The organism is Enterobacter sp. TCD1-1 (assembly GCF_020567405.1).
Taxonomy (GTDB): Bacteria; Pseudomonadota; Gammaproteobacteria; order Enterobacterales; family Enterobacteriaceae; genus Enterobacter; species Enterobacter quasiroggenkampii.
The window spans coordinates 112995-156487 of sequence record NZ_JAJCXF010000007.1 but is presented as its reverse complement, the minus strand read 5'-3'; the positions used below and the strand labels follow the sequence as shown (position 1 = coordinate 156487).

The 43493-nt window shown below is 55.3% G+C and carries 34 protein-coding genes, 1 tRNA gene and 1 pseudogene (1 of these 36 only partly in view); 18 read left to right on the top strand and 18 right to left on the bottom strand.

What is annotated here, in order from left to right; genetic code table 11:
• The first annotated feature begins 406 nt into the window (after positions 1-406).
• Positions 407-718 carry a conjugal transfer protein TraD gene (locus tag LJA86_RS20450; protein ID WP_203283026.1) on the top strand — a complete coding sequence of 104 codons (312 nt, stop codon included), beginning with the start codon at positions 407-409 and terminating at the stop codon, positions 716-718.
• 629 nt (positions 719-1347) lie between these two features.
• Here the strand turns inward: LJA86_RS20450 and LJA86_RS20445 are convergent.
• From LJA86_RS20445 to rraB, 8 genes are all read right to left on the bottom strand, one after another.
• Entirely contained in the window at positions 1348-4257 is a 2910-nt protein-coding gene (locus tag LJA86_RS20445; RefSeq protein WP_229226658.1) for a type III restriction-modification system endonuclease, read from the bottom strand.
• A gap of 2 nt (positions 4258-4259) precedes the next feature.
• A complete protein-coding gene (locus tag LJA86_RS20440) occupies positions 4260-6203 on the bottom strand; it encodes a site-specific DNA-methyltransferase (protein WP_117129314.1) in 1944 nt (647 codons plus the stop codon).
• Positions 6204-6214: 11 nt separating this feature from the next.
• Positions 6215-6499, bottom strand: coding sequence for a hypothetical protein (locus tag LJA86_RS20435; protein ID WP_229226657.1), 285 nt, complete (start codon positions 6497-6499; stop codon positions 6215-6217).
• A gap of 177 nt (positions 6500-6676) precedes the next feature.
• Positions 6677-7927 carry a tyrosine-type recombinase/integrase gene (locus tag LJA86_RS20430; protein ID WP_218208031.1) on the bottom strand — a complete coding sequence of 417 codons (1251 nt, stop codon included), beginning with the start codon at positions 7925-7927 and terminating at the stop codon, positions 6677-6679.
• 188 nt (positions 7928-8115) lie between these two features.
• Positions 8116-8200: transfer RNA gene (locus LJA86_RS20425), tRNA-Leu, on the bottom strand.
• Positions 8201-8305: 105 nt separating this feature from the next.
• Positions 8306-9028 (bottom strand): topoisomerase II, encoded by a 723-nt coding sequence (locus LJA86_RS20420; RefSeq protein ID WP_229226656.1) that lies wholly within the window; start codon positions 9026-9028, stop codon positions 8306-8308.
• Between the two features lie 30 nt (positions 9029-9058).
• Positions 9059-9817: a tRNA isopentenyl-2-thiomethyl-A-37 hydroxylase MiaE gene (miaE, locus tag LJA86_RS20415; RefSeq protein ID WP_229226655.1), complete on the bottom strand. Its 759-nt coding sequence runs from the start codon at positions 9815-9817 to the stop codon at positions 9059-9061.
• A gap of 47 nt (positions 9818-9864) precedes the next feature.
• Positions 9865-10290, bottom strand: a complete 426-nt coding sequence (gene rraB, locus LJA86_RS20410) for a ribonuclease E inhibitor RraB (protein WP_023324077.1) — start codon at positions 10288-10290, stop codon at positions 9865-9867.
• 99 nt (positions 10291-10389) lie between these two features.
• Here rraB and argL point away from each other — a divergent pair, with 99 nt between their 5' ends.
• The 3 genes from argL (at position 10390) to xynR (ending at position 12629) form a co-directional block, all read left to right on the top strand.
• Positions 10390-10485, top strand: coding sequence for a putative translational regulatory protein ArgL (argL, locus tag LJA86_RS20405; protein WP_213014347.1), 96 nt, complete (start codon positions 10390-10392; stop codon positions 10483-10485).
• Complete coding sequence (gene argF / locus LJA86_RS20400) at positions 10455-11459, top strand: ornithine carbamoyltransferase (protein ID WP_229226654.1); 1005 nt, start codon at positions 10455-10457, stop codon at positions 11457-11459. The genes argL and argF (LJA86_RS20400) overlap by 31 nt, the downstream gene beginning before the upstream one ends.
• A 411-nt stretch (positions 11460-11870) precedes the next feature.
• Positions 11871-12629 (top strand): DNA-binding transcriptional repressor XynR, encoded by a 759-nt coding sequence (gene xynR, locus LJA86_RS20395; protein ID WP_229226653.1) that lies wholly within the window; start codon positions 11871-11873, stop codon positions 12627-12629.
• Between the two features lie 4 nt (positions 12630-12633).
• On the opposite strand, the gene LJA86_RS20390 is transcribed toward xynR, so the two are convergent.
• The 5 genes from LJA86_RS20390 to LJA86_RS20370 all read right to left on the bottom strand — a co-directional run bounded on the left by LJA86_RS20390 (position 12634) and on the right by LJA86_RS20370 (position 19453).
• Positions 12634-14244, bottom strand: coding sequence for a glycoside hydrolase family 43 protein (locus tag LJA86_RS20390; RefSeq protein ID WP_229226652.1), 1611 nt, complete (start codon positions 14242-14244; stop codon positions 12634-12636).
• Between the two features lie 11 nt (positions 14245-14255).
• Entirely contained in the window at positions 14256-15638 is a 1383-nt protein-coding gene (locus LJA86_RS20385) for an MFS transporter (RefSeq protein WP_229226651.1), read from the bottom strand.
• 226 nt (positions 15639-15864) lie between these two features.
• Positions 15865-17832, bottom strand: a complete 1968-nt coding sequence (gene yagF, locus LJA86_RS20380; RefSeq protein WP_229226650.1) for a xylonate dehydratase YagF — start codon at positions 17830-17832, stop codon at positions 15865-15867.
• Positions 17833-17846: 14 nt separating this feature from the next.
• Complete coding sequence (gene yagE, locus LJA86_RS20375; protein ID WP_229226649.1) at positions 17847-18755, bottom strand: 2-keto-3-deoxygluconate aldolase; 909 nt, start codon at positions 18753-18755, stop codon at positions 17847-17849.
• Between the two features lie 245 nt (positions 18756-19000).
• Positions 19001-19453 carry a YhcH/YjgK/YiaL family protein gene (locus tag LJA86_RS20370; RefSeq protein ID WP_229226648.1) on the bottom strand — a complete coding sequence of 151 codons (453 nt, stop codon included), beginning with the start codon at positions 19451-19453 and terminating at the stop codon, positions 19001-19003.
• A 675-nt stretch (positions 19454-20128) separates the two neighbouring features.
• On the opposite strand from LJA86_RS20370, the gene arcA reads away from it, so the two are divergent.
• The 5 genes from arcA to LJA86_RS20345 all read left to right on the top strand — a co-directional run bounded on the left by arcA (position 20129) and on the right by LJA86_RS20345 (position 25312).
• The gene (arcA, locus tag LJA86_RS20365; RefSeq protein WP_008501384.1) at positions 20129-21349 is read left to right on the top strand and encodes an arginine deiminase; all 1221 of its coding nucleotides are present in this window, start codon (positions 20129-20131) and stop codon (positions 21347-21349) included.
• A gap of 10 nt (positions 21350-21359) precedes the next feature.
• Positions 21360-22271, top strand: a complete 912-nt coding sequence (gene arcC, locus LJA86_RS20360) for a carbamate kinase (RefSeq protein ID WP_229226647.1) — start codon at positions 21360-21362, stop codon at positions 22269-22271.
• A gap of 26 nt (positions 22272-22297) precedes the next feature.
• A complete protein-coding gene (gene argF / locus LJA86_RS20355) occupies positions 22298-23302 on the top strand; it encodes an ornithine carbamoyltransferase (RefSeq protein ID WP_008501386.1) in 1005 nt (334 codons plus the stop codon).
• Between the two features lie 46 nt (positions 23303-23348).
• Entirely contained in the window at positions 23349-24752 is a 1404-nt protein-coding gene (locus LJA86_RS20350) for a YfcC family protein (RefSeq protein ID WP_111967130.1), read from the top strand.
• Positions 24753-24832: 80 nt separating this feature from the next.
• Positions 24833-25312, top strand: a complete 480-nt coding sequence (locus tag LJA86_RS20345; protein ID WP_039024059.1) for an arginine repressor — start codon at positions 24833-24835, stop codon at positions 25310-25312.
• 3 nt (positions 25313-25315) lie between these two features.
• Here the strand turns inward: LJA86_RS20345 and LJA86_RS20340 are convergent.
• A pseudogene (locus tag LJA86_RS20340) lies at positions 25316-25433 on the bottom strand (hypothetical protein).
• Between LJA86_RS20340 and LJA86_RS20335 the strand changes: the two are divergent.
• From LJA86_RS20335 to ridA, 4 genes are all read left to right on the top strand, one after another.
• On the top strand, positions 25413-25517 hold the full coding sequence (locus LJA86_RS20335; RefSeq protein ID WP_022646880.1) for a pyrBI operon leader peptide: 105 nt from the start codon (positions 25413-25415) through the stop codon (positions 25515-25517). The pseudogene LJA86_RS20340 and the gene LJA86_RS20335 sit on opposite strands and share 21 nt — an antisense overlap.
• Before the next feature lie 34 nt (positions 25518-25551).
• Positions 25552-26484, top strand: coding sequence for an aspartate carbamoyltransferase (pyrB, locus tag LJA86_RS20330; protein ID WP_048027955.1), 933 nt, complete (start codon positions 25552-25554; stop codon positions 26482-26484).
• Positions 26485-26496: 12 nt separating this feature from the next.
• Positions 26497-26958 carry an aspartate carbamoyltransferase regulatory subunit gene (pyrI, locus tag LJA86_RS20325; protein ID WP_045908062.1) on the top strand — a complete coding sequence of 154 codons (462 nt, stop codon included), beginning with the start codon at positions 26497-26499 and terminating at the stop codon, positions 26956-26958.
• Positions 26959-27031: 73 nt separating this feature from the next.
• Positions 27032-27418, top strand: a complete 387-nt coding sequence (gene ridA, locus LJA86_RS20320) for a 2-iminobutanoate/2-iminopropanoate deaminase (RefSeq protein ID WP_008501391.1) — start codon at positions 27032-27034, stop codon at positions 27416-27418.
• Positions 27419-27469: 51 nt separating this feature from the next.
• Here the strand turns inward: ridA and LJA86_RS20315 are convergent, their stop codons facing one another.
• Entirely contained in the window at positions 27470-29854 is a 2385-nt protein-coding gene (locus tag LJA86_RS20315) for a beta-N-acetylhexosaminidase (RefSeq protein WP_229226646.1), read from the bottom strand.
• Positions 29855-30076: 222 nt separating this feature from the next.
• On the bottom strand, positions 30077-32785 hold the full coding sequence (gene mgtA / locus LJA86_RS20310; protein ID WP_045335516.1) for a magnesium-translocating P-type ATPase: 2709 nt from the start codon (positions 32783-32785) through the stop codon (positions 30077-30079).
• A gap of 391 nt (positions 32786-33176) precedes the next feature.
• On the opposite strand from mgtA, the gene treR reads away from it, so the two are divergent.
• The 5 genes from treR (at position 33177) to nrdG (ending at position 40450) form a co-directional block, all read left to right on the top strand.
• Complete coding sequence (treR, locus tag LJA86_RS20305; RefSeq protein ID WP_229226645.1) at positions 33177-34124, top strand: trehalose operon repressor TreR; 948 nt, start codon at positions 33177-33179, stop codon at positions 34122-34124.
• A 128-nt stretch (positions 34125-34252) separates the two neighbouring features.
• On the top strand, positions 34253-35671 hold the full coding sequence (treB, locus tag LJA86_RS20300; protein WP_023310193.1) for a PTS trehalose transporter subunit IIBC: 1419 nt from the start codon (positions 34253-34255) through the stop codon (positions 35669-35671).
• Between the two features lie 52 nt (positions 35672-35723).
• Positions 35724-37367 carry an alpha,alpha-phosphotrehalase gene (treC, locus tag LJA86_RS20295; protein WP_229226644.1) on the top strand — a complete coding sequence of 548 codons (1644 nt, stop codon included), beginning with the start codon at positions 35724-35726 and terminating at the stop codon, positions 37365-37367.
• 374 nt (positions 37368-37741) lie between these two features.
• Positions 37742-39880, top strand: a complete 2139-nt coding sequence (gene nrdD / locus LJA86_RS20290) for an anaerobic ribonucleoside-triphosphate reductase (RefSeq protein WP_063622677.1) — start codon at positions 37742-37744, stop codon at positions 39878-39880.
• A gap of 105 nt (positions 39881-39985) precedes the next feature.
• Positions 39986-40450, top strand: coding sequence for an anaerobic ribonucleoside-triphosphate reductase-activating protein (gene nrdG, locus LJA86_RS20285; RefSeq protein ID WP_229226643.1), 465 nt, complete (start codon positions 39986-39988; stop codon positions 40448-40450).
• 32 nt (positions 40451-40482) lie between these two features.
• Here the strand turns inward: nrdG and LJA86_RS20280 are convergent, their stop codons facing one another.
• Together LJA86_RS20280 and LJA86_RS20275 are read right to left on the bottom strand one after the other, a co-directional pair.
• A complete protein-coding gene (locus tag LJA86_RS20280) occupies positions 40483-42393 on the bottom strand; it encodes a BglG family transcription antiterminator (protein WP_229226642.1) in 1911 nt (636 codons plus the stop codon).
• Between the two features lie 19 nt (positions 42394-42412).
• Positions 42413-43493 carry the 3' portion of a lactonase family protein gene (locus tag LJA86_RS20275; RefSeq protein ID WP_229226641.1) on the bottom strand. 56 nt of this gene lie beyond the right edge of the window, so the window shows 1081 of its 1137 coding nt (coding positions 57-1137); its start codon lies off the right edge, out of view — the gene reads right to left on this strand; it ends in the stop codon at positions 42413-42415.

Genomic DNA, 43493 nt, shown 5'->3' with positions numbered 1-43493 from the left:
CGCTTACCGCTCATGGGGACCTCTCTTTAAGTCATCTTAAATGACTCTGAGGTGTCTGTTAAACCCGTGGCGATTCAGTTAAGGCCAAAAACCAGAGTTTAAAAATAACAGGTGAAATTACTTTAATTGATTTGATAAAATAAGTAACGGGGAGAGTATCAGGTATTTAACGTTAGTGGTTGCACTCGTCTGTGTTGCAAAATTTTATTTTTGGCTTACTGGCGTGTTGTTTTTAAAACCAAAACACTATTTTTCGGGATAAATCCCATCATTAACAGGGCAAGCCTGTTCAGCAACTGATTGTCTGGAACTATCATCTAGCGCTGCTCAACCTTTTGCCTATGGTTTGACCTTTTCCTTTTTTAATTGTATTTCATGTTTTTAACAACTAAAAGGTGAAGTAATTATGAGTGATAATGATAAAAACAGAAAGCCAAGAACAGAAAAAACAATTAAGCAAAAAATAGCATCAGCGCAGATGCGTTTGAATCGCCTCAAGAGCAAAGAGAACTCTTTATCTAAAAGCGCTGAGACACGCCTGAAGATCATCCTTGGTGCTGAAGTTGCTAAAGCTGTGGGCTGTAAAGTAGAAGAGGTGGATAAAGAGTTAATATTAGGACTGATATTACAATCATTGAATATTAGTGTTGAAGATAAAGCAAGGCTAAAATTACGAGGAAAACGATTTCTTGAGGATATGGTTGGGAGGCAGAAGTGAAGTGTCTATGGCCGTGAGAAACTTCTATATAATTTGATGCTTTATCTTGACATGTATAACCTTATGATTTATTTAAATAGTAGGTGTTTTATCCTATGTTGATGTTCCGAGCGCCCCAATAAGCTGTGAGCCGAGCGATCCAGAGTGAATAGGATAGAAATAAAAATGCTATTATCTATCTCTGGCTCTTTTATAGGAAACAGCAACGGGGAAAGGAGTGTCAGCTAATAGCAGCCTTTCAAAATGCTCTCTGGTTGTTATATACCTTGTCCTCATATTCATAAATATAACATAAGATATAAAAGAGATAAGGCATCAGGAATTTTCTTTGATCCTCCAGACTTTTTATGGAGTATTAAATTTATTTGTGATTGGTGGCTATGGATAATATTTTTCAAATACAGGAAATATATTTGACAACCGATATTTAATATTGTATTTAATAAGTATTCCTTGAGAATATTCACTTCACTGAAGTGTCTGATTGCCCCGTATATGGGGAGTAGTTTACAGCCCAATGGGCCGATTGATGTGCCCCAAGTGTGGGGATATGTATTCTCTCCAATGGAGAGTTCCCTTTAAGGGAAAACGAAAGGGCCGTAAGGCCCTTTTCCATTTAAAAAATGTTATCATCCAACTTGTTTAATCAGTTCGGCTATTCTGTCTGCAGAAAATTGTGTTCTAAACTCGACTTTGACAGATTTACTTATTTGACTGAATAGTGCTTGTGCATGTTTTATCTTACGTTCTTCTTCAAGTCTTAAACTATCCTTCCCATCTACATTTTTTGTTTCGATAATAAAGTTTAAGTAATCACCTTTTTTTGTTTTGACAACATATGCAAAGTCAGGGGAGTACGTGTATCCGCCTGCTACCGGAATCTTAATGGAGTTCTTCGGTATCTTTGTAAAAACAGCTACAGACTGGATCTCTCCATCTGTTATGTTGAGCCTTTCAAGCTCTGAGTCATAAAAGACTTCTTCAAAAAGATAAGAATCCAACGGTGGTTTTGTGTTGTCATTCAATATACCAAGATCACTTGATAATACCTCACTCACAGGCTCACCGTCTGCATTAGTGAACTTTGTAGGATGAATTGAACCTGAAATCACATTATATCCAAGGCTGAATTTGTTAAATGAATTGTTCAACAAATACTTGCTAAAACCAGATTTAATCTTTCTGATTGTTTGAATGTTCAGGTATTCAGTGATATTGATAGTGTCTTTTATATCACAAAAAACCTTATGTAAGGTATCGTGTTTAGCAAAAATAGTTTGTGACAAGTTATCAAGAAATTCCCGATAGCTCATTGTGTTTAGTTTAGCAAAGTTATCATCGTCACTGACGATACTTTTCGACATTGCCGTATCATTATGAATATAAATTCTATCAATGCGAGTATGAACGCCTGATTTAGTGAATCTTTTTGTTTCTTCGAGCATAAATGACTTGAAAATGGATAAGAATTCATTTTCGCTATTTATTTTATACTCAATCACTGCTTTTTGATTTATCAAATCCCATAATTCTTTCAGCTCACTGAACTTACCAACACGCATTTTAGTCCGTCTTTTTCCATCAGTGGCTTTTTTAATTTTGCTTGGTTTCACTCCTGTAGGGAATGCTGCCGGATATTTAGCTTTTAAGCGGCTATAGGCATCTGAACCTTTGAAGTTTTCATTATCATCAATGATCCCATCATCAAAGATTTCATTCATGAGTGTTCTGGATGAAAGCTCAGGATACTGAGATAGTATTTTATCCTTAAGTTCTTGAGTAAACTTACTTGGAACTGTTTCTTTGAAAGAGCTATCGTTGACCTCTTTGACAAGAGAATCGACAAAATCTTTTTCCGTAAAATCAACATAATAGTTGAGAGTAAAATTGCGGTCTTTCACACGGCACATGTATTCATTCACTGGAAGACGTAAACCACGCCCTACCTCTTGAAGTTTAGATGTGGTGCTACCACTCGAACGGAGCTTACAAATCTGAAAGACATTTGGGTTATCCCACCCCTCACGCAACGTCCATTTAGAGAAAATGAAACGGCGAGGATTTTCTAAAGATAATAGAAGCTCTTTATCATGAAGGATTTCGTTGATTTCCTGCTCAATTTTATCATCTTTATCACTATTATCTTTTGAAAAATAACCACCATGAACAGAAGATATATCCTTAACAGTTTTTTCAAGGTAGTTTCTATAAAAGTCATCTTTCTCTGTTTCTAACAGTTCATTAGCTTCTGCCAAAACGTATTCTTCGAACTTAGTTTTCAGGCTTCCGGCAATATTATTACCATCACGATAGCCTTCAATGTCATCAATGAAGAAAAGAGTAAGAGGCTTTATGCGTGGCCTTTGTGTCAGATACTCTTTTTCCAACTTAAAGTGTTCTTTGACAGCTTTACGCATCATGTTATCAGCAAGTGTCTGATCGTAAGAGTAGGGGTTAATTGAACTACCAATTTTTAGTTCAATACCATTACTCAATACAGCAGTGCTCTTGTTTAAGGCATCCAGTGTTAAATCATGGATCGCACTATGCGTTTTAGATAGTGATTCACCTTTGGCTAACTTGAATTTTTTTCTATTACCATTTTCGTTTAGTTCAAAAGTGGCCTCTTTTCCGTCAGATTTAACAAATTTAAGATTAGCACTACCATCACCAACAATATCCTCAATGTATGCATCAATACCTTTAACAAGATCTTCATTGAACGCATCCACGGCTGTAAGACGATAAACTAAGTTCTTATAGCCTTCACTAAAAGTCGCGCCATAGCGGATGATATATTGAGCATTAAATTTTTCAATATTTTCCCATGTCTTTTTACCCGTAGGAAATTTATGAGGCTCATCAATGATGATGAATGGTTTTATCGCACTAAGTGCAGAAAATGGGGTATCAAACTGATTATCAAGCAAGCCAACATCATAAGTGTCAGTTAAAGACTTAGAGTTAATCATCCCTGAGTTGATCACAAGAACGTGTATATATTTCTTATTGAAATTACTTGCTTCAACAAAATCATGGATAGCTTGAGGCATATACGATTTTGTATTTTTACCCGAATTTTTCTGGCTTTCAACAACGTAAGTCTTTAGTTCACGCTCGTAATCGTCTCTAAAGTGTTCTTTTAAAGCATCGCTTTTTAAAAAGTTAACTGTTCCAGCTTTGATAGATAGGGTAGGAACAATGATGATAAACTTGTTAATACCAAATGATTTGTTCAGGTCAAAAATAGTTTTGGTGTAAGTATAAGTTTTACCTGTACCTGTCTCCATAGAAACATCAATTACGTTGCTTCTAGCATCGTAATTATCTTTTGAATGCTCAATACCATTGAACTCCTGAACATTTTTTATGTTGTTGTAATATTGTTGTTCAGATAGATTCAGTTCTGGGTTAGCTAACAGGCGAATAGCAACATGATCCGTCTGATGAGGTATGGCGGATACAAAGACATTCATCACCGCATCAACGCCAGCCTTTTGATGAGGTAAGTTCTTTTCGAATGTGAACCCTTTAGACATGATTAGTTCCTCACCACCAAATCCAAATCAATTGATTTTTTATTGGCATAACTTTTTAATGCTTCATTAAGTTCCATCTGTTTCGCACTTTCGAAGTTGCTGCCATAAAACACGACTTTATTTGGCGCAAAGTCTTTGTCTGTATCTAACTTTTGAAGTAAAGCTTTCAGGGCTTCACTGGTGAAGTTAGGTGCAATCAGATACAAACGACCATCGCACAAGTGCGCTTTGTAGCCATTAAGATCTACATCTTCAATTGTCGTTGTTAACAAACTACCATCATACACGCACCATGTAGTCAACAGGGTGTCGTACTGTGATTGAGTTAATACAACATCATCAAAGAAGGTATGGTTCGATAACGTAAGCTCTGACTCATCTTTTGTACGAAAATCATTGACTGTTTCAAATATTTTAAAACCTATATCCCCTCTATAATCAGGATTTTTAATCAGAATGCTCTTAGAGGCTTTTTTTATCCGTGATTTAGTAATTTCAAATATATTCTTATATCCAGATTTATATGCCTCGCTTCCACCATCACATTCTTCATCTAATTGAACTGAAATATAATTGATCATTTTTCCAGTTATTAGATTATGCTCTAATACTGCATGTGCAGTTGAACCAGAACCTGAGAAAAAATCTAATACTAGATCATTATTATTTACAATCATTGTTAGAATGGCATTTATCAATCCAATGGGTTTTGGATTAGGAAATACCTCTTTATTAAAGCCTAGAGTGACTAAGTCTTCAGTTCCTCTCTCGCTATTTGCAAATTTATGCGTCCACGAACTTGTTGGTTTTACTCTTTTATCTTCTGTTAAATAATCTTTAACAGCTATAGTCCATTTTGAACGGACAGACATATAACGTGGCTCTAGTAAATGACGTTTTTCTCTTGCTGAATCTAAACTCCATCGCCAGTTTCCATCAGATCCATCCTCACGTGTTGGTTTTATTAAAATATACCCATCCTTTTTTTCTTCTTTATATGTTGGGTAAAAATCCTTTGTTGTCTCATTATACATAAAATAATAGAATAAATTTGGCCGATCATCTCTCCTATCATTGCTTCCAGTTTTTCTTAAATCAATATACCTAAATTTATTTTCACCATCTGTGTTATTATATCGTTTTGTTACGTTTTCTTCTGGCTCCCACCCTAAAAAATCAATGTTTTCTTTTTTATAGCACAAGATATATTCATGAGAGCGAGCAATGTACTTGTCATCTGAGCGCCCTTTCGGATTATTGATGTTAGCAATATTTGAAATGAAGTTCATTTCACCAAATATCTCATCACATAAAACTTTTAATTGTGATTGTTCGTTATCATCAATTGAAATAAATATAACACCATCTTCGCGTAGAAGTTCGCGAGCAATATAAAGACGAGGATAAATGAATGTCAGCCATGCACTATGGCTACTTGAACCTTTTACAGTAAAATCGAGGATACGTGTAGCTTCATCAAGCTCGATACCTGCAAGTTCAGAAAGCTGTTCAGGTGTGAACTTGCGATCATCGTTATAGGCGAACCCATCAGAACCCGTGTTATATGGCGGGTCAATATAAATCATCTTTACCTTTTCAGCATAAGCATTAACCATGTGCTTTAATACTTCTAGGTTATCCCCTTTAATTAACAGATTCTGACTGTTTTTGTTCTCTTCACGTTGGTTATGGTCTTTATCTTCTGTGAGCAACGTCTTTGGCGGTAAGTTAGTCAACAGACGGGCATAGGATTTGCCCAGCCAGTTTAAGCTGTATGACTCTTTAGAGAATTCAATATCTGATGACTTGACGATCTCAAGCAACTTTTCTTGAATGAAAGCCCCATTTTTATCAAAACACTGTGGAAAGTTAGCCTTTAAAACAGCAACCTGCTTACTGTTAGCAGTTTCTACTTCTGAAAAAAGCGTTTCTTTTTGCATATCCATTTTAAACCTGATTATTTAGCGTTCGATTTGGTGGTATTTTTGATTGAAGCTTCACTTAGACCTATGCGTAGTAGTTCTGCAGCTGCACCATCTATGCTTTTGAAGACTCTTGCTTCGTAAGGCTGTCTGGAGCTACATAAGACTAATGGCTTACCTTCCCATTCTGAACCATCAAAAATCACGGTATACACCCCTTTAGAGCCTTCTATTGTTGCTCTATCAAGTAGACCTGATTTGACTCTTTCCTTAGCCATCGAGCTAAGGATAAAATTTCCACCATTAAGACCTGATATCATGGTTATTCCTCGGTATTTAATACTGCTACGATATCAAATATTGCTGAAAAATCACAATAGAATGGTGTAGTAGCCATCAACCTATGATGGCTATTCAAATATATTCAAAACAAGGGGTTACATGCGACCATATGATGATTTATCAAGCGGTTAGCCTTGGATTTCAAACTCAAATGATCACCTGTGGGCAAACTCAAACGGCCTAACCATGCCTTTACGATTGGCATCAAGATAGTCAGCCCACCACTGAAGCATTAGCCTCCGCTCATCGAGATGTTCAGCAAGATGGATGTAAGCAGCGCGAACGTTATTACGCTCCTGATGGCTCATCTGACGTTCAACTGCATCTTTTGACCATAAGCCGGATTCGATCAAGGCACTACAGGCCATCGCCCTAAACCCGTGTCCGCAAACTTCCGTTTTAGTGTCGTAACCCATTGAGCGCAGGGCCTTGTTAACAGTGTTCTCACTCATCGGCCTATCCGGCTGGTGATCACCAATGAAGACCAACTCGTAATCCCCACTGATTTGTTTTATCTCTTCTAATATTTTCAGTGCCTGACGGCTTAGAGGTACAAGATGAGGGCTACGCATTTTAGAACCACGATGTGAGTGCTTTACGCCCTTCAGAGGTTCTCGTTCTGCAGGTATCGTCCAAAGCGCATTTTTAAAATCGATTTCTTCCCATCTTGCAAAACGCAATTCACTTGATCGTATGAATACCAACAGTGTTAGTTTCACTGCTAATTTAGTCAACTTTCGACCTTTAAAGCATTCGATACGATCAAGCAATTCGGGAAGGCGTTCGAAATCAAGCGCTGGGCGGTGCACTCGTTTAGCTACAGCTATTGCGCCAGCCATATCTTGAGCTGGATTATAATCAAGTAGACCATTTTGTACGGCAAAACGTAGGATTGCGGTCGTTCGCTGTTGAAGACGCGAAGCTACTTCATATCGCCCACTCGCCTCTACTACCTTAATTGGAGCGAGTAGATCCCGAGTCTTCAGTTCCGAAATCTTACGTTTACCTAACGCAGAGAAAAGATTATCCACTAAGCTTTTAAGCACCCGCTCACTATGGGACTCAGACCATTTTTTGCTACAGGATGCATGCCAATCTCTTGCTACAGCCTCAAAGGTTAGTGCTCCGCTTTCTTCAATCTTGTCCTCTTTTTTCTTTTGAGAGGGATCGATACCATCAGATACCAGTTTCTTTGCGGCATCGCGCCTCTTACGAGCCTCTGCCAATGAAACCATTGGATAAACCCCTAACGCCAGCATCTTCTGTTTGCCACTAAAACGATATTGAAGACGCCAGTATTTTGAGCCATTGGGGTTAACCAACAGGTGCATCCCCTCACCATCGGTAAGTTTGAAAGGTTTGTCTGCAGGCTTAACTGTTCTGACTTTGATATCAGTAAGAGCCATAGATCCCCCTCCCCTTGTTGGTATCAATTTCAATCGAACCGAAGCTACCAACAGTTATACCATCATCTGTTGGTAGATGTTGATATACGACAGTAGACTTTAATAGACCTGAAACAAGAGGCAGAATATATAACTTATTGATTTTGTATACGTAAATAGACTTTAGTAGACGATAAAAAAGACTTGATTGGTGCCGAAGGCCGGACTCGAACCGGCACGTATTTCTACGGTTGATTTTGAATCAACTGCGTCTACCGATTTCGCCACTTCGGCACTGAAGGGGATGCGGAAACGTTGTGGATTATACCTGTCGCGCGTCGCCATGCAAGCGACGACGCGCTAAACCCGCGCTAAGTGCCCAAAAAACCAGCGCTACCGTCACTCCAGCTCAGACACTGCCAGCCGAATCACCCTCGCCGCCTTCTGCTCCGGCAGCGCCAGCACCTTCGCCCACATCTCCTGCACCATATCGCAAGAGAGTTTCTCTTTGCCCGCCGCCTTCTCCGGCATCTGCAGCAGCTGGATGTCCTCGCCGTACTTATCGGCAAGTGCCTTCATAATCGGCCGCACATCCTCGACGGCCGCCTCGCGTTCTGCCGGGGTTACGGTGTGGCGGTTTTTGCCGTAGGCCGCGCGCATCATGTCGGCGTCGGCCTGCATGCGCCGCGTCATCAGGCCTTTATCCAGCATACGCATCGGGTTCACACCGCCCTTTACCATCGGGTAGAGGAAGCGGAAGCAGGCGTCGTCGCTCACTTTCTGGATGGCGGCGGTCTGCTCCATGTTGATGGTCATGTAGTTCACCACGTTGGCGTCCGGGGCGTTCTGCAGGCGCGACATCTGCAGATGCAGGATCTGCGGCTGGATGGTGTCGATAATCTGCTGCTCCGGCTCGCCCGCTTTTTGCAGGGCGGCCATCTGGTCGAGGATGCGCTGATGCAGCGCGGGCTCCTGCTCCTTAATCACCTGCCAGGCGGGCATCGCGTTGAGGGTGGTATCAATCTGGTGTTCGGGGGCACGCTGCTTATCGAAGAATACCCAGAACGCCACGGCGGCGGCCGCGACGACGACAATCACAATACGGGTCCACGTTTTATTCATCTCGCATCCTTATCCTTTCGCTATGCCGGTTTACACCGGCACGCCGCTGTGGAAGCGAAACTCGTTGTCCGGTGTCGAGATAAGTGTGGCTTCAATTTCGCCAAAAAGCTTTATACGCGGTGAGATATCGTCGTCGCTCACCTGCCGGGCCAGCGTCAGGTAGTCCTGATAGTGGCGCGCTTCCGAGCGCAGCAGCGAGAGATAAAACTTCTGCAGGTCGTCGTCGAGGAACGGGGCCAGCGCGGCGAAGCGTTCGCAGGAGCGGGCTTCGATGTAGGCGCCGCAGATGAGCTTGTCGATCAGCGTCAGCGGTTCGTGGGTGCGCACTTCCTTCAGCATCCCTTTGGCGTAGCGGCTGGCGGTGATTTTGACGTACGGAATGTCGCGGGCCAGCATCGCCTCTCGCACCTGCCAGAAATGGTGCAACTCCTCTTTAATCAGCAGCACCATGCTGTCGATGAGCGCCTGGCCCCACGGGTCGTCGGTTTTGGGCATCACGCTTTTGCCAATCTGCCTGTGCAGGGCGATGAAGTCCGGCTCCGGGCCGCCGCGGAAGGTGAACTGTTCGTAGGGTTTGAGCCAGTCGAGCAGCGCGTCGGCACCGCTTTCGTCGGCGACGTATTTACGCACCAGCAGCAGCGCGGTCTGGGCGGCCTTGAGCTCGCACACCATGTGGTCGGTGAGCAGCAGCGGCAGGTTCGCCGGGTCGCGGGCTTTATCAATCCATGCTTGCGGGGTCGGGCACTGGAGGAAGTTGAGTACGGGGGCGAGTATCTGCGGGTAATCCATGGTTCTGCCTTGAAAAAAGCGGTGGCGCGCGCCACCGCCTGAAACGCTTAGTGACGCACGCCGTCGTCGTCTTCGTCGATGTAATCTTCGTCGTCGCCTTCTTCGCCGTCTTCACCGTTCGGATCTTCGAAGTAGGTTCCCCAGCCGTCGTATTCCACGTCAAACTTCTCGGCCAGGTTCATCAGTTGTTCGACCTGCGCGTCGATCAGCTCCGCCTTCAGCGCGCCTTCGCTCAGGATGTCGCAGCAGATGACGGTGTCGCCCTCTTCCACTTCCAGCTCTTCCGGCTCGGTCACTTCGTAACCCAGCTTGAAGGCTTCCACGGCCATTTTTTCCAGCGCGTCGAAATCATCCGCAGAGAAATGGTGCTCGATGGTGTACAGCGCGTCCGGATCGCTACCGTCTTCCAGCAGCTCTTCAATAATCAGACGCGTCTCTTCGCGTTGCTCTTCCAGTAATTCCGGGTTTGCCATGGCTCAATCCTCTTTAAAGTGCGGCAGATACTTCTATTTTCACACACGGACGGGTTTGCCTCCACCTTTGTTGGAAAGATTTGTGAAACGGGGTTGCAAATGAATAATTACACATATAAAGTGAATTTTAATTCAATAAGTGGCGTTCGCCATGTGAGGATAAAATGTCTGATCTGTACAAGAAACACTTTCTGAAATTGCTCGACTTTACCCCTGCACAGTTCACTTCTCTGCTGACCCTTGCCGCACAGCTCAAAGCCGATAAGAAAAAGGGCAAGGAAGTACAAAAGCTTACCGGTAAAAACATCGCGCTCATCTTCGAAAAAGACTCGACCCGTACACGATGCTCTTTCGAAGTTGCCGCATTTGACCAGGGCGCGCGCGTTACCTATTTAGGGCCGAGCGGCAGCCAGATTGGGCATAAAGAGTCAATTAAAGACACCGCGCGCGTGCTCGGGCGGATGTACGACGGCATTCAGTATCGCGGCCATGGCCAGGAAGTCGTCGAGACTCTGGCGCAGTATGCGGGCGTGCCGGTGTGGAACGGGCTGACCAACGAGTTCCACCCGACCCAGCTGCTGGCGGACCTGCTGACCATGCAGGAGCACCTGCCGGGCAAGGCGTTTAACGAGATGACGCTGGTCTACGCGGGCGACGCGCGCAACAACATGGGCAACTCAATGCTGGAAGCGGCGGCGCTGACCGGGCTGGATCTGCGCCTGGTGGCCCCGAAGGCCTGCTGGCCGGAAGAGAGCCTGGTGGCGGGGTGCAGCGCGCTGGCGGAGAAGCACGGCGGGAAAATCACCCTGACGGAAGACGTGGCGACGGGCGTGAAGGGCGCGGACTTTATCTATACCGACGTGTGGGTGTCGATGGGCGAAGCCAAAGAGAAGTGGGCGGAGCGGATTGCGCTGCTGCGTGGGTATCAGGTGAACGCGCAGATGATGGCGCTGACCGGAAATCCGGACGTGAAGTTCCTGCACTGTCTGCCCGCGTTCCATGACGACCAGACTACGCTCGGCAAGCAGATGGCGAAGGAGTTCGATCTGCACGGCGGGATGGAGGTGACGGACGAGGTGTTTGAGTCGAAGGCGAGCATCGTGTTCGACCAGGCGGAAAACCGGATGCATACGATTAAGGCGGTGATGGTGGCGACGCTTGGGGAGTGATTGACTCCTCTGCGGTCTGGTGCCCTCACCCCGGCCCTCTCCCACAGGGAGAGGGAGAAAACCCAGCCCGTAGGCCCGTGCAAGCGCAGCGCCGCCGGGCGAATCAGGCGGCGATGCGGCCTGATGCCCTCTCCCACAGGGAGAGGGAGAAAACCCAGCCCGTAGGCCCGTGCAAGCGAAGCGCCGCCGGGCGAATCAGGCGGTGATGCGGCCTGGTGCCCTCACCCCGGCCTTCTCCCACGGGGAGAGAGAACACCCAACCCGTAGGCCCGTGCAAGCGTAGCGCCGCCGGGCGAATCAGGCGACGATGCGGCTGATGCCCTTTCTCCCACAACCCGCTCTACACAATTGATTTTTCACCCCGAAAAAGGTACGTTTTCGCCTTAATTCCAGCGTGGACATACCAGCATTATGCCTATTATTCAGTCTGTTGAACGTGCGTTGCAGATCCTCGACCTGTTCAACGAGCAGGCCACCGAGCTTAAGATCACCGACATCAGCAAACTGATGGGGCTGAGCAAAAGTACCCTCCACTCGCTGCTGAAAACCCTGCAGCTTCACGGCTATATCGATCAGAACCCGGAGAACGGCAAATATCGCCTCGGCATGAAGCTGGTCGAGCGCGGCCATTTTGTCGTGGGCTCCATCGATATTCGTCAGAAGGCGAAAGGCTGGCTGACGGAGCTGTCCCAGCGGACCGGGCAGACCACCCATCTGGGGATCCTGGACGGGCGTGAAGGGGTCTATATCGAGAAGATTGAAGGCAAGCTGGCCGCCATCGCCTATTCGCGCATTGGCCGCCGCCTGCCGGTTCACGCCACCGCTATCGGCAAGGTGTTGATTGCCTGGCTGGGCGAGCCCGAGCTGAACGCCCTGCTGGAGGGCTATCAGTACACCACCTATACCCCTTCTACCCTTGCCTCTCGCGAAGCACTAATGAGCGCCCTGGCGCAGACCCGCGAGCAGGGCTACGCCCTGGACCGCGAAGAGAACGAGCAGGGCGTGCGCTGCGTGGCGGTGCCGGTATGGAACCACGAGTCCCGCGTCATCGCCGCCCTGAGCCTGTCAACGCTGACCTCGCGCGTGGACGACGCAGAGCTGGCCCGCTTCCGCGAGCAGCTTCAGCAGGCCGGGCTCGCGCTGTCACGCGCGCTGGGCTACCCAGCCTGAGCCGTTAAACCGGCTCGTAGGTTAAGTAGTCAAAGTCTGCGTGGCAGCCATCTCCGCTGATGTCCTCGCAGTGCAGCCCCACAAACGCGCCAGTAAAGAAGCCGCGCCCGCCGATGTAGTCGTCCGACAGCTTCCACGCCTCATACGTCACCGGCACGGCGTGCCACGTCTCGCCGTCAAACGAGTAGCTGTAGCGGTAGACCAGCGTATCCACGTCCACGCGCAGCCAGACGCTCTCCGCATGTTCCGGCACCGGAATGGGCTGCTCGTGTAGCGGCCACGACGGCACGTTGTGGTCGAGCTGGATCACCTTGATCGTTCTCCCCAGCCCCTCCTCGAAGTCCACAAAGCAGTAGCTCCAGTTTTTGCTGTTGTAGTAGCAGGTCAGCCCCGCGCTCTGCTGGAAGTGAACCGGCGAGAACTGCATCCGCGTTTCTGAGCGGAAAGCGAAGTGCTGCCAGCGGCGCGCCACGGTCGACTGGGTAAAGGTCGAGTTGAGCGAGTCGTTGCCGTAGAGCCGTAAGTAGCCCGGGCGCGCGGTGAGCGAGCCGAGGGTGTCGTCAAACGGAATGCGCAGGGTCTGCAGTTCCGGGTCGAGAGAACTCGCGTCGAAATCGTCCCGCCAGCTGCCCTGAACGGCTGCAGGCTGCTCCGCCACCTGCGGGCCTTTCACGGTCAGCTGCGCGTGCTTGCCGCCTTCCACGTACGGCCAGCCGTCGCGCCATTCAATGCGGGCGATGCCGGTCTCGCGCCCCAGCGGGCAGTAGCCGCGCCCGCCGGAGGCCAGCAGCGGCACGCCAGGCAGGCGCAGCGGGCGGCTGGTGAGGTAGGCCATGTACCATTCCCCCGTATGGGTCTGCAGCAGCGAGCCGTGGCCGCTCTTCTGCAGCGGGTTCTCCGGCAGGTGCCAGCTGGTCATCATCGTCACGTCCGGGTGCAGCTCGTACGGCCCGTCGATGTTTTTGGAACGCAGCACCACGACGGCGTGCTCGTAGCTGGTGCCGCCTTCGGCGACCATCAGGTAGTACCATCCCGCGTGGCGATACAGGTGCGCCCCCTCGGTGTAGCAGAGCGGCGTGCCGGTAAACAGGGTTTTGCGCTCGGGCGAGAGCGTCCCGGTCTGCGGGTCAAACTCCTGCATCACGATGGTGTTGTGCGGGTTGCTGTGGTGGCGCGGCCCCCACGGGCGGTAGAGGTAATATTTGCGGCCATCATCGTCGTGGAACAGGGACGGATCGAACCCGCCGTTGCCCATCGGGATCGGCTCGCTCCACGGCCCCTCAATGGACGGCGCGGTGACAAGGAAGTTGCGGCCGTTTTTCCACGGCGAGTCGACAATCTTCACGTCGGTGTAGAGCAGCCAGAATTTGCCGTCGGCGTAGCTCAGGCACGGCGCCCAGATGCCGCCGGAGTCCGGGTTGCCCTTCATATCCAGCATCGACACGCGGTCCAGCGGGGTGCTGACCAGCGACCAGTTTTTCAGGTCGCGGGAGTGGTAGATGCGCACGCCCGGGAACCACTCGAAGGTCGAAGTGGCGATGTAGTAGTCCTCGCCCTGACGGCACAGGGACGGGTCCGGGTTGAAGCCGGTCAGAATAGGGTTAGTGATTTGCATAGTGCCTCCGGTTAATGGGATGCGGCTGTCGCGGCGTCGGGAACGGCCTCGCCCTGCGCCGCGCGGTGCTTGATCAGCTGCTGGCTGATGGCCTCCACGCGGGCGTCGGTGAGCTTGTAGAACGACAGCATGATGAACATGCCCGCGTAGAGCACCACCGGCACCACGCAGAACAGAATTTTGATGGTGGTCAGCACTTCCACCGGCTGCACGCTGCTGCTGGCGGAGTAGTTCACGTACGCCAGTATCCAGCCCACCACCGCCCCGCCAATCGCCAGGCCAATCTTCAGGCTGAACAGGTAGGTGGAGAACACCAGCCCGTCGAGGCGGCGCCCGCTGCGGCTCTCCTCGTAATCCACCACGTCAGAGGCCATCAGCCACTGCAGCGGCGTGGTGGTGTTAAAGACGAACAGGAACAGGATGTTGAGGGCGAAAATCAGGGCGATATGTTCCGCCGGGGTGACGAAAATCAGCAGGCTGATCAGCGAGTAGGCGACGATGATCCACTTGAAGGCGGTGACGCGGTCGAAGCGCCCCAGCAGTCGGGAGGAGCAGAGCGAGCCAAACATGGTGGCGAGGCTGCCGTAGAGTAAGAACTGGGTCGCCATCTCCGGGTGATCCATCACGTATTTGACGAAGTAGAGCGTCGCCCCGCCGCGCACCACGTTGGAACAGGTCGCCATCATCTTGAACGCGCACATGATCCGCCACTGGCCGTTGCCGAGCAGCAGCTTGAGATCTTTCGCCACCGACGAGCCCGGCTGCACCTCAAAGGTGTAGCGCTCTTTGGTGGTGAAGAAGCAGACGTAGAGCAGCACCACGCCGGTCAGGCCCAGCACGCACATGGCGCCGAAATAGCCCACCTGATCATCCCCCTTGCCGATGATGCTCACCAGCGGCAGGGCAATGCCGCTGATGGCGAGCGATCCCGCCGCCGCCAGGAAGAAGCGCCAGGACTGCAGGGCATGACGCTCTTTCGGGTCGGCGGTGATGACGCCGGGCATGGCGCAGTACGGCACGTTAACGAAGGTGTAGACCAGGGTCAGAAGAATGTAGGTCACGCAGGCGTAGATGATTTTGCCCTGCGCGGAGAAGTCCGGCGTGTAAAAGGTCAGCACGCAGACGATGCCAAACGGGATGGCGCCCCACAGCAGGAACGGGCGGAACTGGCCGTGCCGCGTGCGGGTGCGGTCGACCAGCAGCCCCATCAGCGGGTCGGTCACGGCGTCGAGCACGCGGGAGATTAAAAACAGCGTCCCCATAATGCCCGCCGACAGGCCGAAGACGTCGGTGTAGAAATAGGCCAGCAGGAACATGGTAGCCTGCCAGACGAAGCCACAGGCGGTGTCACCCAGCCCGTAGCCAATTTTGTCTTTCATGGTTAATTGCGTCATCAGAATTACACCCTTATGTAGTGTGCTGAATTACAACATCGTGTTAATGGAGTGTAATGAGCTGTTCAATTAACCAGCAATGGTCATATCTTATTTCTGAATTACGTTATTTTGCTTTTGTGACGCCAACGATATATCACAACTTATTGTTTAAATTGATAAAACAAAGACAAGCAAAAGCCGTCCACGGAATATATTCCGTAGACGACAATCGCCTGATAAATAATTAAATGCCGAGCGCTTTTTTACCGGCGTTAATTACCTCGATAATTTTATCGGTGTCATAAATACAGCCTTTCCAGGTGCCGCCGCTGACCGACTGTAATGCTGCCCACAGGCGGGTGTCGTCCGGCAAAAAGTCGTGGGCGTGCAGGTCCGGGTGCGTCTGCCGCATTGCCAGCTCGCGCGCGCCCTCCTCCGGCGTCAGCGGGTTATCCGCCGTGCCGATAAAGTTCACGCTGCCTGTTAATGTCAGCCGGTCGACGGCTATCTCGATGATGTCGTTATCGCGCAGCTTGCCAATCGGCCCGCCCGCCAGCGCCTCCGGCGACACGTGGCCGAAGCAGGCGCCTGTCGACACGCCGGAGAAGCGCGCATCGGTGATTAACGATACCGTCTTGCCCCACGAGATATGCTTCAGCGCGGAGGTAAGCTGATAGGTCTCTTCCATGCCGGTGCCGGACGGCCCGCCGCCGATCACCACCATGATATCGCCCTGTTTAATCTCTTCCCGCTTGATGGCCTTGATTGCCTGCGCTTCCGAGACAAACACCCGCGCCCGGCCGGTGTGGCGGTAAACGCCATCTTCACCGACGACCGATGGGTCGATCGCCGTGGCCTTGATCACCGATCCTTCCGGCGCGATGTTGCCCGTCGGGAAGCAAACCGTCGAGGTCAGCCCTTTCGCTTTTGCCTTCTCCGGCGGGAGGATCACGTCATCCGGATCCACGCCATCCTGCTCGCGCAGGCACTGGCGGAAGCGCGCCCGGCGTTCGGAAGCCTGCCACCAGTCGAGGTTCTCGCCCACCGTCTGGCCGGTCACGGTCATGGCGTCCAGATGCAGCAGGCCAAGATCGCGCAGGTGAAGCATCACCTCCGGCACGCCGCCCGCGAGGAAGGCGCGCACGGTCGGGTGATAGTCCGGGCCGTTGGGCAGCACGCTGACCAGGCGCGGCACCTTACGGTTGACGCGCGTCCAGTGCTCTACGTCCGGGATTGTGCAGCCCGCCGCGTGGGAGATGGCCGGAATGTGCAGCAGTAAATTGGTCGAGCCGCCGAACGCCGCATGGATCACCATGGCGTTTTCGATGGCTTTATCGGTGAGGATATCGCGCGTGGTGATGCCGCGGTTATCCAGCTCGCTCACCGCCCGCGCCGACTGGCGGGCGATCTCCAGCCACACCGCCTGCCCGGACGGGGCCAGCGCGGAGTGCGGCAGCGCCAGACCCAGCGCTTCCGCGACCACCTGCGAGGTGCCCGCCGTGCCGAGGAACTGACATCCGCCGCCCGGCGAAGCGCAGGCGCGGCAGCCCAGCTCAGCGGCCTCCTGCAGGGAGAGTTCGTGGTTGGCAAAGCGCGCGCCGATAGTCTGCACCTTGCCCGCGTCTTCCCCCACGGTTGGCGGCAGCGTCGCCCCGCCCGGCACCAGAATGGTCGGCAGGTCGTGCATCGAGGCCAGCGCAATCATGGTGGCGGGCAGCCCTTTATCACAGGTGGCGACGCCAATCACCGCCCGGCGTGTCGGAAGGGAACGGATCAGGCGGCGAAACACGATCGCCGCGTCGTTGCGGTACGGCAGGGAGTCGAACATGCCGTGCGTGCCCTGAGAGCGACCGTCGCAGGGATCGCTGACGAAGGCCGCAAACGGGATCCCGCCGTTGCGGGTGATCTCCTTCGCCGCCGCCTGCATCTGCATGCCGATCTCCCAGTGGCCGGTGTGGTAGCCCAGCGCGACCGGGCGTCCGTCACCGGCGCGGATGCCCCCCTGGGTGCCGATAATCAGCACCTCTTTGCCGGTCAGCTTATTGGCGTCCCAGCCCATCCCGGCGTTCTGCGTCATGCCGAACAGGTTGCCGCTGGGGGATTCCATCAGCATCTGCGGGGTCAGCGGCAGCGCGCCCTGCGGCCCCGCCGCGTGGGTGATCACCGCATAAAACGCATCGTCCTGTGGGGTGAAAATCTTCTCGATGGTCATGGTTATCGTCCGGCTCAGCAGAGCTTGAGCTGTTGCAGCAGGGTTTTCAGCTGCGCCTTGCGCGGCGCGTCCAGGGGTGACGCGGGCGGCAGCACGTGCGTGGAGATCGGGCGGCCGCAGAGCACAATCGCCTCTTTAATCACGTTCACAAACGGCGTATCCAGCTGATACATCTGCGGGATTTGCAGCAGGGTCTGATGATACTCAGCCGCTTTCGCCACGTCTTTATCTCGCCAGGCTTTCAGAAGATTCACCGACACCTGTGGGGCAAAGTTGACGCTCGCCGAAATCGCCCCGTCGCCGCCGAGCAGCAGGGTATTGAACAGATGATCGTCGTAGCCGCAGAGCACGGTGAAGTGCGGGTGAGTGGCTTTGACGGTATGGATCATGCTGCGCAGGTGGGCAACGGAGTCGATGGTGTCTTTGATGCCGACGATGTTACTGCGCGAATCGGCCAGGGTTTTCACCAGCGCCGGGGTCAGATCCTGCCCGGTCAGCGCCGGGAAGTTATAGAGCATCACCGGCAGCGTGACGCTGTCCGCCACCTGCTCGAAATAGCGGATCAGGTTCGCTTCCGACACTTTCCAGTAGTAAGGGTTGATCACCACGATGCCGTCCGCCCCCGCCTGCTGCGCGTGCTGGCTGAGCGCAATGGTTTCCCGGGCGTTGGTGCCGCCGGTGCCGATCAGGACCGGTACGCGACGATCGACATGATCGATCGCAAATTGGGCAATGGTTTTACGCTCTTCGGCGCTGAGCTGGGAAAACTCGCCGCCGCTGCCCAGGAAGAACAGGCCGTCAACGCCTGCCGCGATCAGATCGTCTATCAGCGCGGCGGTACCCTGCTTATCGAGCTGGCCATCGGCGGTAAAAATGGTGGAGACAGGGGGAATGATTCCCGTAAACAACGCGGACTGCGGCATGAGATCTCCTTGTTGAATCATTTTGTTCTACATTATAGAACAGCGTTCGTTAAATTAACGATCATACTATGACGCAGGAAAAGCGCAGGTAAATGAGAGATGCAGAGGGAGTGCGGGAAATTTAAGCTGGATCACATATTGTCCCCCCTCACCCCGGCCCTCTCCCCAATGGGGCGAGGGGGAAAAGACGGCTCGGAGCAGTCCCCTCTCCCCTGTGGGGAGAGGGTTAGGGTGAGGGGTAAGGGTTACTCTACAAGCATCTTCACCACCACTTTCCTGACCTTAGCAGGCGCACCCACCGCGCACAGCGGCTTGTGCACCTCACCCGGCCAGAACACCACAAAATCCCCTTCGCTCAGCACCACGGTTTTCTCCTGCCCGCCTTCCGGCAGGAAGGCGATGTCTTTGTCCGCCAGCCAGTCGGTGTCCGGCGTGCCGGGCGGCAGGGTGCTGAAAGTTATCCCTTCCTGTCCCTTCATCACGATCTGAATATCCAGATAGCGCGCGTGGAACTCGGCGCGGCGCTCGGCGAACGGCTGGGTTGTATCTTCAGAGACCAGATAAAACAGGCTGTTGCCGTTGATGTCGTGCTTGCCGAGCGGCGTCGCGTCGGTGACGTGGGCTTTAACATGCTCAATGGCCTGTCGCAGTTCGTCAGGCAGCCAGGAGTGCAGATGGTGGATGTTGCCGATAATCATCAGAATACCCTCGATATAAAACAACGTTTCATTTTTATCTTTTATACGAGAATCCTGGCTGCCATACCAGCGCTTTTTAGACGGGTTTTGCGCGAACGCATGTTTATCGGGAATGGTGTTAATTTGCTGTTAAGCCCTCGCAGGCATTTATGCAGCCATTATGCATATCTTCAGTTCTTCGTTATCACGGCCTTGCGCTAACTTACTGATCGTCATGCCTTAACAACAAAACTCGCTACAGCTTCACATTTTATCACTTTGATAATTTGCTATTAAATTCAATAAATATTTATTGATTTTCCTTAAGCCAAAAATAGTTAATTAGCAATATTGCATAGCCATTCCACGCCACCTTTAAAAACAATTAAAATCAATGGCTTAACAAAATATTTCAAAGCATGAAATTCTACAAAACACTAACAACTGCAAATAATGACAACGGATAATGCTTAGCTATTCACCTCGCCAGAATAGCCAATTAATCATTATCTGATGCGAATCATGCAAATGAAAACAAACCGCTTAATATCCATTTTCGCGTGAGCAACATCACAATACAGATTATTTAACTGCCTAGTATGAATTACGAAATCAATTGAGCTTAGCCGCCATGAAATTAAATGCATCACATGGCGCATGCCCTTTTTATTCTGAAAAACAGTTAAAGGAATAATTATGGAAAAGCATTACGTCGGTTCTGAAATTGGTCAATTGCGTAGCGTTATGCTGCACCGCCCAAATTTAAGTCTGAAACGCTTAACGCCATCGAATTGCCAGGAGCTGCTTTTCGATGATGTGCTCTCGGTTGAGCGGGCGGGTGAGGAGCATGACATTTTCGCAAACACGCTGCGCGAGCAGGGTGTGGAAGTCCTGCTGTTGACCGACCTTCTGACACAAACCCTTGATATTGCAGAGGCGAAAGCCTGGCTGCTGGAGACGCAAATCTCTGATTATCGCCTCGGCCCTACCTTTGCCGGCGACGTTCGCGGCTGGCTGGCGGATATGCCGCACCGCGAACTGGCGCGCAGGCTGAGCGGTGGATTAACCTACGGTGAAATTCCGGCGGCCATTAAAAATATGGTGGTGGATACCCACACGGCGAATGATTTTATTATGAAGCCGCTGCCAAACCACTTATTTACCCGCGATACCTCCTGCTGGATCTATAACGGCGTCTCTATTAACCCAATGGCCAAACCGGCGCGTCAGCGTGAAACCAATAACCTGCGGGCAATATATCGCTGGCACCCGGCGTTCGCCGACGGCGATTTTATTAAGTATTTCGGCGACGAGAATATTAATTACGACCACGCCACCTTAGAAGGCGGTGACGTATTAGTGATTGGCCGCGGCGCGGTATTGATCGGCATGTCCGAACGCACGACGCCGCAGGGCGTGGAGTTTCTCGCCAACAGCCTGTTCAAACACCGTCAGGCCGAGCGCGTGATCGCCGTTGAGCTGCCAAAACACCGCTCCTGCATGCACCTCGACACCGTCATGACCCACATCGACGTGGATACCTTCTCCGTCTACCCGGAAGTGGTGCGCAAAGACGCCCAGTGCTGGACGCTCACCCCGGACGGACGCGGCGGCCTGCTGCGCACCCAGGAAACCGACCTGCTGCACGCCATCGAGAAAGCGCTCGGCATTAACCAGGTACGTCTGATCACCACCGGCGGCGACGCCTTTGAGGCCGAACGCGAGCAGTGGAACGACGCCAATAACGTCCTGACCATCCGCCCCGGCGTGGTGATCGGCTACGAGCGCAACGTCTGGACCAACGAGAAGTACGACAAAGCGGGTATCACCGTGCTGCCCATCCCGGGCGACGAACTCGGACGCGGCCGCGGCGGCGCGCGCTGCATGAGCTGCCCGCTGGAACGCGACGGAATTTAAAGGAGCCATCATGGAACGAAAACCCACTCTGGTTGTGGCCCTGGGCGGCAACGCCCTGCTCAAGCGCGGCGAGCCGCTGGAAGCGGAGATCCAGCGCCAGAACATCGAGCAGGCCGCCCGCACCATCGCCGGGCTGACGGCACAGTGGCGCGTGGTGCTGGTACACGGCAACGGGCCGCAGGTCGGGCTGCTGGCGCTGCAGAACAGCGCCTACGACAAAGTCACGCCCTACCCGCTGGACGTTCTCGGCGCGGAAAGCCAGGGAATGATCGGCTACATGCTCCAGCAGGCGCTGAAAAACAATCTGCCGCAGCGCGAGGTGAGCGTCCTGCTCACCCAGGTAGAAGTGGACGCCGCCGACCCGGCCTTCAGCAACCCGACCAAGTACATCGGCCCGGTGTACAGCGAAGCCCAGGCAAAAACGCTGGCCGCGGAGAAAGGCTGGGTGTTTAAGGCCGACGGCAGCTACGTCCGCCGCGTGGTGCCCTCTCCGCAGCCGAAGCGCATCGTTGAGAGCGACGCCATCACGGCGCTGATCCAGCGCGACCACCTGGTGATCTGCAACGGCGGCGGCGGCGTACCGGTGGTGGAACACGCCAACGGCTATCACGGGATCGAAGCGGTGATCGACAAAGACCTCTCCGCCGCCCTGCTGGCGCGCCAGATCGAAGCCGATGCCCTGCTGATCCTCACCGATGCCGACGCGGTATACCTCGACTGGGGCAAACCGACCCAGCGTCCGCTGGCGCAGGTGACACCGGAACTGCTCAGGGGCATGCAGTTCGACGCCGGATCGATGGGGCCGAAAGTGGCCGCCTGCCGCGAATTCGTTGAAGCCTGCAACGGCATTGCCGGGATCGGCGCGCTGGCCGACGGCGCGGAGATCCTCGCGGGCGAGAAAGGCACGTTGATTCGTAACTGAACACTCATTTTAAAAAGGATTTAGCCATGACCATCAACCTGAAAAACCGCAACTTCCTGAAACTGCTGGACTACACCCCGGCGGAGATCCAGTACCTGATTGACCTCGCCATTGAGCTCAAGGCCGCCAAAAAAGCCGGGCGCGAGAAGCAAACCCTGGTCGGGAAAAATATCGCCCTGATCTTTGAAAAAACCTCCACCCGCACCCGCTGCGCCTTCGAAGTGGGCGCGTTCGACCAGGGCGCGCAAGTGACCTACCTCGGCCCAAGCGGATCGCAGATTGGCCATAAAGAGTCGATGAAAGACACCGCCCGCGTGCTGGGCCGCATGTACGACGGCATCGAATACCGCGGCTATGGTCAGGCCATCGTCGAAGAGCTAGGCGAGTACGCAGGCGTGCCGGTGTGGAACGGCCTGACCGACGAGTTCCACCCAACGCAAATCCTCGCCGACCTAATGACCATGCTGGAGCACTCGCCGGGCAAAACCCTGCCGGAGCTGAGCTTTGCCTATCTCGGCGACGCGCGCAACAACATGGGCAACTCCCTGATGGTGGGCGCGGCCAAGATGGGGATGGATATCCGCCTCGTCGCGCCGAAATCCTTCTGGCCGGAAGCGGGGCTGGTTGAGCAGTGCCGCGCCATTGCGAAAGAGACGGGCGCGCGCATCACCCTCACCGACGACGTGGAAGAAGGCGTGCAGGGGACCGATTTCCTCTACACCGACGTGTGGGTCTCCATGGGCGAGCCGAAGGAAGCCTGGGCCGAGCGCGTCAGCCTGATGAAGCCGTATCAGATTAACGCCCAGGTGATGAAGGCCACCGGCAACCCGAACGTCAAGTTCATGCACTGCCTGCCGGCGTTCCACAACGAGCACACCAAAGTGGGCCGCGAGATCGAGATGGCTTACGGGCTGAAGGGACTGGAGGTGACGGAAGAGGTCTTCGAATCACCAAACTCCATCGTCTTCGACGAAGCAGAGAACCGCATGCACACCATTAAAGCGGTCATGGTGGCGACACTCGGCGACTAATCACCGCCCGGCGCGCCGCGGGTGCGCCGGGTTTAAGGAGAACATCATGGGCAAGTTTAAGTTTCCCTCCGCTTACACCATTCTCTTTTTTCTGATTGCCGTTGTGGCGGCGCTGAGCTGGGTCGTTCCCGCCGGTCAGTACCAGATGGCGATGAACGAGACCCTCGGTAAAGAAGTCCCGATTGCCGGAACGTACGCGCACGTGGCGGCACATCCGCAGGGGCTGGTTTCCGTCCTGATGGCGCCCATCGCCGGGCTGTACGATCCGGTTTCCGGCCAGGCCGGGGCGATCGACGTGGCGCTGTTTATTCTGATCATCGGGGGATTTCTCGGGATCGTCACCAAAACCGGGGCGATTGACGCCGGGATCGAGCGCGTCACCACCCGACTGCGCGGACGCGAGGAGTGGATGATCCCGATCCTGATGGCGCTGTTCGCCGCGGGCGGCACCATTTACGGCATGGCCGAAGAGTCGCTGCCGTTCTACACCCTGCTGGTGCCGGTGATGCTGGCCGCCCGGTTCGATCCGGTTGTCGCCGCCTCCACCGTGCTGCTCGGCGCGGGGATCGGCACGCTGGGTTCCACCATTAACCCGTTTGCCACGGTCATCGCCGCCAACGCCGCCGGGATCCCCTTTACTAACGGCATCGCCCTGCGCGTGGCGCTGCTGGTCATCGGCTGGATCATCTGCGTGGCGTGGGTGATGCGCTACGCCCGCAAGGTGCGCAAGGATCCCTCGCAGTCGATCGTTGCAGACAAGCAGGAAGAGAACCTCGCCCATTTCCTCGGCAACAAGGGCGAACAGTCGCTGGAATTCACCCCGGTGCGCAAAATCATCCTGGTGATTTTTGCCCTCGCCTTCGCGGTGATGATTTACGGCGTGGCGGTGCTGGGCTGGTGGATGGCGGAGATCTCCGCAGTGTTTCTCGCCAGCGCGATTCTCGTCGGCCTGATTGCCCGCATGAGCGAAGAGGAGCTGACGTCGACGTTTATCAACGGCGCGCGAGATTTGCTGGGCGTCGCGCTGATTATCGGCATCGCGCGCGGTATCGTAGTCATCATGGATAAGGGCATGATTACCCACACCATTTTGCACAGCGCGGAAGGGCTGGTCAGCGGGTTGTCCACGGTGGCGTTTATCAACGTGATGTACTGGCTGGAGGTCGTGCTGTCGTTTCTTGTGCCTTCTTCATCCGGCCTGGCCGTTCTGACGATGCCGATCATGGCACCGCTTGCCGATTTCGCTAACGTCAACCGCGACCTGGTGGTCACGGCTTACCAGTCGGCCTCCGGCATCGTAAACCTCGTCACGCCGACCTCAGCGGTGGTCATGGGCGGGCTGGCTATCGCCCGGGTGCCCTACGTGCGCTATCTGAAATGGGTGGCGCCGCTGCTGGCGATCCTGACGGTGGTGATTATGGTGGCGTTAAGTCTGGGGGCGTTGTTGTAATTTGCCGGATGGCGCTGCGCTTATCCGGCCTACGGATCGGTGCGGTGTCACCGGTTATTTCGGGAACTGATATGGGAAACATGATGGATTACGAAGAGTACTCTCCCAAAGAACAACTGCAGCTCACGGTGTGCCAGCGTTTGATCGCCGAAAAGAGTTATCTTTCGCAGGAAGAGATTCGCCGCGACCTGCAGGAGAGAGGGTTTGACAGCATCAGCCAGTCGACCGTTTCGCGATTGCTGAAGTTGCTCGGAGTCATAAAAATTCGAAATGCCAAAGGGCTAAAGATTTATTCGTTGAATCCTCAACTGCGCCCTGCCCCTGATGCCGCGCGTACCGTTTCGGAAATGGTGGTGAGCGTCGAGCATAATAGCGAGTTTATCCTTGTCCATACCGTCGCCGGATATGGCCGCGCGGTGGCGCGTATTCTGGATTATCACCAGCTTCCGGAAATATTAGGCGTGGTGGCCGGCAGCAGTATTGTCTGGGTCGCCCCTCGGGTGGTGAAGCGCACCGCGCTGGTGCATAAGCAAATTAATTATTTACTCAGAACGAATTAATATTCATAAAGAACCGTTTGCATTGAGTAAAGCGTGCATTAAATCGCTTGATCCGAAAAGCGAGCTGCGTATAATGCCCGACAATTTGCCGGGAGGAAGCATGGTCAAGCGTGTACGACATAACGTCTTACCGCGTCTGAAATCAGACGCTGGCCTGCCGTTTTTCTTCCCGTTGCTAAACCTATTCCCAGAGCCCCTCATTTGAGGGGCTTTTTTTTGCCCGGCGTCAGGAGATAAACATGAATCCGCTTTATCAAAAACACATCATTTCCATAAACGACCTCAGCCGCGAAGAGCTGGAACTGGTTCTGGAAACCGCGGCAAAACTGAAGGCCAATCCGCAACCGGAGCTGCTGAAGCACAAGGTGATTGCGAGCTGCTTCTTTGAAGCCTCAACCCGCACTCGCCTCTCCTTTGAGACCTCCATGCACCGCCTGGGCGCGAGCGTGGTGGGCTTCTCGGACAGCAGCAACACGTCGCTGGGTAAAAAAGGCGAGACCCTGGCGGATACCATTTCAGTCATCAGCACCTACGTCGACGCGATTGTGATGCGTCATCCGCAGGAGGGCGCGGCGCGCCTGGCGACCGAATTTTCCGGCGGCATTCCGGTGCTGAACGCCGGTGACGGTGCCAACCAGCACCCAACGCAGACCCTGCTGGATCTGTTCACCATTCAGGAGACCCAGGGCACGCTTGAGAACCTGAACATCGCCATGGTTGGCGACCTGAAATACGGCCGCACCGTTCACTCCCTGACCCAGGCGCTGGCGAAATTTAACGGCAACCGCTTCTACTTCATCGCACCGGACGCGCTGGCAATGCCGCAGTACATCCTCGACATGCTGGATGAGAAAGGCATTGCGTGGAGCCTGCATGCCAGCATCGAAGAGGTGATGAGCCACGTGGATATTCTGTACATGACCCGCGTGCAGAAAGAGCGTCTGGATCCGTCCGAATACGCCAACGTGAAGGCGCAGTTCGTGCTGCGCGCCAGCGACCTGGAAGGCGCACGCGACAACATGAAGGTCCTGCACCCGCTGCCGCGCATCGATGAGATCACCACAGACGTGGATAAAACGCCGCACGCCTGGTACTTCCAGCAGGCCGGAAACGGCATCTTCGCCCGCCAGGCGTTACTGGCACTGGTTCTGAATCGCGAATTAGCTCTGTAAGGGGAGACGACCATGACACACGATAACAAACTCCAGGTTGAAGCCATCAAGCGTGGCACCGTGATTGACCACATCCCTGCGCAGGTGGGCTTTAAGCTGCTGACGCTGTTCAAACTGACCGAAACCGACCAGCGCATCACCATCGGCCTGAACCTGCCGTCGGGCGAGATGGGCCGCAAGGATCTGATTAAAATTGAGAACACCTTCCTGACCGACGAGCAGGTTAACCAGCTGTCGCTGTACGCGCCGGACGCTACCGTCAACCGCATCGACGAGTATGAAGTGGTCGGCAAATCCCGCCCGAGCCTGCCGGATCGCATCGAAAACGTGCTGGTCTGCCCGAACAGCAACTGCATCAGTCATGCTGAGCCGGTTTCCTCCAGCTTTGCAGTGAAAAAACGCGCCGATGACATCGCGCTCAAATGCAAATACTGCGAAAAAGAGTTTTCTCATTATGTGGTGCTGGCCAACTAATTGAGGTTGGTAATGAAATCCCGGCTGTTATAATGGCCGGGAACATTCTTAACGCTGTAATTCTGGAGAAAACATGAGCAAAGTACTCGCGACGGAAAATGCACCAGCCGCTATCGGCCCTTACGTTCAGGGCGTTGATCTGGGCAGCATGATCATCACTTCAGGTCAGATCCCCGTAAACCCAAAAACCGGCGCGGTGCCGGAAGATGTCGCGGCGCAGGCGCGCCAGTCGCTGGAAAACGTGCAGGCTATCGTTGAATCTGCCGGCCTGAAAGTGGGTGATATCGTGAAAACCACCGTTTTCGTGAAAGATCTGAACGATTTCGCGACCGTTAACGCCACTTACGAAGCGTTCTTCACCGAGCATAACGCCACCTTCCCGGCGCGCTCCTGTGTGGAAGTGGCGCGTCTGCCAAAAGACGTGAAAATTGAAATCGAAGCGATTGCCGTTCGTCGCTAATTCGCTTTGTCGATAAAAAAAGGCAGCCCAGGCTGCCTTTTTTGTTGCTTGCTACTGATTCCGCGTTGCTCTCAGTAGCGTCTCCAGCGGGTACACCGCCGCAATCACCACTTCGTCCTGCACTTTCGCCGCGTTATCCAGCTCGCTCTGAATCGAGGCGATCTCTTTGTCATCCAGCGTGCCCTGACGCGCCACCAGATCCGTCAGCCGCAGGCCAATGGAGGCCAGCTTATCCACCTCCTGGATCACCGGCTTCATTGCCTTCAGCTGATAGCTGTTTTCGCTTAAGGCCAGCGCGTCGCTGGTGTTGCTCTGCCAGCGGTTAAAGACGTGACGCAGGGCGTCGGCGCTTTCCGTGTCTTCCGCATCGCTCACCAGACGGTCCGCCCATTTGTGCATCTGGCGCACGGTGGCGCTTTCGGCGTTCAGCGCATCCGCAAAGCGGTTGAGCGGCTCGAACTGATGATAGTTTCCGGCCTGGAACTTCAGGTGCTGGCGGGTGTAATACTGAGCCGGTTCTATCGCCTGAGCGAGGATCTGCAACGGCAGGGTGTCGGCATTACCGGCGAGGCGCGTGAACTGCACCTGCTGCTGGGTATGCTGCTGCAGCCCGACCGACACCGTCGACCAGCTGTCCATCGCCTGCAGGCGGGTGTACATGTTGTCGACATCGTTGACGTCCTGCGCGGACCACAGCCGCTCCGCCACCGCAAACGTACGCGGCCACAGGCGGATATCCAGCACCGGTGCCACCACGTTTTCCGCCCACAGCGCCGCTTCGCCGCCGAGCAGGTTGGCCTGGTTCGCCACGTCCGGCACGACGGGCGGAACGCCTTTCGGCACGTCGTCCAGACGCGTGCCGCTAATCGGGTAGCGCGTATTTCCGACAAGGAAATAACCGGAGAGTTTGTCGTTATCGACGGTGACGACCGGGCGCGTGTCGCCCATCCACGTATCGACGGTAAACGTGACCTGGCTGTCATCGCGCCACTCGATGTTCTGCACCGCACGGCGTGATTTCCCGGCAAAATCAATAAATCCGCGCCAGCCGGCATCCCCTTTCACCAGGGTGAAGCTCCCCTCCACCGGCTTGCCCTTCAGGCGCGGCATGGAGAAGGCCCAGCTCTGGGCGCTGTCGGTGTCGGCTATCACATCCACGCCGTTTAACCCCTGTGGGACGATCTCGTTGCGGTAGTGATAGGCGGTGGACTGGGGCTGGTCGAGATAAAAGCCGGTCGACAGAATGCCCTTGTAGCCGTTCTGCGCCACCTGCCCCAGCGCGTCCTGCCCCTGCCAGGACTGGATCAGAATGCTTTTCGGTAAGTCAGGATGGTAGATCTCGTCCCAGCCGACCATCTGGCGGTGATGCTTCTCAAGGATCGTTTCCAGCTTGCGGTTGAAGTAAGCCTGCAGCGCGTGACTGTCCGCCAGCCTGTTGTCGCGCATAAACTGCTGGATAGCCGGGTTCGCTTTCCACTGGCTGTCGTCCACTTCGTCGCCGCCGATGTGCAGATACGGATCGGGGAAGATCGCCGCCAGTTCGCTGACCATCGCGTCAGCAAAGGCGTAAGTCGCCTCTTTGGTGGGATCGAGAACCGGCTTCAGCACGCCCCAGTGGCGTTCCATGGCGTACGGCCCCGGCGCGCTCATCAGCTCCGGGTAGGCCACGGCAATCGCCGAGGCGTGGCCCGGCATGTCGATCTCCGGCACCACGCGAATGCCGCGCTCGGCGGCGTAACGCACCACCTCACGCATCTGTTCAGGCGTGTAGAACAGCCCATCGCTGGCAAGCTGCGTCAGCTTAGGGTAGCGCTTCGAGCTAAAGCGCCAGCCCTGGTCGTCGGTCAAATGCCAGTGCAGCACGTTGAGCTTCGCCGCAGCCATGCCGTCGATCTGGCGTTTGATATCCGGCAGCGGGATAAAGTGACGTGCCGAATCGAGCAGCAGCCCGCGCCACGGGAAACGCGGCGAATCTTCAATGGTCACCCACGGCAGAGAGGTATTTTCCGCCCCGTTCTGCATCAGCTGGAGCAGGGTTTCCATGGCGCGCAAGGCACCGAAACGGGTGTTGGCAGAGATGTTCACGCCGTTGGCATCCACCGTGAGCTTATAGCTTTCGTCGCTGTCCGGCAGCGGCTGCGGCTTTACCTTTTTGGCAATCGCGATGCGGATGGTCGGTTTGTCTGGCTTTTCAGCCTGCGGCTGCAGCGTCCAGCCGGTTTGCAGGGCGATGCGCTGGCGCAGGCGGTTGACGGCGTCACCGAGATCGTCCCCGCTGACGCTAATGGATACGTTGTTGCTGAGCACCAGCGCGCCCTGGGTCGTCGGGCGTTCGACCTTTGCAGGCCAGGGCATTAAAGGGAGATCCCCTGCCGGGGCGGCAAAGGCAGAGGCGCCGAGCATCAGCCCGGCGGTTAAGAGACTGTACCGTAACATGAATGTTCCTTATCTGACGGGCCAAATAAAGGCAAAACATTCTGTTAACATGCGCTCAATTTGTCGTCAAGCGAATGCGCCGACGGAGATCACAGGTTGTTGAATTTGAGAGGAAAGCCAGTCCCCTCACCCCGGCCCTCTCCCCAAAGGGGCGAGGGTGAAAGGCGGCACCGAGCGGTCCCCTCTCCCTTTCAGGGAGAGGGTTAGGGTGAGGGTATGTTTTTACTGCCAGCCATACCGACGCGCATAGAACCCTTTCACCATCTGCGTCAGCACCATGTAACCCGCGAGGATCGCCACCAGCCACGGGAAGTAGCTCAGCGGCAACGCCTGCAGCTGCAGGTAGCTCGCCAGCGGTGAGAAAGGCAGCGCGATGCCGAGCGCCATCACAATCCCCGTCATCACAATCAGCGGCCATGCGGCACGGCTCTGGATGAACGGAATGCGGCGCGTGCGGATCATATGCACAATCAGCGTCTGCGACAGCAGCCCGACCACGAACCAGCCGGACTGGAACAGCGTCTGGTGTTCCGGAGTGTTGGCGTGGAACACAAACCACATCAGGCAGAAGGTCAGAATGTCGAAGATAGAGCTGATCGGGCCAAAGAACAGCATAAAGCGCCCAAGATCTGCCGGGTTCCAGTGCTGCGGCTTCTGGATCTGCTCGTCATCCACGTTATCAAACGGGATAGCCACCTGAGACACGTCGTACATCAGGTTCTGGATCAGCAGGTGCAGCGGCAGCATCGGCAGGAACGGCAGAAACGCGCTCGCCACCAGCACGCTGAAGACGTTACCGAAGTTGGAGCTGGCGGTCATCTTGATGTACTTGAGCATATTGGCAAAGGTACGGCGCCCTTCGATGACGCCCTCCTCCAGCACCATCAGGCTTTTTTCCAGCAGAATGATATCCGCCGCTTCACGGGCAATATCGACCGCTCCGTCTACGGAGATACCGATATCCGCCGCACGCAGAGCGGGCGCATCGTTGATGCCGTCGCCCATGAAGCCCACCACGTGCCCTTCGCGCTTAAGCAGGGTGACGATGCGCTCTTTGTGCATCGGCGTCAGGCGGGCAAACAGCGTGGTGCGCTGGGCAAGCTTCGCCAGCTCGTCATCAGAGAGATGTTCAATATCGCTCCCGACCACCACATCACCCGCGTCCAGCCCCACCTCGTGGCACACTTTCGCCGCCACCAGTTCGCTGTCGCCGGTGAGGATTTTCACGGTAATACCGCTCGCCTTCAGCGCTTTGAGCGCCGGTGCGGTGGTCTCTTTCGGTGGATCGAGGAAGGCGATGTACCCCTCGAGGATCAGATCGGATTCGTCGATACGCTGATAGTCCCCCTCGCGCGCCGGCAGGAACTTGCTCGCCACCGCCACCACGCGCAGCCCCTGACGGTTCAGGTTGTCGGTGACGCGCTTGATGCGGCGCAGCATGGTATCGTCCAGCGGCACGATGTCGCCGTTATAGCGTACCTGTGTGGACACGTTGAGGATCTCCTGCAGCGCGCCTTTGCAGATCAGCTGATGCACATCCGTCTGCTCGCTCACCACCACCGACATCCGGCGGCGCTCGAAGTCGAACGGGATCTCATCCACCTTCTGCCAGCGGCCGGAGAGCGTGCGGGCGGACTCTTCATCTACCCCTTCCAGCACCGCGACGTCGAGCAGGTTTTTCAGCCCGGTCTGGTAATGGCTGTTCAGCCACGCGCTGTGCAGCACGCGCTCGCTGGTTTTGCCGGAGATATCAGTGTGGTTCTCCAGCACGATTTTGTCCTGCGTCAGGGTGCCGGTTTTATCGGTGCAGAGAATGTCCATCGCGCCAAAGTTTTGAATGGCGTCGAGGTGTTTGACGATCACCTTCTGTTTAGAGAGCTTCACCGCCCCGCGCGCCAGCGTAGAGGTGACAATCATCGGCAGCATTTCCGGCGTTAAGCCGACGGCCACGGAGAGCGCAAACAGCGCCGCTTCCCACCAGTCGCCTTTGGTGTAGCCGTTGATCAGCAGCACGATCGGCGTCATCACCATCATAAAGCGGATCAGCAGCATGCTGACGCGGCCAATTCCCTTCTGGAAAGCATTCGGCTCGCTCTCCTGCTCGCTGACGCGCCCGGCAAGCTGACCAAACCAGGTGTTGCCCCCGGTGGCGGTGACTATCGCCTGCGCGGTGCCGCTGACGACCGTGGTGCCCATAAAGCACAGGGTGTCGCATTCGAGCGGGTTCATCTGCTGCGGGTCGCGGCTGCGCGCCACCTTTTCAACGGGCAGGGATTCGCCGGTCAGGGAAGCCTGCGCCACAAACAGATCGCGTGCCTGGATGATGCGTAAATCTGCCGGGATCATGTCCCCCGCGGCCAGCTTCACCAGATCCCCTGGCACCAGCTGGTCGATAGGCAATTCCACCCAGGCGTTTTCGCCGAGATCGTTGATCACGCGCGAGACGGTCGCGGTGTTGCTGACCATCGCCTTCAGGGCGTCCGCCGCTTTGGTGGAGCGGGCCTCCTGAATAAAGTTCAGCAGCGTGGAGATGCCTACCATAAGGGCAATCACCCCTGCAGCAAACAGATCTTCCGTCGCATAGGAGATGAGGCCGAGCACGGTCAGCAGCAGGTTAAACGGGTTGCGGTAGCAGAGCCACAGATGCACCCACCACGGAGACGGCTTTTGCGCCGGAATGAGGTTATCGCCATGCACGGCACGGATTTTTTCCACTTCTGCCGCGTTCAGCCCTTCCGGGTGCCCGCCAAAGGCGCGCCAGACTTCGTTTTCATCCATCGCCGCCACGTTCAGGCAGCGTTCAGTCAGGGACGCGGGGATCGCCGCCCCCGCCATGTTTTTGGCATTGGGCAGCGGGTCGCGCTGAACAAGACGGTGTGGCAGGTGGCGGCTCAGCAGGGCTTGCAGCTGCCGGGTGATATTTTTAAACATAGTCATTCCTCCGCATCCGCAAACGCGGACGCAGCTTTTCCTTCAGGCGTGGCAAAGCCGTACCTGAGAGGCACTCAATTTTTCAAGCAGGAACGTTTGGGACGTTGCTGCCTCACATCACCGGTGAGTCAGCAACAGGCTGGCTTACCGGAAAGAACGCATTCTCCCGTTCAGGAGAGGTGTGGGATCGGGATCCATGAAGCCTCCGGTAAGTAAAAAGTAGGGTGTCGCCGCGCAGTATAAGGATTTAAGCGTACCCTTTGTGACGATTCGGGCGGTATTATACCCCCCTGCAAATAAACCGAACGTAAACCAGACTTTGCCCATAGCGAAATCGCGCTATAGCATTAGGCTCAATTGACCATTTTGTCGTTGTTACAGGGAATACAGCATGCAGAACCGCCTTACGATTAAAGACATCGCGCGTTTAAGCGGCGTGGGGAAATCAACCGTCTCACGCGTGCTGAACAACGAAAGCGGCGTCAGCGAACGCACCCGCGAGCGCGTTGAGGCGGTCATGAATCAGCACGGTTTTTCCCCTTCCCGCTCCGCGCGCGCCATGCGCGGGCAGAGTGACAAAGTGGTCGCCATCATTGTCTCGCGTCTGGATTCTCTGTCTGAAAACCTTGCCGTGCAGACCATGCTGCCCGCCTTCTATGAGCAGGGATATGACCCGATCATGATGGAGAGCCAGTTCTCGCCACAGCTGGTGGAAGAGCATCTGGGTATGCTCCAGCGGCGCAACATTGACGGCGTGGTGCTGTTCGGCTTTACCGGCATCAAAGACGAGATGCTAAAACCCTGGCAGCCGTCGCTGGTGCTGCTGGCGCGCGATGCCCACGGTTTTGCCTCCGTCTGTTATGACGACGAGGGCGCGATTATCACCCTGATGCAGCACCTGTTTGACGAAGGCCATCGCCACATCAGCTTCCTCGGCGTACCGCACGCGGACGTCACCACCGGCAAGCGCCGCCATGAGGCCTATCTGGCCTTTTGCAAAAAGCACAACCTCTCCGCCGTGGCCTCGCTGCCGGGGCTGGGCATGAAGCAGGGCTACGAGCAGGTCGCCAGCGTCCTGACGCCGCAAACCACCGCGCTGGTGTGCGCCACGGATACGCTGGCGCTGGGCGCGAGTAAATATCTGCAGGAGCAGCGTATCGATAACCTGCAGGTGGCGAGCGTCGGCAGCACGCCGCTGATGAAGTTTTTGCACCCGGAAATTATTACCGTCGACCCGGGTTATGCCGAGTCCGGCAGACAGGCCGCCGCGCAGCTGATCGAGCAGATCAACGGGCGCGCTGAGCCGCGTCAGATCGTTATTCCTGCCCACCTTTCTTAACCCCCGCTCAACGGTTTATTGTGATCTTCGCCCGATTTCGGGAACGTTCCCATTTTCGCCGTCACGCTGAAGGAGTAGGCTTGCGCTCAGGTCATTACCCCCCTCACCATCTGTCATGAGGTTTCATGATGAGTAAAGTCAAACAAGCAGATATCGATCAGTTGATCGTCCTAGTCGGCGGCCGCGAAAACATCGCTACCGTCAGCCATTGCATAACCCGCCTGCGCTTCGTGCTGAACGATCCGGCCAAAGCCAATCCGAAGGCCATTGAAGAACTCTCCATGGTTAAAGGCTGCTTCACCAACGCCGGTCAGTTCCAGGTCGTGATTGGTACCGAAGTGGGCGATTACTATCAGGCTCTGCTGGCAACGACCGGGCACTCCTCCGCCGATAAAGAGCAGGCGAAGAAGGCCGCACGCCAGAACATGAAGTGGCACGAGCAGCTGATTTCCCACTTTGCGGAGATCTTCTTCCCGCTGCTGCCAGCGCTGATCAGCGGAGGCTTGATTTTAGGATTCCGTAACGTCATCGGTGACGTGCCGATGAGTGACGGCAAAACCCTGGCGCAGATGTACCCGGCGCTGAAAACCGTGTACGACTTCCTGTGGCTGATTGGCGAGGCGATCTTCTTCTATCTGCCGGTCGGGATCTGCTGGTCCGCGGTGCGCAAGATGGGCGGTACGCCGATCCTCGGTATCGTACTCGGCGTCACGCTGGTCTCTCCGCAGTTAATGAACGCTTACTTACTTGGTCAGCAGGTGCCTGAGGTGTGGAACTTCGGCCTGTTTACCATCGCCAAAGTGGGCTATCAGGCGCAGGTCATTCCGGCCCTGCTGGCGGGGCTGGCGCTGGGCTTTATTGAAACCCGACTGAAGCGCATCGTGCCGGATTACCTTTATCTGGTGGTGGTGCCGGTGTGCTCGCTGATTCTGGCGGTCTTCCTGGCGCATGCCTTTATCGGTCCGTTTGGCCGCATGATTGGCGACGGCGTGGCCTTCGCGGTGCGTCACCTGATGACCGGCAGCTTCGCCCCGATTGGCGCCGCGCTGTTTGGCTTCCTGTACGCCCCGCTGGTGATCACCGGCGTGCACCAGACCACGCTGGCCATTGATATGCAGATGATCCAGAGCCTCGGTGGCACGCCCGTCTGGCCGATTATCGCCCTGTCTAACATTGCTCAGGCGTCCGCGGTGACCGGTATCATCATCGTCAGCCGCAAGCACAACGAACGCGAGATCTCCGTTCCGGCGGCCATCTCCGCCTACCTCGGCGTCACCGAACCGGCGATGTACGGTATCAACCTGAAATACCGCTTCCCGATGCTCTGCGCGATGATCGGTTCCGGTCTGGCGGGCCTGGTGTGCGGACTAAACGGCGTAATGGCAAACGGGATTGGCGTCGGCGGCCTGCCGGGCATCCTCTCCATCCAGCCCGCTTACTGGCAGGTGTTCGCCCTGGCAATGGCCATCGCGATTATCGTCCCAATGGCGCTGACTACCGTGGTTTATCAGCGTAAGTTCCGTCAGGGCTCGCTGCAGATTGTTTAATCTCTCTCTTTCGGGGCGCAGTTGCGCCCCTTCGCATTTGCAGGAACACACTATGAATACCCTTCCTCACTGGTGGCAAAACGGCGTTATCTACCAGATTTACCCCAAGAGTTTCCAGGACACCACCGGCAGCGGCACCGGCGATTTACGCGGCGTGACGCAGCGTCTGGACTACCTGAAAACCCTCGGCATCGACGCCATCTGGCTGACGCCGTTTTATATCTCCCCACAGGTGGATAATGGCTACGACGTGGCGAACTACACCGCCATCGACCCGGCGTACGGCACGCTGGATGATTTCGACGAACTGGTCGCCGAGGCGCACCAGCGCGGTATTCGCATCGTGCTGGATATGGTGTTCAACCACACCTCAACCCAGCACCCCTGGTTCCGGGAATCGCTGAACAAAGCGAGCCCGTACCGCCAGTTCTACATCTGGCGCGACGGCACGCCTGAGCAGTTGCCCAACAACTGGCGCTCCAAGTTTGGCGGCAACGCCTGGCGCTGGCACGCAGAGAGCGAGCAGTATTACCTGCACCTGTTCGCGCCGGAGCAGGCGGACCTCAACTGGGAAAATCCGGCGGTGCGCGCCGAGCTGAAAAAGGTGTGCGAGTTCTGGGCCGACCGCGGCGTCGACGGCTTGCGCCTCGATGTCATTAACCTGATTTCGAAAGATCAGGATTTCCCGAATGACGAGACGGGTGACGGTCGCCGCTTCTACACTGACGGGCCGCGCATCCATGAATATCTGCAGGAGATGAGCCGCGACGTCTTTACCCCGCGCAACCTGATGACGGTAGGCGAGATGTCCTCGACTTCGCTGGAGAACTGCCAGCAGTATGCTTCTCTCGATGGCCGCGAGCTGTCGATGACCTTTAACTTCCACCACCTGAAGGTAGACTATCCCGGCGGCGAAAAGTGGACGAAGGCGAAGCCAGACTTCGTGGCGCTGAAAACTCTCTTCCGCCACTGGCAGCAGGGGATGCATAACAAAGCCTGGAACGCGCTGTTCTGGTGTAACCACGACCAGCCGCGCATCGTGTCGCGCTTCGGTGACGAAGGAGAATACCGGGTTCACGCTGCGAAGATGCTCGGCATGGTGCTGCACGGTATGCAGGGCACGCCGTATATCTATCAGGGCGAAGAGCTGGGGATGACGAACCCGCACTTCAGCCGCATCACCGATTACCGCGACGTGGAAAGCCTGAACATGTTCGCCGAATTGCGCGCCAACGGCCGCGATCCGGATGAATTACTGGCAATCCTGGCAAGTAAGTCCCGGGATAATGGCCGCACGCCAATGCAGTGGGACGCGTCGCACAATGCGGGCTTTAGCGAGGGCGAACCGTGGATTGGCGTCTGCGATAACTACGAAACCGTGAACGCCCGCTCGGCGCTCGACGATGCGGATTCCGTCTTCTATACCTATCAGTCGCTGATTAGCCTGCGCAAAACCCTGCCGGTGCTGACGTGGGGGGATTATGAGGATCTCCTGCCGGAACACCCTTCTCTGTGGTGCTACCGTCGCCAGTGGCAGGGGCAGACGCTGATTGTTGCGGCGAACCTGAGTAATACGCCTCAGGAATGGCAGACAGACTTTCTCAGCGGTAAGTTGCAGGTGTTGATGAGTAACTACCCGACACCGCAAACGACGTCGCTGCGTCCGTTTGAAGCCGTCTGGTGGTTGCAACAGTAACCGTCCTGCCGGGTGCAGCCCTGCACCCGGCTTACTTTACTGTTTTTGTTGAATAATTAATCAGATTTTTCTCTTCCACCTTTACAATCTCTGAAGCGCCCGTCGTTTGTACTCTCGTCTTTTTACTTTGTTCTGAATCAAATAAATCGCAAACATGTTTGATGCAAATCACTATATGTAGCACTTAAAATGCACGCCGACCCAACATCTTGTATTTATCGTCTACTATTCCAACAACAAGACGGCGCTTACGCTGGCCGGAATTGTGGATAACACGAGCTGGGAACGCGGGAAGTCTTTGGCCTGGCGGGAAATGCGTCCGGTGAATACTTCTCCACCTCTGTGGATAACCTGTTTTCAAAAATGGAGTGATCATGACACCGCATGTGATGAAACGTGATGGCTGTAAAGTGCCGTTTAAATCAGAGCGCATCCAGGAAGCCATTCTGCGTGCAGCTAAAGCAGCGGGAGTCGATGACGCAGATTACTGCGCCACCGTCGCAGAAGTCGTTAGCAGCCAGATGAATGAACGCAGCCAGGTCGATATCAACGAAATCCAGACCGCGGTTGAGAACCAACTGATGGCAGGACCTTACAAGCAGCTGGCGCGCGCCTACATTGAGTACCGCCACGATCGCGACGTGCAGCGCGAGAAGCGCGGTCGTCTGAACCAGGAGATCCGTGGCCTGGTGGAGCAGACCAACTCCGCCCTGCTCAATGAAAACGCCAACAAAGACAGTAAAGTGATCCCCACCCAGCGCGACCTGCTGGCCGGTATCGTCGCCAAACACTATGCCCGCCAGCATCTGCTGCCGCGCGACGTGGTTTCGGCGCACGAGCGCGGCGAAATTCACTACCACGATCTCGACTATTCGCCGTTCTTCCCGATGTTCAACTGCATGCTGATCGACCTGAAAGGCATGCTGACCCACGGTTTTAAAATGGGCAACGCCGAGATTGAACCGCCTAAGTCAATCTCCACGGCCACCGCGGTCACGGCGCAGATTATCGCCCAGGTCGCCAGCCATATTTACGGCGGCACCACCATTAACCGTATTGATGAAGTGCTGGCTCCGTTCGTCACGGCAAGCTTCAATAAGCACCGTAAAACGGCTGACGAGTGGCACATTCCGGACGCTGACGGCTACGCGCACTCCCGCACCGAAAAAGAGTGCTACGACGCGTTCCAGTCGCTGGAATATGAGGTAAACACGCTGCACACCGCCAACGGCCAGACGCCGTTTGTGACCTTCGGCTTTGGCCTGGGCACCAGCTGGGAATCGCGTCTGATCCAGCAGTCCATTCTGCGCAACCGTATTTCCGGCCTCGGCAAAAACCGCAAGACCGCGGTGTTCCCGAAACTGGTGTTCGCGATTCGCGACGGCCTGAACCACAAGTTTGGCGATCCAAACTATGACATCAAACAGCTGGCGCTGGAGTGTGCGAGCAAGCGCATGTATCCGGACATCCTGAACTACGATCAGGTGGTGAAGGTCACCGGTTCGTTTAAAACGCCAATGGGCTGCCGCAGCTTCCTCGGCGTGTACGAGGATGAAAACGGCGAGCAGATCCACGACGGGCGCAACAACCTCGGCGTGATCAGCCTCAACCTGCCGCGCATCGCGCTGGAAGCGAAAGGCAATGAAGACGCCTTCTGGGCGCTGCTGGACGAGCGCCTGCAGCTCGCGCGTAAGGCGCTGATGACCCGTATTGCCCGTCTGGAAGGGGTCAAAGCCCGCGTCGCGCCGATCCTCTATATGGAAGGGGCCTGCGGCGTGCGCCTGAAGGCGGACGACGACGTGTCTGAGATCTTCAAAAACGGTCGCGCGTCGATTTCACTGGGCTATATCGGCATTCACGAAACCATCAACGCGCTGTTTGGCGATACGCACATGTACGACAGCGAAGCCCTGCGTGAGAAAGGCATCGCCATCGTTCAGCGCCTGCGCGACGCGGTAGACCAGTGGAAAGAGGAAACCGGCTACGGGTTCAGCCTGTATAGCACCCCAAGCGAGAACCTGTGCGACCGTTTCTGCCGTCTGGACACCGCCGAGTTCGGGATTGTGGAAGGTGTGACCGACAAAGGTTACTACACCAACAGCTTCCACCTCGACGTGGAGAAGAAGGTGAACCCGTACGACAAGATCGACTTCGAAGCGGCGTATCCGCCGATCGCCAGCGGCGGCTTCATCTGCTACGGCGAGTACCCGAACATTCAGCACAACCTGAAGGCGCTGGAGGACGTGTGGGATTACAGCTACCAGCACGTGCCGTATTACGGGACCAACACGCCTATCGACGAGTGCTACGAGTGCGGCTTTACCGGCGAGTTTGAATGTACGAGTAAAGGCTTTACCTGCCCGAAATGCGGCAACCACGATGCGGCTCGCGTCTCCGTGACCCGCCGCGTGTGCGGCTATCTCGGCAGCCCGGACGCCCGTCCGTTTAACGCTGGCAAACAGGAAGAGGTGAAGCGCCGCGTGAAGCATCTGGGGAATGGACAGATCGGTTAATCCGCTGCCACGGTAATGCCCGGTGGCGCTGCGCTTACCGGGCCTACGGACCGCTCTCTTTTGTAGGCCGGGTAAGCGCAGCGCCACCCGGCGTGGTTATTCGCGATGAACTATCACCAGTACTACCCCGTCGACATCGTCAACGGCCCCGGCACCCGCTGCACCCTGTTCGTCTCAGGCTGCGTCCACGAATGCCCCGGCTGCTACAACAAAAGCACCTGGCGCCTGAATTCCGGCAAGCCGTTCACCGCGGTGATGGAAGATAAAATCATCAGCGACCTGAACGACACGCGCATTCACCGCCAGGGAATTTCGCTCTCCGGCGGCGATCCGCTGCATCCGCAAAACGTGCCGGATATTTTGAAACTGGTGAAGCGCATTCGCCGCGAGTGCTCGGGAAAAGATATCTGGGTCTGGACAGGCTACAAGCTGGATGAGCTGAACGCGCAGCAAATGGAAGTCGTGGATCTGATTAACGTGCTGGTCGACGGCAAGTTCATGCAGGATTTAAAAGACCCGGCGCTCATCTGGCGCGGCAGCAGCAACCAGGTTGTGCATCATTTGCGTTGATCAAAGGCGGATGTTATCCATCCGCCCTTATCTCAAAAACGACTCAAACTCTCCATCGCCACCGCCTTAAACCCGGCAAAATCCTCGCAGCTACAGAGACGTGACATCGCCCGCTCGCGCAGGAAGGTGACGAAGATATCGTAAATCGCCATCGCCTCTTCGTATTCGCTTTTGCTGATGGCAAGCAGGAAGATGACGTGCGCGGTTTCGTCGCCCCACTGCACGCCGTGCGGAGCCAGCACGGTGTAGACCACCGTTTTCTGCGCCAGCAGGCCGAGGGAGTGCGGCAGCGCGATGCCGTCGCCGAGCATGGTACTGACGATAGCTTCACGCTCAACAACCGAATCCAGAAACTCCGCGCCAACAAAGCCTTCGGCCTCAAGCTGTTCACACAGCTCGCGGAACAGCGTCTGCTGATCGATCGGCTTGTCGATAATGCGGAAGTGGGCCGCGTCGAAGTATTTATCCAGCATCCACGGGCGGGTGCGGTCCACCAGCACCAGTTTGCCAATCTGTTCTAACTGATAGTCGGTCGGGAACGGGGCGATCATCACCACCGGTTTTGACTTTTCGCTGACGCGGGCGGTGGCGATCACAAAGTCTTCGCCAATCGTTTCCGCCAGCTCGTACTCGCGCAGGGTGAGCGTGCGCGTCACCTCAATCTGCGGGTATTTACGCTGCAGCACCGCCTCAATCATGCGCACCATCGCGTTACCGGCGTCGCATACCAGCAGCACGCGCGGCTGACGCTGGTAGCCAATGTTGTAGTGGCGCTCCAGCCCGACGCCAATATGCAGCACCAGGAAACCAATCTCGTTTTCGCTGATCACATACGGCGTGTATTTGCCCCAGCTCGACACCGCGGCCAGCGTCATGTCCCACGCCATCGGGTAGTGCTGCTTGATGTTATCCAGCAGCGGATTGGGGATCATGATTTGATACCGCACGCGGGTGATCATGGTTTTAATATGCGTCAGCAGATCCGCGTGCAGCTGCGCGTCGCTAAGCAGGTTGTAGTTATAGTGGGTGTTGATGTAGCGCAGGATGTAGTTGACCAGCGCTTCATCGTCATCGGCATTAATCGCGCTGGGCGCGATCTCCTGGATCTGCCGCGCCGCAATGTGCACGCACAGCCAGCTCTCCTCCGACGGCGAAAGCGTTTTGCCGGCCAGCTGCTGGATGGTCACCGCGATATCCTTCGCCGCCTCGCGCACGTTCTCTTCCACGTCTTCGGCATGGAATTCCGGCAGCGGGTAACCTTCGCTGATGCGACGTACCGACACCGCGCAGTACAGGCGCAGGAACAGCTCGCCTTCATCGGTCAGGCGAATGTGATGACGCGTCAAGGCGTCGTGCAGCACCGGCACCATCTGCTCCACCACGCCCGCATTGAGCGCCACGTCGGTTACCAGCGGGTTCAGGCTGTCCTGCTGCGCCAGCTCCCAGAGCAGATCGGTCAGGCACGCGCGGGTCGACATCTCGCTGCCAAACAGCTTCATCCCATGGCGCGGACGGGTTTCCAGCGTCAGGTTGTAACGATGAAACCACTCGCGTACCTCCGCCATGTCGCTTTGCAGCGTGGCGCGGCTGACGAACCACTCGTCCGCCAGATCCTCCAGCTTAAGCGAAAACGCCGAGGTGAGAAAACGCACCACCAGATAATGCACGCGCTCCGGCCCGGTCCGTGGGATACGCAGCGCGCGCGGGTGGGATGCCTGAAGCTGCTGATAGCGCTCGGCATCCTCAATTTTGAGCTGGTAGCCGTTGCCCCGGCTCAGGATAAACTGCGCGCCGTGGCTGGCCAGCAGCGCGTTCAGGGCGGTGATATCCGCACGGACGGTTCGCGTGGAGACCGACAGCCGCTGCGCCAGCTCGTCCTGCGGCAGCGTCTCGTTTTGCAACAGATCGAAAAGTTGCGCTAAACGTTGGTTCGGAAATCGCACGTCGTTGTCCTCTAACAGCTTAAGGTGAAATGACCATCTGGGATGGGCTGCCGACCGGGGTATAGTCCGGTTCGAAGCTCAATTTCCCGTCCTGCGCCACGCGGAAACGGGTAATGTTGTCGCTGCGCTGGTTCATGACGTACAGCCAGCGTCCCTGCTTATCGAGCGTCAGGGTGCGGGGATAATCACCACGCGTCCACACGTCATCCTGATGCGTCAGCGTGCCCTCTGCTGTTACGGTAAAGTGCCCGATGCTGTTATGCAAACGGTTAGCCACATACAGTTGCTTACCATCGGCGCTTAATGCGAGCCCGGCAGCAAAGCTGGTGCCTTTGTAACCTTCCGGCAGAGCAGAGACCGTTTTATCCTCTTTCAGGGTGCCGTTGGCGTTCACGGTATACCGGGTGAGCGTCGACGCCTCTTCGTTAATCAACCACAGGGCATCGCCCTTCGGCGTAAAGACAAAGTGGCGCGGCCCGGCGCCTTTCGAGGAGGCGCTGATAAACGGCGGATCGTTCGGCGTCAGCTTTCCTGTCCGATCGTCAAAACGGTACTGATAGATGCGATCCAGCCCCAGATCGGTGGAAAACACGTATTTCCCGCTTGGATCGGCGGCGATCATGTGCGCATGGGGGCCGTTATGATCGCTGATCGCGAAACTGCCCTCCGCAGCAGCTTCGGGCTTCACCGCGCCCGGTTCGCCTTGATCCTGATGTTTGTCCGTGGCTTCACCCAGGCTGCCGTCTGCGTTGACGGGTAAAACGGCAATTGAGCCGCTGACATAGTTCGCCACCAGCAGATGCTGGCCGTTCGGCGTCAGGGAGAGATACACCGGCCCGGCACCGCCGGAGGCCACCTGATTGAGCTCGCTCAGCTCACCGTTATCGCCGACGCGCAGCGCCTGCACCACGCCCTGCTCCACTTCACTTGCCAGATACAGCGTTTTGCCGTCCTGTGAAAGGGTCAACTGCGCCGCATTCGGCAGTTTGCTCACCAGCGTTTTATCGTTCAGCGCGCCGGTTTGCGGGTTAACAGTAAAACGGTACAACCCTTCACCGTTCGGATTATAGGTACCCACCCAGGCATATTGCGTCTGGGCG

Bases quoted from the DNA above. Each gene is read 5' to 3' on its own strand.
- arcC (WP_229226647.1), top strand. From the start codon at position 21,360: ATGGAACGAAAACCCACTCTGGTTGTGGCCCTGGGCGGCAACGCCCTG.
- pyrB (WP_048027955.1), top strand. From the start codon at position 25,552: ATGAATCCGCTTTATCAAAAACACATCATTTCCATAAACGACCTCAGC.
- ridA (WP_008501391.1), top strand. From the start codon at position 27,032: ATGAGCAAAGTACTCGCGACGGAAAATGCACCAGCCGCTATCGGCCCT.
- LJA86_RS20435 (WP_229226657.1), bottom strand. From the start codon at position 6,499: ATGATATCAGGTCTTAATGGTGGAAATTTTATCCTTAGCTCGATGGCT.
- argF (WP_229226654.1), top strand. From the start codon at position 10,455: ATGTCTGATCTGTACAAGAAACACTTTCTGAAATTGCTCGACTTTACC.
- treB (WP_023310193.1), top strand. From the start codon at position 34,253: ATGAGTAAAGTCAAACAAGCAGATATCGATCAGTTGATCGTCCTAGTC.
- xynR (WP_229226653.1), top strand. From the start codon at position 11,871: ATGCCTATTATTCAGTCTGTTGAACGTGCGTTGCAGATCCTCGACCTG.
- LJA86_RS20445 (WP_229226658.1), bottom strand. From the start codon at position 4,257: ATGTCTAAAGGGTTCACATTCGAAAAGAACTTACCTCATCAAAAGGCT.
- LJA86_RS20370 (WP_229226648.1), bottom strand. From the start codon at position 19,453: ATGATTATCGGCAACATCCACCATCTGCACTCCTGGCTGCCTGACGAA.
- LJA86_RS20430 (WP_218208031.1), bottom strand. From the start codon at position 7,927: ATGGCTCTTACTGATATCAAAGTCAGAACAGTTAAGCCTGCAGACAAA.
- LJA86_RS20315 (WP_229226646.1), bottom strand. From the start codon at position 29,854: ATGTTACGGTACAGTCTCTTAACCGCCGGGCTGATGCTCGGCGCCTCT.
- argF (WP_008501386.1), top strand. From the start codon at position 22,298: ATGACCATCAACCTGAAAAACCGCAACTTCCTGAAACTGCTGGACTAC.
- treR (WP_229226645.1), top strand. From the start codon at position 33,177: ATGCAGAACCGCCTTACGATTAAAGACATCGCGCGTTTAAGCGGCGTG.
- arcA (WP_008501384.1), top strand. From the start codon at position 20,129: ATGGAAAAGCATTACGTCGGTTCTGAAATTGGTCAATTGCGTAGCGTT.
- treC (WP_229226644.1), top strand. From the start codon at position 35,724: ATGAATACCCTTCCTCACTGGTGGCAAAACGGCGTTATCTACCAGATT.
- argL (WP_213014347.1), top strand. From the start codon at position 10,390: ATGAATAATTACACATATAAAGTGAATTTTAATTCAATAAGTGGCGTT.
- rraB (WP_023324077.1), bottom strand. From the start codon at position 10,290: ATGGCAAACCCGGAATTACTGGAAGAGCAACGCGAAGAGACGCGTCTG.
- LJA86_RS20440 (WP_117129314.1), bottom strand. From the start codon at position 6,203: ATGGATATGCAAAAAGAAACGCTTTTTTCAGAAGTAGAAACTGCTAAC.
- LJA86_RS20390 (WP_229226652.1), bottom strand. From the start codon at position 14,244: ATGCAAATCACTAACCCTATTCTGACCGGCTTCAACCCGGACCCGTCC.
- yagF (WP_229226650.1), bottom strand. From the start codon at position 17,832: ATGACCATCGAGAAGATTTTCACCCCACAGGACGATGCGTTTTATGCG.
- LJA86_RS20335 (WP_022646880.1), top strand. From the start codon at position 25,413: ATGGTCAAGCGTGTACGACATAACGTCTTACCGCGTCTGAAATCAGAC.
- pyrI (WP_045908062.1), top strand. From the start codon at position 26,497: ATGACACACGATAACAAACTCCAGGTTGAAGCCATCAAGCGTGGCACC.
- LJA86_RS20450 (WP_203283026.1), top strand. From the start codon at position 407: ATGAGTGATAATGATAAAAACAGAAAGCCAAGAACAGAAAAAACAATT.
- miaE (WP_229226655.1), bottom strand. From the start codon at position 9,817: ATGGATTACCCGCAGATACTCGCCCCCGTACTCAACTTCCTCCAGTGC.
- nrdG (WP_229226643.1), top strand. From the start codon at position 39,986: ATGAACTATCACCAGTACTACCCCGTCGACATCGTCAACGGCCCCGGC.
- LJA86_RS20420 (WP_229226656.1), bottom strand. From the start codon at position 9,028: ATGAATAAAACGTGGACCCGTATTGTGATTGTCGTCGTCGCGGCCGCC.
- nrdD (WP_063622677.1), top strand. From the start codon at position 37,742: ATGACACCGCATGTGATGAAACGTGATGGCTGTAAAGTGCCGTTTAAA.
- LJA86_RS20385 (WP_229226651.1), bottom strand. From the start codon at position 15,638: ATGACGCAATTAACCATGAAAGACAAAATTGGCTACGGGCTGGGTGAC.
- LJA86_RS20345 (WP_039024059.1), top strand. From the start codon at position 24,833: ATGATGGATTACGAAGAGTACTCTCCCAAAGAACAACTGCAGCTCACG.
- yagE (WP_229226649.1), bottom strand. From the start codon at position 18,755: ATGCCGCAGTCCGCGTTGTTTACGGGAATCATTCCCCCTGTCTCCACC.
- mgtA (WP_045335516.1), bottom strand. From the start codon at position 32,785: ATGTTTAAAAATATCACCCGGCAGCTGCAAGCCCTGCTGAGCCGCCAC.
- LJA86_RS20350 (WP_111967130.1), top strand. From the start codon at position 23,349: ATGGGCAAGTTTAAGTTTCCCTCCGCTTACACCATTCTCTTTTTTCTG.